This is a genomic window from Crossiella sp. SN42, from assembly GCF_023897065.1.
GTDB lineage: Bacteria > Actinomycetota > Actinomycetes > Mycobacteriales > Pseudonocardiaceae > Crossiella.
In genome coordinates this window covers 169,775-213,984 of sequence record NZ_JAMHIV010000017.1, presented here as the reverse complement: position 1 = coordinate 213,984, position 44,210 = coordinate 169,775, and the positions used below count along the sequence as shown (strand labels likewise).

At 70.6% G+C, this 44,210-nt stretch carries 48 protein-coding genes, 1 tRNA gene and 1 pseudogene (1 of these 50 cut by a window edge); 23 read left to right on the top strand and 27 right to left on the bottom strand.

The features are described 5' to 3' along the window. Window positions 1-261: 261 nt before the first annotated feature. Window positions 262-975 (top strand): leucine-rich repeat domain-containing protein, encoded by a 714-nt coding sequence (locus M8C13_RS21815; RefSeq protein WP_252482492.1) that lies wholly within the window; start codon window positions 262-264, stop codon window positions 973-975. Between the two features lie 236 nt (window positions 976-1,211). On the opposite strand, the gene M8C13_RS21810 is transcribed toward M8C13_RS21815, so the two are convergent. The 4 genes from M8C13_RS21810 to M8C13_RS21795 form a co-directional block, all read right to left on the bottom strand. After that, window positions 1,212-2,081: a hypothetical protein gene (locus M8C13_RS21810; protein WP_252482491.1), complete on the bottom strand. Its 870-nt coding sequence runs from the start codon at window positions 2,079-2,081 to the stop codon at window positions 1,212-1,214. Between the two features lie 84 nt (window positions 2,082-2,165). Then, the gene (locus M8C13_RS21805; RefSeq protein WP_252482490.1) at window positions 2,166-2,609 is read right to left on the bottom strand and encodes an AbfB domain-containing protein; all 444 of its coding nucleotides are present in this window, start codon (window positions 2,607-2,609) and stop codon (window positions 2,166-2,168) included. Next, on the bottom strand, window positions 2,606-3,142 hold the full coding sequence (locus tag M8C13_RS21800; protein ID WP_308202838.1) for a sugar-binding domain-containing protein: 537 nt from the start codon (window positions 3,140-3,142) through the stop codon (window positions 2,606-2,608). The genes M8C13_RS21805 and M8C13_RS21800 overlap by 4 nt, the downstream gene beginning before the upstream one ends. A gap of 188 nt (window positions 3,143-3,330) precedes the next feature. Next, on the bottom strand, window positions 3,331-3,828 hold the full coding sequence (locus M8C13_RS21795; RefSeq protein WP_252482489.1) for a M15 family metallopeptidase: 498 nt from the start codon (window positions 3,826-3,828) through the stop codon (window positions 3,331-3,333). 86 nt (window positions 3,829-3,914) lie between these two features. Here M8C13_RS21795 and M8C13_RS21790 point away from each other — a divergent pair, with 86 nt between their 5' ends. Beyond that, on the top strand, window positions 3,915-4,610 hold the full coding sequence (locus M8C13_RS21790; RefSeq protein ID WP_252482488.1) for a response regulator transcription factor: 696 nt from the start codon (window positions 3,915-3,917) through the stop codon (window positions 4,608-4,610). After that, window positions 4,603-5,718 carry a HAMP domain-containing sensor histidine kinase gene (locus M8C13_RS21785; RefSeq protein ID WP_252482487.1) on the top strand — a complete coding sequence of 372 codons (1,116 nt, stop codon included), beginning with the start codon at window positions 4,603-4,605 and terminating at the stop codon, window positions 5,716-5,718. The genes M8C13_RS21790 and M8C13_RS21785 overlap by 8 nt, the downstream gene beginning before the upstream one ends. A 126-nt stretch (window positions 5,719-5,844) precedes the next feature. Here M8C13_RS21785 and vanX read toward each other — a convergent pair whose 3' ends face one another. From vanX to M8C13_RS21745, 8 genes are all read right to left on the bottom strand, one after another. Continuing rightward, on the bottom strand, window positions 5,845-6,453 hold the full coding sequence (gene vanX, locus M8C13_RS21780; RefSeq protein WP_252482486.1) for a D-Ala-D-Ala dipeptidase VanX: 609 nt from the start codon (window positions 6,451-6,453) through the stop codon (window positions 5,845-5,847). Beyond that, window positions 6,450-7,481: a D-alanine--(R)-lactate ligase gene (vanA, locus tag M8C13_RS21775; protein ID WP_252482485.1), complete on the bottom strand. Its 1,032-nt coding sequence runs from the start codon at window positions 7,479-7,481 to the stop codon at window positions 6,450-6,452. The genes vanX and vanA overlap by 4 nt, the downstream gene beginning before the upstream one ends. After that, window positions 7,478-8,521 (bottom strand): D-isomer specific 2-hydroxyacid dehydrogenase family protein, encoded by a 1,044-nt coding sequence (locus M8C13_RS21770; protein ID WP_252482484.1) that lies wholly within the window; start codon window positions 8,519-8,521, stop codon window positions 7,478-7,480. Before M8C13_RS21770 ends, vanA begins: the two co-directional genes overlap by 4 nt. Window positions 8,522-8,977: 456 nt before the next feature. After that, window positions 8,978-9,050: transfer RNA gene (locus M8C13_RS21765), tRNA-Ala, on the bottom strand. A gap of 57 nt (window positions 9,051-9,107) precedes the next feature. Next, entirely contained in the window at window positions 9,108-9,866 is a 759-nt protein-coding gene (gene glpR, locus M8C13_RS21760; protein ID WP_252482483.1) for a gephyrin-like molybdotransferase receptor GlpR, read from the bottom strand. A gap of 128 nt (window positions 9,867-9,994) precedes the next feature. Beyond that, window positions 9,995-10,681 carry a GNAT family N-acetyltransferase gene (locus M8C13_RS21755; protein WP_252482482.1) on the bottom strand — a complete coding sequence of 229 codons (687 nt, stop codon included), beginning with the start codon at window positions 10,679-10,681 and terminating at the stop codon, window positions 9,995-9,997. Between the two features lie 6 nt (window positions 10,682-10,687). Then, the gene (gene glp / locus M8C13_RS21750) at window positions 10,688-11,911 is read right to left on the bottom strand and encodes a gephyrin-like molybdotransferase Glp (RefSeq protein WP_252482481.1); all 1,224 of its coding nucleotides are present in this window, start codon (window positions 11,909-11,911) and stop codon (window positions 10,688-10,690) included. Window positions 11,912-11,916: 5 nt separating this feature from the next. Further along, complete coding sequence (locus M8C13_RS21745) at window positions 11,917-12,807, bottom strand: UTP--glucose-1-phosphate uridylyltransferase (protein WP_252482480.1); 891 nt, start codon at window positions 12,805-12,807, stop codon at window positions 11,917-11,919. An 82-nt stretch (window positions 12,808-12,889) separates the two neighbouring features. Between M8C13_RS21745 and M8C13_RS21740 the strand changes: the two genes are divergently transcribed. The 4 genes from M8C13_RS21740 (at window position 12,890) to mscL (ending at window position 15,006) form a co-directional block, all read left to right on the top strand. Beyond that, a complete protein-coding gene (locus M8C13_RS21740; RefSeq protein ID WP_252482479.1) occupies window positions 12,890-13,477 on the top strand; it encodes a 5-formyltetrahydrofolate cyclo-ligase in 588 nt (195 codons plus the stop codon). A gap of 99 nt (window positions 13,478-13,576) precedes the next feature. Further along, entirely contained in the window at window positions 13,577-13,885 is a 309-nt protein-coding gene (locus M8C13_RS21735; protein ID WP_252482478.1) for an FmdB family zinc ribbon protein, read from the top strand. Between the two features lie 87 nt (window positions 13,886-13,972). Then, window positions 13,973-14,605: an SAF domain-containing protein gene (locus tag M8C13_RS21730; RefSeq protein ID WP_252482477.1), complete on the top strand. Its 633-nt coding sequence runs from the start codon at window positions 13,973-13,975 to the stop codon at window positions 14,603-14,605. Beyond that, window positions 14,605-15,006: a large-conductance mechanosensitive channel protein MscL gene (gene mscL / locus M8C13_RS21725; RefSeq protein ID WP_252482476.1), complete on the top strand. Its 402-nt coding sequence runs from the start codon at window positions 14,605-14,607 to the stop codon at window positions 15,004-15,006. The genes M8C13_RS21730 and mscL overlap by 1 nt, the downstream gene beginning before the upstream one ends. A gap of 861 nt (window positions 15,007-15,867) precedes the next feature. Here the strand turns inward: mscL and M8C13_RS21715 are convergent. The 5 genes and pseudogenes from M8C13_RS21715 to M8C13_RS21690 all read right to left on the bottom strand — a co-directional run. Continuing rightward, window positions 15,868-16,104, bottom strand: a pseudogene (locus M8C13_RS21715) (hypothetical protein); the annotation flags it as partial. 231 nt (window positions 16,105-16,335) lie between these two features. Further along, the gene (locus M8C13_RS21710; protein ID WP_247762970.1) at window positions 16,336-16,836 is read right to left on the bottom strand and encodes a molybdenum cofactor biosynthesis protein B; all 501 of its coding nucleotides are present in this window, start codon (window positions 16,834-16,836) and stop codon (window positions 16,336-16,338) included. Window positions 16,837-16,976: 140 nt separating this feature from the next. Further along, window positions 16,977-18,569: a S1C family serine protease gene (locus M8C13_RS45115; RefSeq protein WP_305883981.1), complete on the bottom strand. Its 1,593-nt coding sequence runs from the start codon at window positions 18,567-18,569 to the stop codon at window positions 16,977-16,979. A gap of 80 nt (window positions 18,570-18,649) precedes the next feature. After that, window positions 18,650-19,738, bottom strand: coding sequence for a galactose-1-phosphate uridylyltransferase (gene galT / locus M8C13_RS21695; RefSeq protein WP_252482475.1), 1,089 nt, complete (start codon window positions 19,736-19,738; stop codon window positions 18,650-18,652). Next, window positions 19,735-20,538 carry a DeoR/GlpR family DNA-binding transcription regulator gene (locus M8C13_RS21690; protein WP_252482474.1) on the bottom strand — a complete coding sequence of 268 codons (804 nt, stop codon included), beginning with the start codon at window positions 20,536-20,538 and terminating at the stop codon, window positions 19,735-19,737. The genes galT and M8C13_RS21690 overlap by 4 nt, the downstream gene beginning before the upstream one ends. A gap of 394 nt (window positions 20,539-20,932) precedes the next feature. On the opposite strand from M8C13_RS21690, the gene M8C13_RS21685 reads away from it, so the two are divergent. From M8C13_RS21685 to M8C13_RS21675, 3 genes are read left to right on the top strand one after another with little or no spacing between them, the layout of a single operon-like run. After that, the gene (locus tag M8C13_RS21685) at window positions 20,933-22,231 is read left to right on the top strand and encodes an ABC transporter substrate-binding protein (protein WP_252482473.1); all 1,299 of its coding nucleotides are present in this window, start codon (window positions 20,933-20,935) and stop codon (window positions 22,229-22,231) included. A 5-nt stretch (window positions 22,232-22,236) separates the two neighbouring features. Next, complete coding sequence (locus tag M8C13_RS21680) at window positions 22,237-23,190, top strand: carbohydrate ABC transporter permease (protein ID WP_252482472.1); 954 nt, start codon at window positions 22,237-22,239, stop codon at window positions 23,188-23,190. Beyond that, entirely contained in the window at window positions 23,187-24,065 is an 879-nt protein-coding gene (locus M8C13_RS21675; RefSeq protein WP_252482471.1) for a carbohydrate ABC transporter permease, read from the top strand. Before M8C13_RS21680 ends, M8C13_RS21675 begins: the two co-directional genes overlap by 4 nt. Here the strand turns inward: M8C13_RS21675 and M8C13_RS21670 are convergent. The 5 genes from M8C13_RS21670 to M8C13_RS21650 form a co-directional block, all read right to left on the bottom strand. Further along, the gene (locus M8C13_RS21670; protein ID WP_252482470.1) at window positions 24,062-25,537 is read right to left on the bottom strand and encodes a HAMP domain-containing sensor histidine kinase; all 1,476 of its coding nucleotides are present in this window, start codon (window positions 25,535-25,537) and stop codon (window positions 24,062-24,064) included. The two genes, M8C13_RS21675 and M8C13_RS21670, sit on opposite strands and share 4 nt — an antisense overlap. Continuing rightward, window positions 25,534-26,229 (bottom strand): response regulator transcription factor, encoded by a 696-nt coding sequence (locus M8C13_RS21665; RefSeq protein WP_252482469.1) that lies wholly within the window; start codon window positions 26,227-26,229, stop codon window positions 25,534-25,536. The genes M8C13_RS21670 and M8C13_RS21665 overlap by 4 nt, the downstream gene beginning before the upstream one ends. Window positions 26,230-26,294: 65 nt before the next feature. After that, a complete protein-coding gene (locus M8C13_RS21660) occupies window positions 26,295-26,900 on the bottom strand; it encodes a trimeric intracellular cation channel family protein (protein ID WP_252482507.1) in 606 nt (201 codons plus the stop codon). Window positions 26,901-26,925: 25 nt separating this feature from the next. Next, on the bottom strand, window positions 26,926-28,077 hold the full coding sequence (gene eis, locus M8C13_RS21655) for an enhanced intracellular survival protein Eis (RefSeq protein WP_252482468.1): 1,152 nt from the start codon (window positions 28,075-28,077) through the stop codon (window positions 26,926-26,928). A 10-nt stretch (window positions 28,078-28,087) separates the two neighbouring features. After that, on the bottom strand, window positions 28,088-28,951 hold the full coding sequence (locus M8C13_RS21650) for a 3-hydroxyacyl-CoA dehydrogenase family protein (protein ID WP_252482467.1): 864 nt from the start codon (window positions 28,949-28,951) through the stop codon (window positions 28,088-28,090). 145 nt (window positions 28,952-29,096) lie between these two features. Here M8C13_RS21650 and M8C13_RS21645 point away from each other — a divergent pair, with 145 nt between their 5' ends. Beyond that, on the top strand, window positions 29,097-29,777 hold the full coding sequence (locus tag M8C13_RS21645; RefSeq protein ID WP_252482466.1) for a phosphoglycerate mutase family protein: 681 nt from the start codon (window positions 29,097-29,099) through the stop codon (window positions 29,775-29,777). An 18-nt stretch (window positions 29,778-29,795) separates the two neighbouring features. Here M8C13_RS21645 and rpmF read toward each other — a convergent pair whose 3' ends face one another. From rpmF to mrf, 3 genes are read right to left on the bottom strand one after another with little or no spacing between them, the layout of a single operon-like run. Further along, the gene (rpmF, locus tag M8C13_RS21640; RefSeq protein ID WP_252482465.1) at window positions 29,796-29,954 is read right to left on the bottom strand and encodes a 50S ribosomal protein L32; all 159 of its coding nucleotides are present in this window, start codon (window positions 29,952-29,954) and stop codon (window positions 29,796-29,798) included. Then, a complete protein-coding gene (locus M8C13_RS21635; RefSeq protein WP_252482464.1) occupies window positions 29,954-30,220 on the bottom strand; it encodes a type B 50S ribosomal protein L31 in 267 nt (88 codons plus the stop codon). The genes rpmF and M8C13_RS21635 overlap by 1 nt, the downstream gene beginning before the upstream one ends. Continuing rightward, window positions 30,217-31,446, bottom strand: coding sequence for a ribosome hibernation factor-recruiting GTPase MRF (mrf, locus tag M8C13_RS21630; RefSeq protein ID WP_252482463.1), 1,230 nt, complete (start codon window positions 31,444-31,446; stop codon window positions 30,217-30,219). The genes M8C13_RS21635 and mrf overlap by 4 nt, the downstream gene beginning before the upstream one ends. A 122-nt stretch (window positions 31,447-31,568) precedes the next feature. Here mrf and rpmB point away from each other — a divergent pair, with 122 nt between their 5' ends. The 6 genes from rpmB (at window position 31,569) to M8C13_RS21600 (ending at window position 35,025) form a co-directional block, all read left to right on the top strand. Then, complete coding sequence (rpmB, locus tag M8C13_RS21625; RefSeq protein ID WP_252482462.1) at window positions 31,569-31,805, top strand: 50S ribosomal protein L28; 237 nt, start codon at window positions 31,569-31,571, stop codon at window positions 31,803-31,805. After that, complete coding sequence (gene rpmG, locus M8C13_RS21620) at window positions 31,805-31,969, top strand: 50S ribosomal protein L33 (protein WP_252482461.1); 165 nt, start codon at window positions 31,805-31,807, stop codon at window positions 31,967-31,969. The genes rpmB and rpmG overlap by 1 nt, the downstream gene beginning before the upstream one ends. Further along, window positions 31,969-32,274, top strand: coding sequence for a 30S ribosomal protein S14 (gene rpsN / locus M8C13_RS21615; protein WP_252482460.1), 306 nt, complete (start codon window positions 31,969-31,971; stop codon window positions 32,272-32,274). The genes rpmG and rpsN overlap by 1 nt, the downstream gene beginning before the upstream one ends. A 12-nt stretch (window positions 32,275-32,286) precedes the next feature. Beyond that, entirely contained in the window at window positions 32,287-32,535 is a 249-nt protein-coding gene (gene rpsR, locus M8C13_RS21610) for a 30S ribosomal protein S18 (protein WP_252482459.1), read from the top strand. Window positions 32,536-32,832: 297 nt separating this feature from the next. Continuing rightward, window positions 32,833-33,465 (top strand): 5,6-dimethylbenzimidazole synthase, encoded by a 633-nt coding sequence (gene bluB, locus M8C13_RS21605; protein ID WP_252482458.1) that lies wholly within the window; start codon window positions 32,833-32,835, stop codon window positions 33,463-33,465. Between the two features lie 66 nt (window positions 33,466-33,531). Next, complete coding sequence (locus tag M8C13_RS21600) at window positions 33,532-35,025, top strand: diguanylate cyclase (RefSeq protein ID WP_252482457.1); 1,494 nt, start codon at window positions 33,532-33,534, stop codon at window positions 35,023-35,025. 28 nt (window positions 35,026-35,053) lie between these two features. Here the strand turns inward: M8C13_RS21600 and M8C13_RS21595 are convergent, their stop codons facing one another. Beyond that, entirely contained in the window at window positions 35,054-35,701 is a 648-nt protein-coding gene (locus tag M8C13_RS21595) for a response regulator transcription factor (RefSeq protein WP_086780697.1), read from the bottom strand. Window positions 35,702-35,972: 271 nt separating this feature from the next. Between M8C13_RS21595 and M8C13_RS21590 the strand changes: the two genes are divergently transcribed. From M8C13_RS21590 to M8C13_RS21580, 3 genes are all read left to right on the top strand, one after another. After that, entirely contained in the window at window positions 35,973-39,101 is a 3,129-nt protein-coding gene (locus M8C13_RS21590; protein WP_252482456.1) for a penicillin acylase family protein, read from the top strand. A gap of 45 nt (window positions 39,102-39,146) precedes the next feature. Then, window positions 39,147-40,067: a hypothetical protein gene (locus M8C13_RS21585; protein WP_252482455.1), complete on the top strand. Its 921-nt coding sequence runs from the start codon at window positions 39,147-39,149 to the stop codon at window positions 40,065-40,067. 153 nt (window positions 40,068-40,220) lie between these two features. After that, window positions 40,221-41,138 carry a hypothetical protein gene (locus M8C13_RS21580; RefSeq protein ID WP_252482454.1) on the top strand — a complete coding sequence of 306 codons (918 nt, stop codon included), beginning with the start codon at window positions 40,221-40,223 and terminating at the stop codon, window positions 41,136-41,138. Here the strand turns inward: M8C13_RS21580 and M8C13_RS21575 are convergent. Further along, complete coding sequence (locus tag M8C13_RS21575; protein WP_252482453.1) at window positions 41,119-41,814, bottom strand: tRNA-dependent cyclodipeptide synthase; 696 nt, start codon at window positions 41,812-41,814, stop codon at window positions 41,119-41,121. The two genes, M8C13_RS21580 and M8C13_RS21575, sit on opposite strands and share 20 nt — an antisense overlap. A 170-nt stretch (window positions 41,815-41,984) precedes the next feature. Here M8C13_RS21575 and M8C13_RS21570 point away from each other — a divergent pair, with 170 nt between their 5' ends. The 3 genes in view from M8C13_RS21570 to M8C13_RS21560 are tightly spaced (each overlapping or abutting the next) and all read left to right on the top strand, a layout consistent with a single transcriptional unit that may run on beyond the window. After that, entirely contained in the window at window positions 41,985-43,355 is a 1,371-nt protein-coding gene (locus tag M8C13_RS21570) for a cytosine permease (RefSeq protein WP_252482452.1), read from the top strand. After that, window positions 43,330-43,683 carry a rhodanese-like domain-containing protein gene (locus M8C13_RS21565; RefSeq protein WP_252482451.1) on the top strand — a complete coding sequence of 118 codons (354 nt, stop codon included), beginning with the start codon at window positions 43,330-43,332 and terminating at the stop codon, window positions 43,681-43,683. The genes M8C13_RS21570 and M8C13_RS21565 overlap by 26 nt, the downstream gene beginning before the upstream one ends. Next, window positions 43,683-44,210: the start of a M1 family metallopeptidase gene (locus M8C13_RS21560; RefSeq protein WP_252482450.1), read on the top strand. Its footprint extends 855 nt past the window's final position; 528 of the gene's 1,383 nt are visible here — the first part of the coding sequence; the start codon lies at window positions 43,683-43,685; its stop codon lies off the right edge, out of view. Before M8C13_RS21565 ends, M8C13_RS21560 begins: the two co-directional genes overlap by 1 nt.

Sequence of the window (44,210 nt, the reverse complement as noted above, 5' to 3'; positions counted from 1 at the left end):
GGAGGCCAAGGGGCGTTTCGAGTGGCAACCGAGGGAGTCGAACCCTGTGCGGCTTATGAAGGCGGCACTCATGACCGGCCCTAACCCTTCGGCGGGCGACGGTTGCCTTGCTGTTCTGCTGTGTACAACGGTGTAGACGCACCAGGTATTCGCCGCTTACGCGGTTTTCGGTGGTGACCTCTGCCACTTCGCGCGGAGGAGCCTACCAACCAGTACTACCCGCGTTCCCACGGGGTCGAACTTTTCGATTATCAAGAACCTGTGATCCTCAACCTGGGCCACCGCGAGCTCACCGCGGTCCCTCCGCTGCCCCCGGCCCTCACCGAGCTCTACCTGCACGAGAACGCCCTGGAACACATCCCGGACACCCTGGGCGAGCAGTCCGCCCTGCGCATCCTGGACCTGGGTCACAACCGGCTCCGCGCCCTGCCGGCCACCCTCGGCAAGTTGTCGAACCTGGAGTTCCTCTACGCCAGCGACGGCCGGCTGACCGAGATCCCCGACTCCCTCGGCGACCTCACCAACCTCCGCTACCTGAACCTGACGCACCAACAGCTCACCCGGTTCCCGGACACCCTGGGCAACCTCGCCAACCTGGTCGAGCTCCGCCTGTACAACAACCGCGCCGCCACCCTGCCGCCGTCCTTCGCCAACCTCCACGCCCTGCGCGAGCTCCACCTCGACAACAACCGCCTCACCGAGCTCCCCGCACTGCCCGGCCTCACCGACCTGCACACCCTGGTGCTGCGCAACAACAACCTCGGCGCCTTCCCCGCCGACCTGCTGACCCTGCCCCGCCTCCGCCACCTCGACCTGCGCGCCAACGGCATCCGCACCCTCCCCGCGGAACTCCCACCGCCCCCGGCCCTGGAGAAACTCGACCTGCGCTGGAATCCGCTGGGCGCCGAGCCGTCGTGGATCGCGGAGTTGGAGGCGCGGGGCTGCCTGGTCTACCGGTCCGGCGCGGCCGACTGAGGTTCCCGCTGGTCAACCCACACGATTGGGTGTCGTTTCCCGGAAGAACCGGTCTACAGCACACTTCCTGCCCTCGACCACCGGCTAGAGTGCCGCTTTGGCCCGCGCACAGGAGCTGGCCCAGACGCAGGAGGCAACACCGTGGTTCTCCACACCGGTGGCGAGAACGGCGACGAGTAAGACGCCACCCCACGCCTTCGCCTAGCCCGCTCCCGGCCCAGCCGGAGCGGGCTTCGCTACTTCTTCAGCTCCAGCTGCACGCCGACCCTGCGGCTCACCGGCATCCGCTGCACGTCCACGGTGATCTGGGTGCGCTCGCCCTGCTCGTCCACGTCCACGGTGGCCACCCCGTCGCCGATGCGGAACCCGATCGGCTCCCAGTAGACCTTCGCGCCCAGCGGCAGGATCACCCGGTACACCGCCCGCTCGACCGGGTTGCCGAACCGGAAGGTGAAGTCGTCCGGGCTGCGCCGGATGGTCAGCGGAACGCTCTTGCCCGGCCAGAACCACTCCATCCGCAGCCGGACGTCGGTGCCCACCGCGGCCGGCGTGGTGAAGTGCGACATCACGCTGATCCGCCCGTCCGGCATCCAGTCCTTGGTCACCTTGAACCGGGTCCCCGGCCGCCCGTCCACCGCCACGCTGCGCACGTTGACCGAGACCTTGCGCTGGTAGCGCTTGGGCTGCGGCCATCCCGCCCCGAACCGCAGTCGGAGGAACCGCGCGTCCTGCCCCTCGATCACCGCGTGGATCACGATGAACTCGCGGGTGTCGCCGTTGCCCTCGATGTAGGCGGTCTGCTCCCAGCTGAGCACCCGGAAGTTGCGGGTGTGCTGCTCCCACAGCGCGTCGCCGTAGGCCCGGACCAGGTGTTTCTGCTCTTCCAGCTCGCCGGCCAGCCGCCGCCGGTCACTGGTCAGCGCCACCATCAGCGCCAGCACCACCAAGATCGTGGCGATCATGACCCCGGCGCGCACCGCGGTGTTGCCGAAGAGCACCCCGAGCACCGCGCCGAAGGACATCAGCCCCAGCGCGGCCCGCACGATGCCGCGCGCGCCTTCGTCGACGAGGAAGCCGTCCAGCCAGTCCATGAACTTCGGAAACACGACCGCCCTCTCCCCGACCCGGCATCGAGCCAGTGTGACGGAAGCGCACGGCGGAACCGGCGAAAAGCACCTGGTCGGCGCAGTTCACCCGGCCCAGGGCGAGGCCAGGCGCCAGGTGCTGTCCCGGTTGAACAGTCCGGGGTTGTTGCCGGGCACGGCGTCGCCGCTGTTGTCCGCCAACCAGATCAGCGCCCCGTAGCGCCGCAGGAACCGCCCCGGCCGGTCCCACGACTCGAACGACACCCCGCCCCCGGCCAGCCCCGGCCGCGCGCACCAGGTCACCGCACCCCGGAACCCCGCTGACCCGTCATCCCCTTCCCGGTGCACCCGATCCCCGCGGTGCCGCAGGAACTCGCCGGGGAAGTTCACCGACTCCAGCGACCGGCACGCCGGATCCGCCAGCCCCGGGGCCACCCGCCAGGTGGCGTCCGCCTTGAGACCCGGATCCCCTTCTCCGGTAATGACATCCGTCCGCGCCACACCTCCGGCGTGCCGCAGGTACCGGTCGCGCAACCCCTCCGTGGTCACCTGCAACTACACCGTTCCCACCGGCAGGTCCATCGCGCAGAACACCGGTTTTCGCTCAACAGAGCCAGATTCGCCGCTCGGACCCGCTCCCCTGGCCCCACGTAGATGTGGTCGTCCACAAGATTCCCGCCACAGCAAGGGGAGCCGGAGTTCCCGGTCACCCGCCAGCCTGGCCAGCCGCGCCGAGTCGTACCCCCCAGCTCTCGTTGAACACCACCCACTGCAGGATCGAGGTGCGTTATGTCCAATGTGGACACATGAGCCTCGGCCACCGGCTCCAGCCACACCGTCTGCCAGATCCCGGATGCCGCCGTGTAGTACACCCCGCCCGGGTTGCGACTCTGCTTCCCCACCGGAATCCCGGTCGCGTCTGAGGGATCGAACGCCCCCACCACCACCTCGTTGCCGCCCGCCCGCAACAACCCGTTGATGTCAAAGGAAAACCCGGTGTACCCGCCCGTGTGCGCACCGGCCCTGACCCCGCTGACCCACACCTCGGCCCGCCAGTCCACCGCGCCGAAGTGCAACTGCACCCGCCAGCGTTGTCAGGACCACACCCAACACCAACACCGCACGCCGCATCCGCGCCTCCAGCCCAGAGACCACAAGAGCGCTCTCACAAGCGAACAAACCCCCACAAGAACCACCAGACTGAACCGGCCCGAACCGGTGGCCGACCCCGGACACACCCGACCCGGCCGGGATCCGCCGCGCGGGCCGGTCACCGCCGCATCCTGGGATCGTGCGAAGGGTCGGCATACATGGGCGGGCAGCCGCCAGCGACGGCTTCCGGGCGCAGCTCGAAGTGCCAGGGTTCGTTGCGGTAGATCTGGCACAGCCCGTACCCGGCGCCGTGCTCGGACAGCCACGCCCTGGCCGCGGGCGGCCCGATGTCCACCGCGTCCCCCGACACGTGCGCGGACGTCTCGGGCGTGGCCACCCATCGAGCGGCCTCCTCCGCCGAGCCGTACTTCACCACCGCCTTGCGCAGCAGTTCCTCCTGGTACTCCGGGGAACGCCAGCCACCGTTGACGAAGATCGTGATCCCGTCGGCCGCGGCATCGGTCGCGGCCCGGCGCAGGGCGGCGAGCAGCTCGGGATCGAGGTTGGCCACGGCGGGCACCTCGTCGGCAAAAACCGGCACCGGGTCGGGGACAGCGCCGTGTGCCTTGCCGAGGACCCGCGGCAGGACTGTTCGTGCTGGTTCGCGGTAAGTCATGCCGCCAATCAACTTCGCGGCGCGTTGCCAGCGCGTACGCGGTTTTTGATATGCCGGCGATATGCGCGGGCTCGTAGCTTCGGAGCATGCGCGTGTTGATCGTCGAGGACGAGCCCTACATGGCAGAGGCCATCCGCGACGGACTGCGTCACGAGGCGATCGCGGGTGACATCGCCGGTGACGGCGACACCGCGCTGGAACTGTTGCGCCTCAACACTTATGACATCGCCGTCCTCGACCGCGACATTCCGGGGCCCTCCGGTGACGAGATCGCCGAACGCATCATCGCCTCCGGCAGCGGCATGCCGATCCTGATGCTCACCGCCGCCGACCGGATCGATGACAAGGCCTCCGGGTTCGAGCTCGGTGCCGACGACTACCTCACCAAGCCCTTCGAGCTGCGCGAGCTCGTGCTCCGCCTGCGCGCCCTCGACCGCAGGCGGGCGCGTTTCCGGCCGCCGGTGCGGGAGATCGCCGGTCTGCGGCTGGACCCGTTCCGCCGCGAGGTCTACCGGGACGGCCGGTACGTCGGGCTGACCAGGAAGCAGTTCGCCGTGCTCGAGGTCCTGGTCGCGGCCGAGGGCGGGGTGGTCAGCGCCGAGGAATTGCTGGAGCGGGCCTGGGACGAGAACGCCGACCCGTTCACCAACGCCGTGCGGATCACCGTCTCGGCCCTGCGCAAGCGGCTCGGCGAGCCCTGGATCATCGCCACCGTGCCCGGAGTCGGCTACCGCATCGACACTCACCCAGACACCGAACGCACGGGAGCAGACCGTGGATAGAACGCCGGGGTTGAGCGTCCGCCTCAAACTCACCCTCAGCTACGCCGGGTTCCTCATGTTCGCCGGCGCCCTGCTGCTCGCGGCCGTGTGGGTGTTCCTGCTGCGTTACGTGCCCGAGGTGATCCGGCTGCCGGAGATTCCCAGGGGGCCTGGCCCGGGGCCGGGGGGAATGGGGCCGCACATCCCCGACCGCGCCGCCCTCCAGCGCGCCTTCGCCCCGAAGGCGGAGGCGGCGATGGCGTTCCTGCTGGTGTTCGGCCTGCTCGGCGGCTGGTTCCTGGCCGGCCACATGCTCGCCCCGCTGACCCGGATCACCAATGCCACCCGCCTGGCCTCGACCGGATCACTGTCCCACCGGATTCAGCTGGAGGGCCGCAACGACGAGTTCCGCGAGCTCGCCGACGCCTTCGACACCATGCTGGCCCGGCTGGAAGCACAGGTCGCCGAACAGCAGCGGTTCGCCGCCAACGCCTCCCACGAGCTGCGCACCCCGCTGGCGATCACGCAGACCCTGCTCGACGTGGCCCGCAACGATCCGAGCCCGGACACCAGAGAGCTCATCGAGCGCCTGCACTTCGTCAACACCAGGGCGATCGACCTCACCGAAGCGCTGCTCATGCTCAGCCGCGCCGACCGGCGGTCCTTCACCAAGGAGGTCGTCGACCTGTCCCTGGTCGCGGAGGAAGCCACCGAAACGCTGCTCCCGCTCGCGGAGAAACGCGGCCTCACCATCGAGACCTCCGGCGACATCGCCCCCACCAGCGGCTCACTCGCGCTGCTGCTGCAGCTGACCACGAACCTGGTGCACAACGCGATCGTGCACAACCTGCCCGACCAGGGCACCGTGTGGGTCAGCACCAGCGCCGACCCCAAAACCGTGGCGCTCACCGTGGAGAACACCGGCCCGAAACTGGCCCCCCAACTGGTGTCCACGCTGGTCGAGCCGTTCCAGCGCGGCACCCAGCGCATCCGCGCCGACCACGCCGGAGTCGGCCTCGGCCTGGCGATCGTCAAGAGCATCACCCAGGCGCACGACGGAGCCCTGACCCTCACCCCCCGCCCCGAGGGTGGGCTCCGCGTCACGGTGCGGCTACCCGCCCAGGGCTGACGTCTTGGAGGTCGCGGGGCCCACGTAGGCCGCGCCCGCCGGGTCCGCGGCCCAGCTCGTTGACGGCCGCGGCGTCGGTGACGTGGGCCGGCCGTATCCGCATGCCGTCTCCTGTGCGCGACTCGGCTAGACGATGGGAAAGTCGAAATAGGTGTCCGGAAAAGGCTCGTCCTCCAGCGAGTAGTGCCACCACTCGCACTCGTACGAGCTGAACCCGCACGCCTCCATGATGGAACGAAGGCATTGCCGGTTCTTCGCTTCGGCCGGACTGACTCCCGGCGCGCCATGGTGCGAGATCGGATCCATCAGGTCATGCCCACCACCCATGGCGGCGAGTTCACCGGTGTCCAGGTGGTAGAGCGTCAGGTCGACCGTGCTTCCCCGGCTGTGCCCCGACTTCGCGGCCACGTATCCCTTTTTGAACATCTCGCCTCGCTCGATGTTCGGATAGTGCCGCAGCTTCGTCCGCCCGTCCTCCGGCTGCTGCGACCAGCGCAGAAAGCAGTCCACGGCCCGTTGCGGGCGGTAGCCGTCCCACAGGAGCAGGCCGAAGCCGTGGGAGGCGGCCTTCTCCTGCGCGCTCTCCAGGGCCGCGCACAGCGCCCTGGTGCCGACAATGCGATTGGCCGTGTAGCCGTCGACGGGTTTGCCGGTGAAGTTGTCCCAGGTGGCGTACTTGGCGTCCCAGCGAATTCCGGGCACCAACTCGTCCACGAACACGAAGCCGTCTTTCACTGCACCTTCCCGGTCAAGGTCACCGACACCATCCGGTCGATCATCTCGCCGAACGGCAGTCCGGCGGCCGCCATCATCCGCGGATAACGGCTGTAGGAGGTCAGTCCGGGGAAGGTGTTGACCTCGTTGAGGACCACCGTCCCGTCCGGCTTCAGGAACATGTCCACCCGCGACAGTCCCCGGCAGCCCAGGGCCCGGTAGATGTCCTTCGCCGTCTCCTGAACGAGCAACCGGGTCTCCGCCGGAAGGTCCGCGGGCACGGTGATCGTCGAGTTCTCGGACCCGCTTTCCGGATCCACCTCCTGATGGATCTTGAAAAAGCCATGGGTCAGCGAGATCTGGTCAACCTCGCCGACGATCAGGTCCAGCTCGTTGCCCAGGATGGCGCAGCCGACCTCACTGCCCACGACGGCCTCTTCGATCAGCACCTTCGAGTCGTACTTCCGCGCGGTCTCCACCGCACTCAGCATTTCTTCCTTGCTGGACACCTTGCTGACGCCAAAAGACGACCCCGAGCGCGCCGGCTTGACGAAGACGGGATAGCTGATCCGGTCCGGGTCAATGCTTTCGTCCGCCCCGAGAATCCGGAAGTACGGTGTCGGGATGCCCGCGTTCCTGGCCACGAGGTAGGCGAGGGACTTGTCCATGCACAGCGCGGAGGCTTGGATGTCGCAGCCGACGTAGGGGATGCCGGAGAGCTCCAGCAGACCCTGCATCGCACCGTCCTCGCCGAGCTTGCCGTGCAGCACCGGCAGCACGAGGTCCAGCCTGATCGAGTCGAACCGCCCCTCCTCCAGCACGACCAGGCCGTGGACGCTGCGGTCCGGCGACAGCATGACCGGACGGCTGTCGGCGCTGTCCCAGCCTTCGCCAGGCCCGTCGCAGAGCTGCCAGTCCCCGCTCTGCGTGATCCCGATCCAGAACGGTTCGTACTTGTCGGTGTCGAGGTGCTTGGCAACCTCTTGCGCAGACTTGACGGAAACGGGATGTTCTTCGGAACTTCCCCCGAAAATAATTCCGATCTTCATATCCAGTGCCGCTTTCTGCTCTCGAAGTTCACACAGTTGACAATTGAGTTCTCAACGGTGTCGCCCAGCGCGTGGTCCGTGTAGTAGGCGGTGTGCGGACTGATGATCACATTGGGCAGTTCCTGCAACCGCACCAACAGATCGCTTTCCACGGGCTTGTCCCGGTGATCCGCGTAGAAGATTCCGTCCTCCCCTTCGAGGACGTCCAGCGCCGCACCGCCCAACTGACCGCTTTCCAACGCGGCAAGGAGGGCCTCGGTGTCCAGCAGCGAGCCGCGCCCAGTGTTGACGACATAGGCGCCGCGCTTCATCGCCCCGATACGCCGGCGATTGAGGAGGTGGTGGGTCTCAGCGGTGAGTGGCGTGTGCAGCGTCACCAGGTCGCTCTGCCGCAACAGCTCGTCAAGAGGAACGTAATCGGCATCGGTATTGGGACGACTGTCGCAGGCCACCATGCGGCAGCCAAAGCCCCGCAGCCGGTCCATCACCGCCGCACCAATACGCCCGGTGCCGACAATCCCCACCGTCAGGTCGCGCAACTCTTTCCCGCGCACATCGTTCAGCCGGTAGTCATGGACATCGGCCCGCCTGATGATGGACTTGGCATGCCGGACCGCCATCAGCATCAACATCACCGTGTAGTCGGCCACGCTGTCCGGCGAGTAGGAGACGTTCTCCACGGAGATGCCAATGGTCTCCGCGTACTTCACGTTGATGTGGTTGTACCCGATGCTCCTGGTGGAGATGTACTCCACACCCGCCTGGCTGAGCGCGAGCAGGGTGTCATCGGTGATCTGAGTCTTATGACCCACGCTGATGCAGCGGTTCCCATAAGCCAGCGCGATGGTGGCTTCGGACACCGCGTCCTCGGTGATGGTCAGCCGCACCCCGAAGCGAGGCGCCAGCTCCCGGAACAGGGCGGCCTCATCCGGCCCGCACCCGTAGACCGTGATGCCCGCGCCAGGGACGGCGGAGAAGGACCCGGCCGCCAGCGATCGGGGGCGGCGGGCCGCTGTTCGCGCCGGTTCGCGGTAGGACATGCCCACAGTCAAGGCCGAGCGGTGTTGCCAGCCCGTATGCGGTTTTCGATACGCCAACGATATGTTACCGACCGGTAGCACATCGGTCGGCGTGCAAGCGAGCGCGATGCCCTAACCGACAAGGCACCATTCACCACAACAAACCCAGCAATCAGCGAAAGAGCAACCAGCCCTTTTTATTTTCGGCCATGCACAAAATCTAATCAACAGCCTCGGCGGCGGCACGGAGGAGAGCGACTCCGACTGAGGGCCAGCCGGCGGTCAACGCATGGGCGCGGCAGCCGAGCGCCCTAGCCCCTGGATATGCCGGCCGCTGCCCCGGCAGCGCTGGGCGGCGCGGACGTTGCTGATCCGCTGTGGTCCCGCGTCCACACGCTTCGCGGCTGCTGTGCTTCGCTGCCGTACAGACACAGAAGAGGCCGTCCACAATCTACTGTGGACGGCCTCTGTGCACTGTGGAGCTGAGGGGAATCGAACCCCTGACCTTCTCGATGCGAACGAGACGCGCTACCAACTGCGCTACAGCCCCTCATCCGTGCTCGCAGAGCATAGCAGTCGATCTGGAGGGGGCTGCGCAGCGGGGGGTCTACTCGCCCGCGGCGCGTCGGTAGGACACCGGTCCGGGCGGGTCGAGCTCGTCGAAGGAGGGGTCCTCGTCGTCGATCTCCACCATGACCGTGCCGGGCCGGGAGGTGCAGCTGGTCTTGGGCGTGGGCTTCACGCCGGCCGTGGGCTTGGGCGTGGCGTACTCGGACTCGGTCTCGGCGTCCTGGTCGTGGTCCTCGTCCTCGGCCACCGCGCGCCTGCCGCCGAGCCGGGCGAGGCGGCGTTCGCGCACCTCGGCCTCGATCCGGACCTGCCTGCGCAGGTACGTGAGATAGCCCACAAGGAACAGGTCGATGGCGCCGTGGCCCCACCACAGCATCGGCCAGACGAACCCGGCGGCGAGGCCGGTGCCCAGCGCGAGCACCAGCATGGCGAGCACCACGCGCTGCCGGAAGGCGTACTTGGCCTCGGCGACCAGGGCCGCCTGTTCCGGGTCGAAACCGCCTCTACCTGGGCGGTAGCGGCGCGGCGCGGCTTCTTCGCCGTCGAGTGGGGTGAACTTGGCCCGGCGTGGGCGTTCCGGCGCTGCCTCGACGGGATCGTCGTGGTGGCCGTCCTCGGGTTCTGGCATGGCGAGCACCTCTTCCACCGTGCCCGTCGAACCGCCGCGGCGCACGACCCTGGCGGCCAGCGCCGAGTCGGCGGTGCGGGCCACCGGGCCCCTGCGACGGGCGACCATGGGCACGAGGACGATCAGCCAAGCGGCTGCGAGCGCCGCGAAAATCAGTGAACTTGGCATCCCGCGCCACCTCCCCCGCGGTCCGAGCGGCCATTACCTCCTGCCACGCTAGTCACAGCAGTCACATCCGTGTCGGAGGCACGCCGACTTAGTGGCTTTAGTCAAGCTGTGTCTGTCCCCCGTTGGGGTTAACGACCGCCGCCGGACAGGCGTGCGCCGGGCGGCCAGGCCAGTCCTTCGTGCACAAGGTGGTTGACCAGCCCGCCGGGCGTGTCCTCGGTAGTCAGGGCCAGGCAGAGGTGGTCCCGCCAGGATCCGGCCACGTCCAGGTAGCGGCGGTACACGCCCTCCTGGCGGAAGCCGAGCTTGGCCAGCACCCGCAGGCTGGCGGTGTTCTCCGGCCGCACGGTGGCCTCGATCCGGTGCAGCCCGGCCGGGCCGAAGGCGTGATCCACGACCAGCGCGGCGGCCGCGGTGGCGATCCCGCCCCTGGTCAGCGAGCTGCTCACCCAGTAGCCGAGCCAGGCCGAGCGGAGCGCGCCGCGGACCACGTTGCCGATGGTGATCTGCCCGGCGAACTGGTCGTTCACCGTGATCACGAACGGCAGCGCCTGGCCCCGCCGCCCGAGCGCGCGCAGCGCGTACCACTGGGCGGGCCAGGCGAAGGCGGCGTTGCGGTCGGACCAGTCGCCGAAGGCGCTGGGTTCCCAGTCCTCCAGGTGCGGGCGGTCGCGCAGCCGGATCGAGCTCCACACTCCCGCGTCCCGCAGCCGGGGCGGGCGCAGCGCCACGTGCCCGGCCGGGGTCACGATCGGGCCCAGGCGCGCCGGCCAGCCGGGATGCCTGCCGTGCTCGGCCGGCTCTGGCCCGGTCATCGCCGGCTACCCGCGCTGCGCGAGGAAGCTCACCCGGACCGGCTCGCCGATCGGCACGTCCGCGGTGTCCTCGTCGATGACGATCAGGCAGTTCGCCTCGGCCAGGGAGGACAGCAGGTGCGCGCCCGCGGTGCCCAGCGGCTGCACCAGGTAGTCGTCGGTCTCGGTGTCCCGCAGCAGGGTGCCGCGCAGGTAGCCGCGGCGGCCCTTGGTGGAGCTGACCGGCGAGACCAGCCGGGCGGTGACGGTGCGCCGGTGCGGGTTGTTCTTGCCCAGCGAGGCCCTGATCAGCGGCCGGACCAGCACCTCGAAGACGACCAGCGCGCTGACCGGGTTGCCGGGCAGCAGGAAGGTGGGCACCGCGTCCGGGCCGAGCCGCCCGAAGCCCTGCACCGAGCCGGGGTGCATGGCGACCCTGGAGGTGTCCAGGTCGCCGAGGTCGGCCAGGGTCGCGCAGATCTCGGTGCCCGCCGAGCCGCCGACCGCGCCCGCGACCACCACGATCTCGGAGAGCAGCAGCCTGCCCTCGATCACCTCGCGCAGCCTGCGCAGGTCGCTGGAGACGATGCCGACCCTGCTGACCTCGGCGCCGGCGTCCCTGGCCGCCGCGGCCAGCGCGTAGGAGTTGACGTCGTAGACCTGGCCGGGGCCCGGCGAGCGGTCCACGTCGACGAGCTCGTCGCCGATGGACACGATGGACACCCTGGGCCGGGGGTGCACCAGCACTTTGTCCTTGCCGACCGCGGCCAGCAGCCCGACCTGGGCGGCGCCGATGGCCGCCCCGCGCCGGACCGCGACGTCGCCGGTCTGCACGTCCTCGCCGGTGCGCCGCACGTAGGCGGCCGAGGGCACCGGCTGCTGCACGGACACCCGCGCGAGGTGGCCGTCGGTGTAGCCCAGCGGCACCACCGCGTCGGCCAGGGTGGGCAGCGGGGCGCCGGTGGCCACCCGCACCGCCTGACCGGGCTGGAGCCTGCTGGGCTGCCGGGAGCCGGCCGCGATCTCGCCGACCACCGGCAGCACCACCGGTTCGGTGGCCGCGCCCTGGACGTCCACGCTGCGTACCGCGTAGCCGTCCACGGCGGCCTGGTCAAAGCCGGGCAGCGCCCGCTCGGCGACGACCTCCTCGGCGCAGAGCAAGCCCTGCGCCTCGGAGATGGCCACCCGCACCGGTGACGGTTGCACCGCGGCGGCGAGGACGCGGGCGAGCTGCTCGTCTACTGACCTCATGACATTTAGGATGCGGCAACCCGAGCCTGAAGCCACTGCAACAGGCCGGGGCCGTACTCCGGATCTTTGAGAGCGAAATCGACGGCAGCCCGCAGGAAGCCGCCGGGGTTGCCCAGGTCATGCCTGCCGCCGCGGTGCACCACCACGTGCACCGGGTGGCCCTCGGCGATGAGCAGCGCGATCGCGTCGGTGAGCTGCAGCTCGCCGCCGGCGCCGGGGGTGATCCGCTTCAGCGCGTCGAAGATCGCCCGATCGAGCAGGTAGCGACCGGCCGCGGCGAAGGTGGACGGGGCGTCCTCGGCCTTCGGCTTCTCGACCATGCCGCGGACCTGCTTGACGTCGTCCTCGTCGGTGTCGGCCACGTCGAAGACGCCGTAGGCGGAGATCTCCGCGCGCGGGATGTCGAAGGCGCACAGCACGCTGCCGCCGTGGCGGGCGCGCACCTCGGCCATGGTCTTCAGTACGCCGGTGGGCAGCACCAGGTCATCCGGCAGCAGCACGGCGACCGCGTCGTCGGAGCCGTCCAGGTTGCCCTCGGCGCAGCCGACCGCGTGCCCGAGGCCCTTGGCCTCCTCCTGGATCGCGGTCTCGACCTTGATCAGTTCGTGGGCCCTGCGGACCTTGGCGAGCAGGGCGTCCTTGCCCCTGGCGGCCAGGGTGGCCTCCAGCTCCGGCTGGGACTCGAAGTGCTTGACCACGGCGTCCTTGCCGGGCGAGGTGACGATCACCAGCCGGGTGGCGCCGGCCTCGGCGGCCTCGGCGGCCACCATTTCGATGCCGGGAGTGTCCACCACCGGCAGCAGTTCCTTGGGAACCGTCTTGGTGGTCGGCAGGAATCGGGTGCCCAGCCCCGCGGCAGGCACGATGGCGGTACGGAAGGCGCTCGACGAGCTCATGGGAAGCGAGCCTAACGGGGGCCGGAAATCACGTTTCGTGACGCCTCAAATACGGGGTGGCCCGCGGCTATTGTCAGCGGCTGTGAGCACGGTGACCTCGAAGAACGACTGGCGCGCCCGGCTGGCGGCGGCCCGGCGGGCGGTGCCCGCGCCGGTCAGGGCGGCCGAGGCAGCGGCGCTGACCACGGCCGCGCTGGCCTGGGCGGCGGCGCTGGACGGGCCGGTCGCCGCTTACGTTCCGGTCGGCGCGGAACCGGGTTCGCCCGCCATGGTCGACGCGCTGCGCGCGAGCGGGGTCCGGGTGCTGCTGCCGGTGGTCACCGGGGCCGCGCCGCTGGACTGGGCCGAGTACACCGGGCCGGACTCGCTGTCCCCCGCCCGCTTCGGACTGCTGGAACCGAACGGGCCCCGGCTGGGCGCGGCCGCGCTGGCCGGGGTGGCCGGGCTGCTGGTGCCCGCGCTCGCGGTGGACCGGGCCGGGACCAGGCTCGGGCGGGGGGCCGGACACTACGATCGGTCGTTGCCGCTGGTCAGGGCCGGGGTACCGGTGGTGGCGGTGGTGCGGGACGAGGAGCTGGTGGCCGCGCTGCCCGCCGAGCCGCACGACGTGCGGATGACCGGCGCGCTGACCCCGGGTGGCGGACTGGTGGTATTACCCGAACGGGTGTGAGCGACGCCTGTTTGCGCTCGCCCCCTCGGCTGGCGCATCATGTTTGTTGGCACTCTCACAAGCTGAGTGCTAGCCGGAGTTGTTCGCGGAGGGACTGTCGTGCCGACCTACCAGTACGCATGCACCGAGTGCGGGCACCGCTTCGAGGCGGTGCAGGCCTTCACCGACGCATCCCTCACCGAGTGCCCCAGCTGCACCGGCAAGCTGCGCAAGCTCTTCGGCGCGGTCGGCATCGTGTTCAAGGGCAGCGGTTTCTACCGCACCGACAGCCGCAGCGGCAGTGGCTCGTCCACGGTGGCCGCCACGCCGGCGAAGTCGGAGTCGAGCAGCTCCCCGGCCAAGACCGAGTCGAGCAGCGCGGCATCTTCCTCCACCAGCACCACCTCCACAAGCTCCGCCGCCAGCTGACCCCGGAGTTATCCACAGCAACCGGGTTGTCCACAGCTCCCCCGGCGGCCACCCCCACCCCGCTCCCAGGAGCCCTAACGTCGAGCCATGCCCCTCGACCGCACCCCCTGGGACCGACTCCGCGCCCTGCTGACCCGCCTGCCGTGGACCAGGCCACCGGCTCTGCGCAAGCTGGCCGCCGCCTGCCTCACCCTGCTGGCCCTGGCCCTGCTGCTGCGCCCAGGCAGTCCAGGCCCGCGCACCACATCGGTCCTGCTCGCCGCCAAGGACCTCTCCCCCGGCACCCAGCTGACCCCGGCTGACCTCCGCCAGTCCCAGCACCCGGCCGACGCGGTCCCCGACGGCGCCCTCACCGAGCCCGCCGCCGCCCAGGGCCGCCTGCTGGCCCGCGCCGCCCGCCGCGGCGAACCGCTCACCGACCTGAGCCTCACCGGCCCGCACCTGACCGCCGTGGCCGCGGGCAAGGACGCCACCGCGGTCCCGGTCCGCCTGTCCGACCCCGCCGTCACCGAGCTGCTCACCCCTGGCGCCAAGGTGGACGTCTTCTCCGCCGACCCACCCGAGTTACTCACCGAGGCCGCCACCGTCCTGACCGTGCTCAGCCCCAAGGCCGAGGGCGCCGACGGCCATCGGATGGCCCTGATCGCGGTACCCAGGCAGGACGCGGCCAAGGTGGCCACCTCGTCACTCACCCGATCGGTGGCGATTACGCTGCGCTAATGCTCAAGGGTTTCAAGGACTTCCTGATGCGCGGCAACGTGGTCGAGCTGGCCGTGGCCGTGGTCATCGGCACCGCCTTCACCGCCATCGTCACCGCCGTCACCAAGAGCCTCATCCTGCCCCTGGTGAACTCCATCGGCGGCTCGGACCCGGCCAAGGGCCTGGGCTTCCACATCCGCTCCGGCAAGGAGGCCACGTTCGTCGACCTCGGCTCGGTGATCAACGCCGCGATCAACTTCGTCATCGTGGCCGCCGTCGTCTACTTCCTCCTGGTCCTGCCCATGCAGAAGATCCAGGAACGCCGCAAGCGCGGCCAGGAGGCAGGCCCCGCCGAGCCCACCGACGTCGAACTGCTCACCGAGATCCGCGACCTGCTCCGCAACCAGAACAAGACTCCCTGACCACCTCCCCCTGCCCGGTCCTGGCCACCCCAGCCCCCGGCCAGGACCGGCACCCACCCCCACCATCCGGCCGCCAAGCCACCACCCGGCTATCGGCAGCCACCCCTTCGCCGACCAACTGCCCACCTACCACCCCGCCGCCGGGCCGACCACCAATCCCGCCGACCAGCTGCCCAGCCACCACCCGCCGCCCGGCCAGCCAGTCACGGCACTGCCCGCCACCGCGCCGAGCCCCAGACTGCAACCCCAGCCGCACCGCCCGGTCAACCCGGTGCGGTGATCGACCACCCGCGCCCCGAGCTCAACCGCCCGTCTCGCGGCCCACCACGATCGAGCACCGGCCAAGCCCAGTCCCAGCCGCCAAGCCCCCGCCAAGCCACCAGCCCCGCCCACCCACTCACCGCCGAGCCACCAGCTCCGCTTGACCACTCACCGCCGAGCCACCGGCTCCGCTTGACCACTCACCGCCGAGCCACCAGCCCCGCCCACCCACTCACCGCCGAGCCACCGGCTCCGCTTGACCACTCACCGCCGAGCCACCAGCCCCGCCCACCCACTCACCGCCGGGTCCCAGCCCCGCGTGTCCCATTCACCGCACCGCCCCGCCCTGAGCGGCTTGCCGGGGAAGTCGCCCTTCCAGAACGGCATCCGCGCGGGCTGGCCGGGCCTGGTCTTCTTCGCCTGGGGCCTGTGCGTGGCGGTGGCCGATGTGCTGCTCGCGCCGAGGCTGGCCGCCCGGCTCGGCGAGCGCCGGGCCACCGTGCTCGCGGTGCTGGCCTACGCGGCGCTGCTGGCGCTGATGCTGGTGCCGGACAAGCCGGTGCTGGTAGTCGCGGTGATCCTCAGCGGTGTCGTCTCCGGCGCCGGGGTGACGATCACCCGGTCGTGCGTGATGTCCTGGCCCCGCCAGGCGGAGGTGCCGAGCGGGAAGGTGTCGCCGACCCGCGATCCCGAGCCCTCGGCGCCGGCCGGGGTCATCGCGGTGAACAGGCCGCGGTCGGGGATGGTGCCGCCGGAGGTGACCGCGAGCCGCTGCGCGCCGGGGCGGGCGCGGAGCTCGCCGAAGTCCTCGCTGGGGTGGCGCCCGGCGAGCATGTCCCCGCACAACAGAACGGCCAGCCCAACAGCTGTGGGCTGGCCGAGCTCCCCCGCTTACCGGTGTCCCGGGTCAGCGGTCGTGGTGTGGTGGGCGGTTCTCCAGGAACCAGTCGTCGTCGCGGGGGTTGGGGCGGTGGTGGTCGCGTTCGTCGGCGGTGGTGTCCGGGAGGACCTCACCGAAGACTTCCGCGAGGTCGGGGCGGGGGCGTTCCGCCTCGGGCTCCGGGGTGGTCAGCTCTCCTCCAGGCCGCTGATCTGCTCGATCACGAACTGGACCAGCGGGGTGAGGGTGGCCATGCCGTCGCGGACGGCGGAGCGGGAGCCTGCCAGGTTGACCACCAGGGTGCTGCCGGAGACGCCGACCACGCCGCGGGAGATGCCCGCGTCGGTGGCGCCGGCGGCCAGGCCGGAGGCGCGGAGGGCCTCGGCGATGCCCGGGATCGGCCGGTCCAGCAGGCCGAGGGTGGCGTCCGGGGTGACGTCGCGGGGTGAGACGCCGGTGCCGCCGACGGTGACCACCAGGTCGACGCCGCCGATGACCGCGGTGTTGAGCGCGTTGCGGATGTCGGTGACCTCACCGGCCACCGCCACCGTGCCGTCGACGATGAAACCGGCCTCTTCGAGCAGTTCGCCCACCAGCGGACCGGTGGTGTCGTCGTGCTCCCCCTGTGCCACCCGGTCGTCCACAAGCACGACCAATGCCCGTCCCAGGCGCTGCGCGGTGCGTTCCATGCCGATCACGTTAGCTGGCTCTCCTCGCCGGGTGTTGATGGATGTGCGTGCGCGGCGCCGAAGTTCCGCGAGAGGGGCTTCGCGGGACTTCGGCGCCGCGGATCGGCCCGGTCGGGTGGCTGTGACCGGGGGTCTTGGGGTCAGCGACCGCCGTTGTCGAGGGTCTGGCTGCCCAGGGTCGCCTCGACCACGCGGTCACCGCCGCCGGTGTTGATGGTCAGCTTGACCTTGGTGCCGGGGGCGTAGGAGCGGACCGCGGCGATCAGCGAGTCGGCGTCGCTGATCCGGCGGTTGTCGATCTTGGTGATCACGTCGCCGACCTTGATCCCGGCCTGGTCGGCCGCGCCGCCGGGGGTGACCTGGGAGACCGTGGCGCCCGCGACCTGCTGCTGTTGCTGCTGCTGGCCACCGCCGGGCTGCTGCTGGCCGAGGCCGACGCCGAGCAGCGAGTGGGTGGCCTTGCCGTTCTTGATCAGCTCGTCCGCGATCCGGCGGGCCTGGTCCACCGGGATGGCGAAGCCGAGGCCGATCGAGCCGCCCTGCTGCTGCGAGCCGGTGGCGGTGCGGATGGCCGAGTTGATGCCGATGACCTTGCCCTGCATGTCCACCAGCGCGCCGCCGGAGTTGCCGGGGTTGATCGCGGCGTCGGTCTGCACCGCGTCCATCACGGTGCTCTGGTCCGGGGTGTCGCCGGTGCGCACCGGGCGCTGCAGCGCGCTGACGATGCCGCTGGTGACGGTGCTGGACAGGCCGAACGGCGCGCCGATGGCGACCACCTGCTGGCCGACCCGCAGGTCGTCGGAGCGGCCGAGCTCGGCGGCGGTCAGGCCGGAGACGCCGTCGGCCTTGAGCACGGCCAGGTCGGAGGTGGCGTCCCTGCCGACGATCTTGGCCGTCGCGGTCCGGCCGTCGTTGAACTGCACGGTGATCTGGCCGCCGTTGGCCGCGGCCTCGACCACGTGGTTGTTGGTCAGGATCATGCCGTCACTGCTGAGCACGACGCCCGAGCCGGAGCCCGCGCCGCCGGGCGCGATGACCTTGATCTGCACCACGCTCGGCAGCACCTTCTGCGCCACCTGCTCGATCGAGCCCTGCGGCGCCGGGCTGTTGATGTCCCTGGCCGGCGGACGGGGGTCGTTGAGCGAGTTGCTGGAGGACGGGGCCGAGGAACCCGCGAGGTTGTACGCGACCGCGCCGCCGATGCCGCCGCCGATCGCGCCGCCGAGCAGCACCAGCGCGAGCGCGCCGGCGACGAGCTTGCCGCGCCCGCCCGCCTTGCGCTGCGGCTGCACGGTCTGCACCGGGACGCCGAGGGGGTTGGTCAGGGGGGCGCCGTAGTCGGGGCCGCCGGGCGGCGGGTAGCCGCCGGGGGTGTGGCCGCCGAGGTTCGGCTGGGGGCCGGTGCCGGGCTGGCCGCCGAAGCCGGAGCCGGGCTGGTGACCGGGCGCGCCGCCGGAACCCGGCTGGGTGCCGAAACCGAGGTGGCCGCCCGAGCTGGGCTGGCTGCCGGAAGTGGGCTGCGCGCCGGAGCTGGGCTGGCCGCCCGGGGTCGGCTGCGCGTCGGAGTCGGACTGGGCTGCCGAGGGGGCCTCGCCGAAACCGGAGTCCAGGCCGCGCTGCTGCTGGGGGGCCCATGGCGAGTCCGGGGTGTGCTCCGCGGGGGTGGTGCCCTCGGCTGACTGCTGCGGGCGCTCTGGCTTGGGGCCCGGAGCGCCGGGGGTGTTCTCGGTCATGGCACTTACTGTGGGGCCCGGACCTGAGAACGTGCTGAGACCCAGCTTTGGCTCTCTTGTGTTTCCGCCCTGAGTTCCTCTCAGGTTCCGGCGGCGCGCAGGCGTTCGGCGATCTGTTCCGGGGTGGCGTCGTTGATCCACACCGCCATGCCGGACTCCGAACCCGCCAGGTACTTCAGCTTGTCCGCGGTCCGCAGCACCGAGAACACCTGCAGGTGCAGCCAGGACAGCTCCCTCGGCGCGTGCACCGGGGCCTGGTTCCAGGCCGCGATGTAGGGCAGGGGGCGGTCGTAGAGGCGGTCCAGGCGGCGCAGGACGTCCAGGTACAGGGTGGCGAAGTCGTCGCGTTCGGGCTCGGTCAGGTCCGGGATGTCGGCTGCCTGGCGGCGCGGGGCCAGGATGACCTCGACCGGCCAGCGGGCGGCAGGCGGGACCAGGGCGACCCAGTGTTCGCTGGTGGCCACCACGCGGGTCTGCTGGGCCAGTTCGGCCTCGATCAGGTCGCCGAGGACGTGGGTTCCGTGCTCTTCGCGGTAGGCCTTGGCGGTGGCCAGCATGCGCTCGGTGCGCGGGGTGACGAACGGGTAGGCGTAGATCTGCCCGTGCGGGTGGTGCAGGGTGACGCCGATCTCCTCGCCGCGGTTCTCGAAGCAGAACACCTGCTCGACCCCGGCCAGCGCGCCCAGCTCGGCGCTGCGGTCGGCCCAGGCGTCCACCACGGTGCGCACCCTGGCCGGGGTGAGCGCGGCGAAGGCCGAGTTGTGGTCGGAGGTGAAGCAGACCACCTCGCAGCGGCCGGTGCCCGGACGGCGCTCCGCCATCGGCACACCGTCCACAATGGACGGCACGTCCGGCACGTGCTGGGACAGCGACGGGAAGCGGTTCTCGAACACCGCGACGTCGTAACTGGACTCCGGGATCTCGGTCGGGCGGCCCGGCGTGGTCGGACACAGTGGACAGAGGTCGGCCGGTGGCTTGTAGGTGCGGGTCTGCCGGTGCGAGGCCATGGCCACCCACTCGCCGGTGAGCGGGTCCCGGCGGATCTCCGAGCTGGGCTTCTGCTCCGGCAGGTCCCTGGTGTCCACCGCGGTGCGCGCGGGGGCCTCCGGGGAGTCGTCGAAGTAGATGATCTCGCGGCCGTCGGCCAGCTTGGCCGTGGTGCGCCTCACGCCAGCTCCTCGTCCCCGGACCGGGCGGACACCGGCGCCAGCACCAGCTCGCCCACCTGCTCGGCCAGCACCTGCCGGGCCTCCGCGCCCAGTCCCTCGTCAGTGATCAGCACATCCGCCTCGTCAAGGCCGGCGATCGTGGAGATGCCCACCGTTCCCCATTTGGTGTTGTCCGCGAGCACGACCAGCCTGCTGGCCGCGTCGACCAGCGCTCGGTCGGTCTCGCTCTCGTTCAGGTTCGGCGTGGTGAACCCGGCCTGCGGGGCCATCCCGTGCACGCCCAGGTAGACCACGTCCAGGTGCAGCGCGCGCAGCGCCTGCACGGCCACCGGGCCGACCAGCGCGTCCGAGGGCGTGCGCACCCCGCCGGTGAGCACCACGGTCCGGTCGGTGCGCCCGCGCTGCTGCAGCACGTCGGCCACCCGGATCGAGTTGGTCACCACGGTCAGGTCCGGCACGTCGTCCAGGAACCGGGCCATGGTCCAGGTGGTGGTGCCCGCGGACAGGCCGATCGCGGTGCCCGGCCGGACCATGCCGGCGGCCAGCGCGGCGATCGACTCCTTCTCCGGCAGCTGGCGCACCGACTTGGCCTCGAACCCGGGCTCATCGGTACTGCGCCCGGCCACCGAGGTGGCGCCGCCGTAGACCTTCTCCACCAGACCCGTGCGGGCCAGCACGTCCAGGTCCCTGCGGACCGTCATGTCCGAGACCCCGAGCCGGGTGACCAGGTCGGAGACCCGGACCGCGCCGGTGCGGCGGATCTCCTCCAGGATCACCGCCTGCCGCTGCCGAGCGAGCACCTCTACCCCACTTCCCGCGCCGCGGCGACACCGCCCGCCGGGGCGTCGCGATGGTTGATCGCGACCAGTCACGATACGGGCTCGCCCGGTCGCGACCCGTGCCGACGCACCACCCCGAACCGGCTCGTGACCTGAGTGACGGGTGGGCGACTGGCGGCGTCCAGGGTGGCCTACGAGAACCGCACACGTCAAACACAGTCGAACATCGGAGGTTGTTGATACCTGTTTGAGTCGTTCACCTATCTGAACCCGCTAACGAACCGGCATCTTCTTGCTCCACTTGGCCTGATGCGGGGCTTCTCGGCCTTGACAGCGGCCTGTGGCGGCTACCACATTGTGCGCAACTTTGTTGGAAATAGTTCGATACATCTCGGTAGCCGCGACAGGAGTCACCATGGCCAACTCACCGTTACCGCCCAACCCGCTGCTCGGCCGTCGCACCGTGCTCAAGGGCCTGCTCGGCGCGTCCGCGCTGGCCGCCGTGCCCGGCCTGGCCGCCTGCGGTTCCGGGGGGTCCGCCGGTGACGGCAAGACCGTGTCCTTCGGCTCCAACTACTCCGACGCCGTGCCGCGCGAGGGCATCGCCGCGGTGATGGAGACCTTCAAGCAGCAGAACGGCCTCGAGGTCAAGATCAACACGAAGGACCACGAGACCTACCAGCAGCAGATCAACAACTACCTGCAGGGCAGGCCGGATGACGTCTGGTCCTGGTTCGCCGGCTACCGGATGCGCTTCTTCGCGAGCAAGAACCTGGCCGGGGACCTGTCCGACCTCTGGCAGACCATTGGCGACAACTTCACCCCGGCGCAGAAGGAAGCGGCCACCGGCAGTGACGGCAAGCAGTACTTCGTGCCGTTCTACTCCTACCCGTGGGCGGTGTTCTACCGGCCGAGCATTTGGCAGCAGCGCGGGTACCAGGTGCCCAAGACCTTCGACGAGCTGATCGCGCTCGGCGGCAAGATGAAGAGCGACGGCCTGGCGCCGATGGCGGTGGGGCAGAAGAACGGCTGGCCGCAGCTGGGCACCTTCGACCAGCTGAACCTGCGCACCAACGGCTACGAGTTCCACGTCAGCCTGATGGCCGGCAAGGAGGACTGGCAGGGCAAAAAGGTCCGCGACGTCTTCGACAACTGGAAGCGGATGTTGCCGCTGTACCAGGAGAACCCGCTGGGCCGGGAGTGGCAGGAGGCCGCGCAGACCATCCAGCAGGGCAAGGGCGGCATGATGATCGTCGGCGCCCAGCAGATCGGTCAGCAGATGAAGAACGAGCTGAACGACCTGGACTTCTTCGCCTTCCCGGAGATCAACCCGACCTTCGGCACGGACACCGTCGAGGCCCCGATCGACGGGTTCATGCTGGCCAAGAAGCCCGGCAACGAGGAAGGCGCGCGCAAGCTGCTGACCTACCTGGCCGGACCGGCCGCGCAGCTGGCCTACCTCAAGACCGACCCGGTGACCATCGCGGCCAGCGGCAAGGCCGACACCAGCGGCTACAACGAGCTGCAGAAGAAGTGCGTGAAGTTCGTCGCCGAGGCCAAGCACATCACCCAGTTCCTGGACCGCGACACCGACCCGCGCTTCGCCAACGACGCGGCCATCAACGGGATCAACGCCTTCCTCACCAACCCCAATGACGTGGACTCGGTGCTCAAGGGCATGGCCGACCAGGCCAAGAACATCTTCACGGGCTGAGGCCGATGACTGTCCTGGACACAGCGCCCGCCGCCACGAGCGCGCCATCGCCCAAACGCAGGCGGCGCAGGGCCAGCGCGTTCACCGCCACCGACAAGGTGGTGCTCGCGGTGATGCTCGGCATCCCCTCGCTGCTGCACCTGGGCCTGGTGTGGTTCCCCGCGCTGGGCTCGATCCTGTTGTCCTTCACCGAATGGGACGGCATCGGCGGGGTTGGGGACATCAAGTTCGTCGGCTTGCAGAACTACACCGACATCCTCACCACCTACCCCAGGTTCTGGCCCGCGCTGTGGAACAACCTGATCTGGCTGGCGTTCCTGCTGGTGCTGCCGACCCTGTTCGGCTTGTTCATGGCGGTGCTGCTGGACCGCAAGCTGCGGCTGGGCCGGATCTACCAGAGCGTGCTGTACCTGCCGATGATGTTGTCGCTGGCCCTGATCGGGTTCATCTGGCAGCTGATCTACCAGCCGGACCAGGGGCTGCTGAACAACCTGCTGGGCACCGCGAACGACCATCCGACCAACTGGCTGGGTGATCCGGACATCAACCTGTACGCGGTGCTGGTCGCGGCGGGCTGGCGGCACGCCGGGTACGTGATGCTGCTGTTCCTGGCCGGGCTCAAGGCGGTGGACCCCTCGCTGAAGGAGGCGGCCGCGCTGGACGGGGCGAGCGCCTGGCAGACCTTCTGGCAGGTCACCTTCCCCGCGCTCAAGCCGGTGAACATCGTGGTGCTGGTGATCACCGTGATCGAGGCGCTGCGGGCCTTCGACATCGTCTACATCATCAACAAGGGCCGTCAGGGGCTGGAGCTGCTGTCCATCCTGGTCACCGACAACATCATCGGCGAGGCCAGCCGGATCGGCTGGGGCTCGGCGCTGGCCGTGGTGCTGCTGCTGATCTCGATGGGCTTCATCATCACCTACCTGATGCAGACCTTCCGCAAGGAGGATCGGCCGTGACCGGCACGACGAGCACGGCCACCGGGCGCGCCGGGCGGATCGCGCTGCACACCTTCCTGATCGCGACCTGCCTGGTGTGGCTGGCGCCGGTGTTGTGGGCGGCCTTCGCCTCGCTGCGCACCATCGACGACACCAACAAGAACGGCTACTTCTCCTGGCCGACCGAGCTGACGCTGGACAACTTCGGCAAGGCCTGGGAGCAGGCCGAGCTGCCGCACTACTACCTGAACACGCTGATCATCACCATCCCGGCGCTGGTGATCACGCTGTTCTTCAGCTCGATGGTCGCCTTTGTGGTGTCCCGCTTCAGCTTCCGGTTCAACCTGGCGCTGCTGATGCTGTTCACCGCGGGCAACCTGTTCCCGCAGCAGGTGATCGTCACCCCGCTGTACCGGCTGTACCGGTTGATCGAGCTGCCGGAGTGGCTCAGCGAGTCCGGTTCGCTGCTGGACTCGCAGCTGGGCGTGATCCTGATCCACGTCGCGTTCCAGACCGGGTTCTGCGTCTTCGTGCTGAGCAACTACATGAAGACCATCCCGATGGAGCTGACCGAGGCGGCCAGGGTGGACGGCGCCGGGGTGTTCCGGCAGTACTGGCAGGTGATCCTGCCGCTGTGCCGTCCGGTGCTGGCCGCGCTGGCCACGCTGGAGTTCACCTGGATCTACAACGACTTCCTGTGGGCGCTGGTGCTGATCCAGACCGGGGACAAGATGCCGATCACCTCGGCGCTGAACAACCTCGGCGGCCAGTTCTTCAAGGACAACAACCTGATCGCGGCCGGCTCGCTGCTGGTCGCGGTGCCCACGCTGGTGGTCTTCTTCACCCTGCAACGCCACTTCGTCGCCGGGCTCCCCCTCGGCTCGACCAAGGGCTAGCTCTGGGTGGCTGCCGGGTACTCGTCGGTGTGGAAGGTCTCCGACGGGTTTCCCGGCAGCCACAACGACATCAGCGCGCCGCCCTCGGCCGCGCGGCCCGCGGTGACAGTGCCGCCGTGCCGCTCGGCCACCTGCTTCACGATGGCCAGCCCGAGCCCGGAGCCGGGCAGGGTGCGGGCCTCGGTGGAGCGGTAGAAGCGCTCGAACACGTGCGGCAGGTCGTCCTCGGCGATGCCCGGACCGCTGTCGGCCACCTCCAGCACCGCGGCCTGCGCCCCGGCCTGGCGCAGCTCCACGCGCACCCGGCCATCCGGCGGCGACCACTTGACCGCGTTGTCCAGCAGGTTCATCACCGCCCGCTCCAGCGCGTTGGCATCGCCGACCAGGGTCCACGGGCGCAGCCGGATGTCCAGGCTGACGCCGGGCGCGCGGCGCCGGGCCCGGTCCAGGGCGCGCTCCACCACGTCGACCAGCTCGACCGACTCGTGCACCACGAACGGCGCGTCGTCGCGGGCCAGCTCGACCAGGTCGCCGATCAGCGTGGTCAGCTCCTCGATCTGGGCCCGCACGTCGGCGTAGATCTCGGCCCGGTCCTCGTCGGAGAGCCGGTACTTGGCGCCGGCCTGCTGCGAGGCGACCAGCAGTTCCAGGTTGGTGCGCAAGGAGGTCAGCGGGGTGCGCAGCTCGTGCCCGGCGTCGGCGACCAGCCTGCGCTGGCGTTCCTGGGAGTCGGCCAGCGCGGCCAGCATCGCGTTGAAGCTGTTGGTCAGCCTGGCCAGCTCGTCGTCCTCGCTGGTGACCGGGATCGGTTGCAGGTCACCGGTCCTGGCCACGTGCTCGGCGGCCTTGGTCAGTCGCTCCACCGGCCGCAGCGCGGTGCGCGCCACGCCGAGGCCACCGGCGGCGGCCAGCACGATGCCCGCGCCGCCGACGGCGAAGAGCACCCAGGCCAGCCGGGCCAGGGTGTCCCTGGTCGGGTGCAGCGGCTGCGCGATCACCAGGGCGAACCCGGGGTCGATGGGTGCGGCGACCACCCGCTGGTCGGTGCGGTTGTCGGTGCGGATGTTGTCCCGCTTCAGCCCGGCCGCCACGTCGATCTCGTCCGGGCCGTAGGGCACCGCTGGCGCGTTCGGCGGGATGAACAGCTGGGTCCGGCCGTCGGAGAGCAGCTGGACCACGCCCAGCCGCAGGTCGATGGCCTCGAACACGGCCGGGGACTGTCGTTGCAGCTCGATCACCTGGGCCAGCGAGCTCTCCGCGGCCACCTTGGCCCGGTTGAGCAGCTGCTCGTCCAGCTCGTTGTACAGGCTGGTGCGCACGGTGAAGTAGGCGGCCAGGGAGACCAGCGCGACGGCGGTGCCCACGCCGACCGCGGCGAAGAGGGTGAGCCGGTTCCGCAGGGTGACCCGCTGCATGCGGGGGTGCTGCGGGCCGCGGTCCCGGCCGACCCGCACGGTGGGCACCTCGGTCACGGAGGGGTCTCCCTGAGCACGTAGCCCACGCCGCGGACCGTGTGCAGCAGGCGCGGTTCGCCGTTGGCCTCGGTCTTGCGGCGCAGGTAGCCGACGTAGACCTCGAGCGCGTTGCCCGAGGTGGGGAAGTCATAGCCCCACACCTCCTCGAGGATGCGGCCCCTGGTCAGGACCTGCCTCGGGTGGTGCAGGAGCAGCTCGAGCAGGGCGAACTCGGTGCGGGTCAGGCTGATCGGCCGCCCGCCCCTGGTCACGTCCCTGGTGCCGGGGTCGAGCTCGAGGTCGGCGAAGCGCAGCGCGGCCATCGCGGCCGGTCCGGTGTCCTGGTCGGGGCCGACCCTGCGCAGCAGCGCGCGCAGCCTGGCCAGCAGTTCCTCCAGCGCGAACGGCTTGGGCAGGTAGTCATCGGCGCCGGCGTCCAGCCCGGCCACCCGGTCGGAGACCGCGTCCCGCGCGGTGAGCACCAGGATCGGCAGGTCGTCGCCGGTGCCGCGCAGCCGCCTGCACACCTCGAGGCCGTCCACCCTGGGCATCATCACGTCCAGCACCATCGCGTCCGGCCGGTTATGCCCCAGCACCTCCAGCGCCTGCTGGCCGTCGTTGGCCAGCTCGACCTGGTAGCCGTTGAACTGCAGGGACCGCCGCAACGACTCCCGAACGGCTCGGTCGTCGTCCACAACGAGGATGCGCATATCGGTAGTGTGACCGGTTTCCCTAAGAGTCGCCTGAGAGCACGCTGAGCCGCGACCAGCAACAACTATCGTTCGCGTGGACGTGGGGCGTCCCAGCGGCGCCAGAGCGCGAGCACCCGGAGGCCGCAGATCATGGCCGCGGCGATGATCGCGGTCGGCCCGGTGGGCAGGTTCAGCCGGTAGCCGATGGCCACCACCACCGCGCCGGCCAGCGCGGCCACCGCGTAGATCTCCTGGCGCAGCACGGTGGGGATCTCGCGCAGCAGCAGGTCGCGCAGGGCGCCGCCGCCGATGCCGGTGGTCATGCCGATCAGGCAGGCGGTGTAGACCGGGGCGCCCAGGGCCAGCGCGGTGGTGGTGCCGCCGGTGGTGAACAGGCCGAGGCCGACCGCGTCGGCCAGCAGCACGGCCCGGCGCAGCTTGGCCACCTGCGGGTGGAAGAAGAACACCAGCAGGCCGGTGAGCGCGGAAACCAGCAGGTAGGGCCAGGTGCGCAGGGAGGTCGGCGGGTGCAGGCCGAGCAGCACGTCGCGGATGATGCCGCCGCCCAGCGCGGTGGTCATGCCGAGCACGACCACGCCGAAGACGTCCAGCCGGGCCCGCACCGCGGCCAGCGCGCCGGAGGCCGCGAACACCGCGATGCCGACGAGTTCCAGGACGGTCAGCATCAGCACCCGCGGATTTTAGGCAGGTCGGTCAGAAATAATCGGCCATCCGGACCGTGCCCGGTGCGCCTACCAGCAGGTCCAGCAGCCGGGTGTGTCCGGGATCGCCCGTCAGCAGCCCGGCCCTGCGCAGTCCGGCGGTGGTGTTCGAGCCGGAGTACCAGGCGCCGAGGCCGCGAGCGGTGATCCGGACCGCGCCGGTGCCGCCGGGTTCCAGCACGACCTCGCCGTCCTTGACCACCAAGCGGTGCCGACCGGCCTGCCAGGGCGCGTGCCGGTCCTCGATCTCCAGGTCGGCCACCGCGTCGGCGAGGTGGCTCGCGCCGGGCCAGCCGCGGGCGGCCACCGCGGCGGCCAGGTCGACGATCCGGAGCAGCCAGGGCTGGGTCCGCTTGCGACCGTCCAAACCGGACCACTCCAGGACGCCGAGCAGGGTCTCGTCCAGGATGTGCAGCTTCACCCGGTCCAGCAGGCCGGTCCAGGAGCCGATCGAGTCGAGCAGGCCGAGCGCCACCTCCGGGGTGTCCGCGAGAAGCTCGCGCACCTCCAGCACCCGGTTCTTGCGGTCCGGCTGGACCAGCAGGTAGCCGCCGTCGGTGACCAGCGAGGCGTCGCACTCCAGCAGCTCCGCGCTCCGGTAGGACTTGGTGCGCCGGTCCAGCATGCCGTCCACGGTCTGCGCCAGCCGGTGGTAGCAGTCCCGCATGGCCGGGATGTCCGCCTCGGTGGCCTCGCGCAGCTCGATCTTCGAGCGGCGGCCCTGGAAGGCGTGCACGGGCAGGTCGATGGACTCCAGCACACCGCCGCGTTCCCAGCCGCGGCCGCGGTAGAGCGCGGGCACGGTCGGGTAGAGCGCGCTGATCGGCTGCCCGTCGGCGCGCATCTCGGTCAGCATCCGCTCCAGCAGCGCGCGGCCCACGCCCCGGCCGCGGGCCTGCGGGGCCACCGCCACGCTGGCGATGCCGCCCATCGGCACCGCGCGCCCGCCGAAGAACTGCCGGTAGGGCCGGACCATGGCGAACCCGGTGCGCTCACCGCCGGTCTCGGCGATGAACCCGCGCCAGGTGGTCTCCCCGCGCCACAGCTCGGGTGTCTCCTTGGGCCCGCCGAAGGGCACCCCGCGCAGCCGCCAGGCCGCGTCCGCGTCGCTGGACCGGTAGTCCCGAACCGTCACATCTGCCACAGGGCAGAGCCTAGGCAGGCGGCCAAGTGAAAAAGCCCTGGCCGGTCTTGCGGCCCAGCTCGCCCCTGGCCACCTTGTCCCGCAGCAGCCGGGGCGGCTCGAACCGGGGGCCGAGCTCGGCAGCCAGGTGCTCGGCGATGGCCAGCCGGACGTCCAGGCCGACCAGGTCGGTGAGCTTGAGCGGGCCCATCGGCCAGCGGTAGCCCAGGGTCATGCCGGTGTCGATGTCCTCGGCGCCGGCCACGCCCTCCTCCAGCATCCGGATGGCCTCCAGGCCGACCGCGACGCCGAGCCGGGAGGTGGCGAAGCCGGGCGAGTCCCTGACCACGATCACCGTCTTGCCCAGCGCCTCGGCCCAGTCCTTGGCCTGCGTCAGGCAGGACTCGGCCAGCCCCTCGTGGGTGACCAGCTCGAGGAGCGGCTGGGCGGGCACCGGGTTGAAGAAGTGCATGCCCAGGGTGCGCTCGGCGGCCGGTCCGGCGGCGATCGCGGCGATGGACAGCGAGGAGGTGTTGGAGGCCAGCACGGCGCGCGGGCAGGCGGCCGCGGCGGCGGCGAAGACCTGGCGCTTGAGGTCCACCCGCTCGGGCACGGCCTCCACGATCAGCTCGGTCTCCGGGGAGAGCAGGCTGAGGTCGTCGACGCTGTCCATCAGCCGGGCGCAGGCCTCGGCGTCCACGCCGGCCGGCAGCTTGCCGCGTTCCTGGGCCTTGAGCAGCGAGGTGGTCACGGTGTTGCGGGCGGCGGCGCACCGGTCGGCGTCGGCCTCGACCACGGTGACCCTGGTGCCCGCGGCCAGCAGCACGTGCGCGATGCCCGCGCCCATGGTGCCGCCGCCGATCACCGCCGCGCGAGCGGGCGCACTGAAGCTCATGTGACACTCCCGTCCGAGATATCGATCGGACTGTAACAGCGCGCATCCGTTGGGGTGCGGGCCGATCGGGTGCTTAGCCGGATCAGCGGCCAGGATTCCTGATATTCGACCGGTTGGAGTAGTGCGGACCGGGCACGATGGTGTTGTGCGGATCATTCTGTTGCGGCACGGCGAGAGCCTCGGCAACGTCGACGAGATGGCGTACTGCCGGGTGCCCGACCATGCCCTCCCGCTGACCAAGCGCGGTCAGGAGCAGGCGCGGGCCGCGCGGGCCGCGGTGCGCGCCGCGCTGGGCCCCGGCCCGGTCGCGGTGTACGTCAGCCCGTACCTGCGCACCCAGCAGACGCTGCGGAACCTGGACCTGGACGAGCTGTTCGAGCGGGTGGTGCACGAGCCGCGGCTGCGCGAGCAGGACTGGGGCAACCTGCAGGACCCGATCGAGCAGGAGCGTCAGAAACAGGCGCGGCACGCCTTCGGGCACTTCTTCTTCCGGCTGGCGCACGGCGAGTCCGGCGCGGACGTGGACGACCGGGTGGCCGGGTTCATGTCCGACCTGGAACGCCGGATGGAGACCGAGCCCTCGCACCCGCGCACGGTGCTGATCGTCTCGCACGGCCTGACCCTGCGACTGCTGGTGCGGCGGCTGTGCATGTGGAGCATCGAGCTGTTCGAGTCGCTGTCCAACCCCCGGCACTGCGAGCACCGCACCATGCACAAGGGCCCGGACGGCCGGTGGACCCTGGACAAGCCGTTCGAGCAGTGGCGGGACTCCCCCGACGGCGCGGTCCAGGTGGACGGCAACGGCGAGGTCGCCCGCCCCGCGTGAGCGAGGCGGGCGGACCGCTCAGCCGTTCTGCTGGTGCGCCCAGCGGACCAGCCGCCGTGGCACCAGGATCTTCTTGCCCTTCACCACCACCGGCACCAGGTCCGGCGCCTCGGCCTTCCACTGCGCCCGGCGGCTGCGGGTGTTGCTGCGGGACATCCGCCGCTTCGGGACTGCCATCAGTTGCCCGCCTTCCGGTCCGCGCGGTCGCCGTAGCGACGGCGGAACTTCTCCACCCGGCCCTGGGTGTCCATCACCCGGCTGGCGCCGGTCCAGAACGGGTGCGAGTCGGAGGTGACGTCGACGAGCAGCAGCGGGTAGGTGTTGCCGTCGCTCCACTCGATGGTCTTGTTCGAGGTGGCCGTGGACCGGGTCAGGAAGGTCATCCCGGTCGAGGAGTCCTGGAAGACCACCGGGTGGTAGTCGGGGTGGATGCCCTTTTTCACGCTTCGTCCTTCTGGTTGCTGATGATCACATCGGTGGGCGCGCGGTCGTCGTCGCACGGGTCCTCGTGCCAGGAGCCGAACGGGTCCTCGTAGGCCAGCCAGGCCTCCTGGCCCTCGGCCAGCTCCTCGTCGGTGAGCAGCGCGGACTCCAGGGCCTCGACGATCTCGCCGGGGACCGCGGTGTGCGAGAGCACGAACAGGTCCTGGCTGCGGTCGCCGTAGTAGGGGTCCCAGCTCAGGTCGGCCATGGCGCGGCGGTCCGGGTCGATGCCGGACCAGTCCTCGATCGCGGCCAGCCACGGGCCGGCGTGGCCGATCCGCAGGCCGCCGCCCGCGGTCTCCAGCCACAGCGCGACATCGGGCTGGCTGGCCACCCAGACCCGGCCGCGGGCCCTGACCACGCCGTCGAGCAGGAAGTCCAGCGCCTCGTGCAGCCGCTCCGGGTGGAACGGCCTGCGCTGGCTGAACACGGTGACCTGCACACCCGACTCGGCCGACAGCGGCGGCTGGCCGCGCAGCAGCGGGGCGTGCGCGTCGTCGATCTCGCCGCGCCGGGCGTTGGCGGGCACCAGGTTCAGGCAGCGGACCGGGTCCAGGCCGCCCAGCAGGATCCGCGGCGCCAGCGGGGCCAGCCGGTCCAGCACCGCGTCGGTGCGGGCCGCGGTCCAGGCGTCCGGGGCGCTGCCCGCGAGCACCAGCAGGTCGGCGAACTCGACCTGGCTGACCGCGACCTGGGCGATGGTGCGCTCGTCGTCGGCGCTGGCGCCGAGGCCGCGCTCGCTCAGCTCCAGGTCGCCGGTGGCGTCGGCGAACCAGGTCTCGGCGTCCACCACGGTCAGCACGGCGTCGAGGTAGACCACCTCGTCCACGGTGCGGCCGTCGATGACCACGTGCTGGAGCGCCCAGCAGACCGCCTCCGGCTCCAGCGCGCGGTCGCAGTGCAGCACGATCCGGCGCACGTCCGGGGCCTGGGTCAGGCGGAGCACCAGCGGCAGCAGGTCCTCGCGCAGCGTGCAGGACACGCAGCCGTGGGCCAGCTCCAGGGTCTCGGTGGCGTCCAGGGCGCCGTGCCGCAGCCGCCGGACCACCACGCCGTGGCTCACCTCACGCAGGTCGTGGTGCAGCACCACGGTGCCCGGCTCGGCCGCGAATCGGTCGGCCACGGCCGTGGCGTGCTCCGCCGCCAGGCCCGCGACCAGCACCAACGAGGTGCGGGGTGGCGTCACAACAGCCTCCAGTTGGGAATGATTTCCATCGTCGTCCCCGTCAGGCTACTCTCGCATCCGGTTAAACGAAAATGGATGTCGTTAGCAACTGCGTCGTCCCCAGCATCGTGAAGGAGTCGCGCATGTCCGCCCGCTGCCAGGTGACCGGCCGAGAGCCGGGCTTCGGCAAACAGGTCTCGCACTCGCACGCGCGCAGCTCGCGCCGGTGGCTGCCCAACATCCAGCGCCGCCGCTACTGGCTGGCCAGCGAGGGCCGGTGGGTCAGCCTCCGGGTCTCCGCGAAGGGGATCAAGACGATCGACAAGCGCGGCATCGAGTCCGTGGTGGCCGAGATCCGCCGCCGAGGGGAGAAGGTCTGATGGCCCGCAACGAGCTCCGCCCGATCATCAAGCTCCGGTCCACCGCAGGCACCGGCTACACCTACGTGACCCGCAAGAACCGCCGCAACAACCCGGACCGCCTGGTGATCCGCAAGTTCGACCCGGTCATCCGCAGGCACGTCGAGTTCAAGGAAGAGCGCTGATGGCCAAGAAGTCCAAGATCGCCCGCGACCTGCAGCGGCGCGAGATCGTCGCCAGGTACGCCGAGCAGCGGGCCGAGCTCAAGGAGACCATCCGCTCGCCCAAGTCCACGCCCGAGCAGCAGGCCGCCGCGCTCTCAGCGTTGCAGCGGCTGCCGCGCAACGCCAGCCCGACCCGGCTGCGCAACCGGGACGTGGCCGACGGCCGCCCGCGCGGCTTCTTCCGCGCCTTCGGCATCTCCCGGCTGCGGCTGCGCGAGATGGCGCACCGCGGCGAACTGCCCGGCGTCCGCAAGTCCAGCTGGTGAGGAGCTAGAGCGATGGCCCGATTCGAGCGCCGCCCCGGCCTGAAGCGCAAGCCGAACCTGCTGCTGCGCGAGGGTGTGTTCCACGTGGACTGGAAGGACGTCGCGCTGCTGCGCAAGTTCCTCTCCGACCGCGGCAAGATCCGTTCCCGCCGGGTGACCGGCCTGACCCCGAGCCAGCAGCGCGAGGTGGCCACCGCGATCAAGAACGCGCGGGAGATGGCCCTGCTGCCCTACCCGGGACCGGCGAAGCCAGCGCGCTGAGGCCAGGGGCGGTGCGCGCCACCCGCAGCACCGCCCCCGCCGCGGCCGGCACCACGATCCCGGTGAGCACCACACCCGCGCCGAACCCCAGCCCCGAGCCCTGAGCACAGGCCAGCCGGGGCAGCCGCGCGGCGCGCGGAGAAGCCGGAACGAACAGCACGCCCCAGCTCACCGCGTCCCCGGCCCGGCCACGACCGCCGCCAACACGACCTTGACGCTGAGTAGCCGCTCATTGACGCACCATTAACACCGAGACCGCCCGGGTCCGCCCGGGGGCGGTCAGGCAGGATCGGCCGGATGGACGCCCCCTTTTACGAGGTCCTGCACCGGCGCCGCGATGTGCGCGCGGAGTTCACCGGCGAGCGGGTCGACGAACCGACCCTGCGCCGGATCCTCGCCGCCGCGCACGCCGCGCCCAGCGTCGGCCTGAGCCAGCCATGGGACTTCGTGGTGGTGCGCGATCGGGCGCTGCGCCGGTCCTTCCAGGAGCACGTGCAGGCCGAACGCCAGGTCTTCGCGGCCGACCTTTCGGGCGAGCGCGCGGAGACCTTCGCCCGGATCAAGGTGGAGGGCGTGCTGGAGTCCAGCCTCGGCGTGGTGGTCGCCTACGACCCCGACCGCGGCTCACCGGCGGTGCTCGGGCGGCACGCGATCGCCGACGCCGGCTTGTACTCGGTATGCCTGGCCATCCAGAACCTCTGGCTGGCGGCCACCGCCGAGGGCTGGGGCGTGGGCTGGGTCAGCTTCTACCGGGAGGACTTCCTGCGCAGGCTGCTCAGCATTCCCAGCCGGGTGCGGCCGGTGGCCTGGCTCTGCCTGGGGCCGGTGCAGGGACTCGCCGAGACGCCGGACCTGGAGCGGCACGGCTGGCGCAAGAGGCTTCCGCTTGATGACGTTGTGCACCATGAGCGGTACGGGCAGCGACGATGACGGTAGCCTGTCGAGAAGTCGGGCCAGCTGGTGGAGGCCGAGGGCACGGTGAGGCAGGACGATCCGGTGACGGGGGTCGATCTCCCGCGGCAGGAAAGCGACATCCCGCGGCAGGACCGCGAGGTGCGGATACTGCTGGACTCAGGCCGGGTCGTGGAAGCCAACACCCTCTTCGACGACGTGGTGGTGCGCACCCCGCCCGCTGAGGACGGCGACCGCTGGCGCCGGGCGACCGTGCTGGTCTACCGGGCCGTGGTGGCCTGGCGGCTGGGCCGGTTGCCGCTGGCGCTGGAGCTGGCCGCGGACGGCTGGACCGAGCTGGACGCCGAGACGCCCAAGGGCCCGGCCGCCGCGCAGACCATCGGCATGCTGGCCTACCTGCTGGAGGGCATCGGCCACCGCAGGGCCGGCCTGGACATGATGCGGCTGTCGGTCCAGGTGGCCAGGGAGGCCGACGAGCCGCACACCCTGGCGCACTGCCTGCAACGGCTGGGCGCGGCGCTGAACTTCCGCGCGGTGGACGCCCCGCCGGAGGCCTCCGGCCGGATCTTCGCCGAGGCCAGCGAGCTGCTCCGGGAGGGCTTGCAGCTGGTCGGCTCCGGGTACGTGCACCGGGCGCTGCTGAGCTCCTACGCCCGCGCGCTGGCCGGGATCAACGAGATCGCCGCCGCCGAGCGCACCGCCCGCGCGGCCGAGCGGCTGGCCACCGCGCACGAGGACCGCTGGGGCCTGGCCATGTGCAACTGGGTGCTGGCCACCGTGCGCCGAGCGCAGAACCGGCTCACCGACGCCCGCACCATGGCCAGCCGCGCGGTGGCCGAGGCGGAGAAGATCAACGACACCACGCTGCTGCTGCGGTTCTCCCTGGACCTGGCCAACATCTGCGCCGAGCTGGGCGACTACGTGGGCGAGTCCGAGGCGCTGCGCCGCAGCGTGGCCTCCGGCCGCAAGGCGGTGGAGACCCTGCAGGAGGGCCTCGGCCAGGCGTTGCAGCAGCGTCGGCTGGCGGTGGAGGCCCAGCGGCTGGCCATGGCCGCGCAGGAGGCCGCCGCCCGCGACCCGCTGACCGGCCTGTCCAACCGGCTCGGCCTGGAGCGGGCCGCGCCGCTGCTGCTGGAGAGCACCGCGGCCAAGGGCAGGGTGCCCTGGCTGGTGCTGGTGGACGTGGACTGGTTCAAGGGCCTCAACGACGACGCCGGGCACGCCGCGGGCGATGTCGCGCTGCGCGAGATCGCCCAGCTGCTGCGCGCGGAGTGCCGGGCCGACGACGTGGTCGCCCGCTGGGCGGGCGATGAGTTCGTGGTGCTGCTGGTGGACGCCACCGACGAGTGGCAGGACGCCGGTCCCGCGGTGGCCGAGCGGATCCGCTCCGCGGTGGACGGCCACGACTGGTCGATGGTGCTGGGCAGCACCAAGCGACCGACCGTGAGCATCGGCGTGGCGGCCGGACCGGCCAACCTGGACGAGTTGTTCGACGCCGCGGACGAGGCCCTGTACCGGGCCAAGCGGCATGGGCGGAACCGGGTGGAGGTCCACCCGCCGCTGCTGCCGTCGAAGTGAGGGTGGCGGGGCCCGCCACCCTGCCACCTCAGGCGATCAGGCCACCGCGGTAGGCGACCAGCGCCGCCTGCACCCGGTTCACCGCGCCGATCTTGCCGAGCACCGAGGACACGTAGCCCTTCACGGTGGCCTCGGACAGGTGCAGCGCGCTGCCGATCTCCGCGTTCGACATGCCCTGGCCGATCAGCGCGAGCACCTCGCGCTCGCGTTCGGACAGGTTGCCGAGCAGGCTGCGGGCCGGTTCGGCGGCCCGCTCGCCGTGCGCGACCGCGGCCAGCACCCTGGCGGCGACGCCCGGGTCCAGCACCGCGCCGCCACGGGCGACATCGCGCACCGCCTTGACCAGCTGGGTCGGCTCGGTGTCCTTGAGCAAGAACCCGCTGGCGCCCAGCCGGAGCGCCTCGCTGACGTACTCGTCCATGTCGAACGTGGTCAGCATGGCCACCTTGGGCGGCTCAGGCAGCGAACGTAACCTGCGCAGCGCGGACAGGCCGTCGGTCGTGCGCATGCGGATGTCGAGCAGCACGACGTGCGGCCGCAGTTGGCGAACCCGGTCGACGACGAGCGAGCCGTCGTCACATTCACCGACGACTTCAATGTCGCCGGCCCGGGACAGAATCATGCGAAGTCCGGAGCGCACCAGGTCTTCGTCATCGACCAGAAGCACCTTGATCACGGACGCCTCCCCGATTGGGCGTGACGTGGTCACGAGTAAGCGTGGGCGTGCAGTATTGCCTATCCATGTCACTTTGTGGTTATCCCATCACGTTCGGGACGTTTGCGCAGCATCCAGTTAGGGAACCGGCTGTCTACGCAGAGTCACCGAACCGGTGAGTAGAGCGCTCTCGCAGGCGGTTTCGGATCATCCGAACGCACGAACGTGAAACTCTTTCGCAAGAAGCTACTCGCCCGTAACGTGCATCACAACCCATTGAGGAGTGATGGCGATGCGACGACGGTTGGCCCTCTTGCTCACTTCCGCGACCACCATCGCGTTGCTGGGAACTCCTCCGGTAGCCGCCCGGCCTGCCGAAGCCCGGGCCGCGGCGCCAATTCCTGACTATTGCATCAGTCAGTGCGACGACATCCTGCCGCCCGGCCAGAACGGCAACGCCACCTTCGCCGAACTGATGCTGTTCAAGTCCCTCGGCATCCGGCCGCCGCATTCCAGCGACCAGAAAGCGCGCTACGAGAAGCTGGTCTGGGGCTACAGCGGGCTGACCGACGAACAGCTCAACACCTACTTCAACGACGCCTCCTTCGGCGTGCCCGCCGACCAGGTGGCCAGCACCAGCTCGCCGCGCCCGGACGTGACCATCGTGCGGGACAAGGCCACCGGCACCCCGCACATCACCGGCAGCACCCGGGCAGGCGCGATGTTCGGCTCCGGCTTCGCCTCCGCGCAGGACCGGCTGTTCCTGATGGACGTGCTCCGGCACGTCGGCCGCGGCGAGGTCTCCTCCTTCGCCGGTGGCGCGATCGGCAACCGCGAGTTCGAGCAGCAGCAGTGGTCCATCGCGCCCTACACCGAGGCCGACCTGCAGGCCCAGTTCGACCGGCTGGACCAGCTCGGGCCGCGCGGCAAGCAGATGAAGCAGGACGTGCTCGACTACGTGGCCGGGATCAACCTCTACATCTCGCAGAGCAAGGCGGGCCGGTACTTCCCCGGCGAGTACGTGGCCATCGGCAAGGCGGACGCGGTCACCAACGAGGGCGGCCCGGAACCCTGGAAGCCCACCGACATCGGCGCGATCGCCTCGCTGGTCGGCGGCATCTTCGGCGCGGGCGGCGGCCAGGAGGTCATCTCCGCGGTGGCCCTGGTGGAGGCGCGGGCCCGCTATGGCAAGGCGCAGGGCGACGCGGTGTGGGCGGCCTTCCGCGCGCAGAACGACCCGGAAGCCCCGGTGACCGTGCACAACGGCACCTCTTTCCCTTACGGCGCGGGCAATCCGGACGCGCCGGGGGTGGCGCTGCCGGACCGCGGCTCGGTGGTGCCGCAGCCGATCGTGCGCGACGCGGTCGGACCGGCCAGCAAGGACTCGCTCGCGCCGGTGCCACCGGCCCAGCGCGGGATGTCCAACGCGCTGCTGGTCTCCGGCGCGCACACCGAGAGCGGCCACCCGGTCGCCGTGTTCGGCCCGCAGACCGGCTACTTCGCCCCGCAGCTGCTGACCGTGCAGGAGATCCAGGCGCCGGGCATCAGCTCCAGGGGCGCCTCCTTCGCCGGGCTCGGCCTGTACGTGCTGCTCGGCCGCGGCCAGGACTACGCGTGGAGCGCGACCACCGCGGCCCAGGACATCACCGACTCCTACGCGGTGGAGCTGTGCGAGCCCGGCGGCGGCGCGCCCACGCTGAAGTCGGCGCACTACCGCTTCCGCGGCGAGTGCCTGCCGATCGAGGAGCTGACCAAGAAGAACGCCTGGAAGCCCAGCCTGGCCGACGCGACGCCGGCGGGCTCCTACACCCTGGTCGCCCAGCGCACCAAGCTCGGCCTGATCTCCCACCGCGGCACGGTGGCCGGCAAGCCGGTGGCCTTCACCAAGCTGCGCTCGACCTACCTGCGCGAGGTGGAGTCCACCCTGGGCTTCCAGCTGTTCAACGACCCGGAGGCGATCCGCTCGGCGGCGGACTTCCAGCGCGCGGCCAACCAGATCGGCTACGGCTTCAACTGGTTCTACGCCGACAGCAAGGACATCGCCTACTTCAACTCCGGCTTCAACCCGGTGCGCAAGCCCGGCCACGACCCGAACCTGCCGGTGCGCGGTGAGGCCGCCTACGAGTGGCAGGACTGGCGGCCCGGCGACAACCTGGCCCGCTACACCCCGTTCGAGCAGCACCCGCAGGTGGTCAACCAGGACTACCTGACCAGCTGGAACAACAAGCAGGCCCCCGGTTACTCGGCCGCGGACGGCAACTTCAGCTTCGGCCCGGTGCACCGCTCCCAGCCGCTGGACGACCGGATCAAGCCGCTGTTGCAGCGCGGCGAGAAGTTCACCAGGGCCAAGCTGACCAAGGCGATGGCCGATGCGTCCACAGTGGACCTGCGCGCGGACAAGGTGCTGCCGCTGCTGCTGCGGGTGCTGGACCGGGCCCCGGTCACCGAGCCCGCGCTGGCCACCGCGATCGAGCAGCTGCGCGCCTGGCAGCGCGCGGGCGGGCACCGCACCACCGACGGCGATCCGAACCCCAGCGGCAAGTTCGTCTACCTGCACAGCGAGGCGATCAGGGTGCTGGACGCCTGGTTCCCGCTGCTGGCCAAGGCCATGTTCGAGCCGGGGCTGGAACCCGCGCTGCACAAGGCATTCCTGGCCGCGCTGCGGGTGGACGAGCAGCCCGGCCACACCGGCTCGGCCTTCCAGTACGGCTGGTACGGCTACGTGCACAAGGACCTGCGCAAGGTGCTCGGCGACCCGGTGCAGGCCTGGGTGCCGACCGCCTTCTGCGGCAACGGCAACGCCGCGGCCTGCCGCACCGCGCTGCTGGACTCGCTGCGCGCCGCGGTGAACACCCCGGCCACCACCACCTATCCCGGTGACGCCGACTGCAAGCCGGGCGACCAGTTCTGCCGGGACCAGATCATCCACCGGCCCACCGGCGGCATCACCCAGGACAAGACGCAGTGGCAGAACCGGCCGACCTACCAGCAGGTGGTCGAGTTCCCGGCGCGCAGGGGCGAGAACGTGGCCAACCTGGCGCTGGCCAAGGCGGCCAGCGCGTCCAGCCACGAGACCGGCGCGTACCCCTCGCCGCCCGGCAAGGCGGTGGACGGCGACCGGAACACCCGCTGGGCCAGTGACTTCTCCGACCAGCAGTCGCTCACCGTGGACCTCGGCTCGGTGCGCCAGGTCGGCCGGACCGTGCTGCGCTGGGAGTCCGCCTACGGCAAGGCCTACCGGATCGAGGTCTCCGCCGACGGGCAGCGGTGGCGGCAGGCGGCGGCGGTGGCCGACGGGGACGGCGGCGAGGACAACATCCCGTTCGCCGCGACCCAGGCTCGTTTCGTCCGGCTCCCCGGGATCAGCCGGGCCACCCGCTACGGCTACTCTTTATTCGAAATTGAAGTTTACGCACACTGAAAACGGAAATGTTCGGGAAAGCCGGCGTCTGCCACTATCGGTGGCGTGCGGAAATCCGAGATGGTGGCCGGCGGTCTGCATGAGGCACTGCGCACCGGTCCGTTCGAGCACGCGCTGCGCCTGGCCATCCAGGCCAGCGGCCTGACCCTGGCCCGGGTCAGGGCCAGGATGGCCGAGCGCGGGGTGGCGGTGGGGCTGGCCACGCTGAGCTACTGGCAGCGTGGCCGCAGTCGTCCCAGGTCAGCCGAGCTGGTGCTGGCGCTGGAAGAGGTGCTGGAGCTGCCCCGCGGCGCGCTGCGCGACCTGCTCAGCCCGGCCCGGCGGGAACCGGCGCCGGAGCGGGCCTGGTACTCGGTGACGCCCCGGCAGGTCTGCGCGAACGCCGAGGCGGTGCAGAAGCTGCTGGTGGAGCTGAACAACCCGTTCGACGGCCAGCTGACCGCGCAGAGCGTGCACGAGCACCTGGTGCTGGCCCCGCGCCGGGGCATCGAGCGGCTGGACTTGCAGATCCTGCGGCAGGCGCGGATCGACGGGGTGGACCGGGACACCGTGATCGCGGCCTGCGAGCCGGGCGAGCTGCCGGTGCGCTGGCGCAGCGAGGGCACCAGGCTGGGCCGGGTGGCCACCGACCACGACTCCGGCGTGATGGCGGTGGAGGCGCGCTTCCCGCACCCGCTGCGGCGCGGGGAGAACCTGCTGGTGGACACGGTGTTCGAGTTCACCGGCAGCGGCCAGACCTGCCTGGCCTGGGGCGGCGGGTTCCGGGCAGGCTGCCAGACCTACTGCCTGACCGTGCGCTTCCCGGCAGGCGACCCGCCGGCCAGGGTGTGGCGGGTGTTCCGGCCGGACAACAGTTCGCCGACCATCGACGTCGGCGACATTCAGGTTGACGGCAACTTTGTTGCCCATTTCATCGACTTCGACCTGCCGCCCGGCTATTACGGCATGCGCTGGTGCTGGAAGTGACCGCCAGTGCGCGCACAAAAGCCCAACCGGACCAACTGAATAGAGACTGAAACTGAAAATATTGTGAAATCGACACACCCATGGTGGGGTGCTGGTCTCGACAGCAGTTTTCAACAATGGCCCACATCGTGCAGGCAGCGAACGGGGGTAGGCATGACAGCGGCGACAGTGCCCGACGAGCTGGGTGCGGCACTGCGCTCCGGCCCGTTCCACCACGCGCTGTACCTGGGCATCCAGGCCAGCGGCCTGACCCTGCAACGGATCCAGGTCCGGCTGGCCGACCGGGGACACCGGGTCAGCCTGGCCAGCCTGAGCTACTGGCAGCGCGGGCAGAGCCGCCCGCACCGGCACGCCTCGCTGCGCGTGGTGCGCGAGCTGGAGGAGGTGCTGGAGCTGCCACCGCGGTCGCTGCTGGCCCTGCTCGACCGCCCGGCGGAGGAACCGCAGGCGCCGGCGCACCCGCTGGTGCTGCGCGGCCGCCGCGGCGCGCCGATCGCACCGCGGCGGCTGCCGCACCCCGCCGACGCGATCGTGCCGCTGAGCGTGCACGAGCACTGGACCATCGGGCCGGACCGGGCGGTGCGCGCGATGCGGGTGCGCGCGGTGCTCCAGGCCATGGTGGACGGGGTGGACCGGCACCTGGTCCGGCTGGCCGCACCGGCGGGCGCGCTGCCCAATCGATGGCAGAGCGACTCCTGCCGGCTGGGCCGGATGCACACCGATCCGGACGGCGGCGGGGTGCTCGCCGAGCTGCGCTTCGACCGCCCGCTGCGGCAGACCGAGACCGTGCTGGCCGACTACGAGCTGGGCTACCGGCCGGAGGAGGCGCTGGTGACCAGCTGCGAGCGGCGGTTCCTGCTGGGCTGCCGGGAGTACCGGCTGACCGTGGCCTTCGACCCGCGCGCCACCCCGGCCAAGGTGTGGCGGGTGCACCGCGCCGCCGCGCACCCGGCCGGGCGGGACGGGCAGCGGGAGGCGACCGAGCTGCGCCTGAGCGCTCGCAACGAGGCGCAGCTGGTCGGCTTCGATCTCGGTCCCGGCGGTCACGGCATCAGCTGGATGTGGCGGTGACCAGCTCCTCGGCCGGGGTGACCACCAGGAACCCTTGTCCCGCAGCGGGTTTCCAGCTCAGCTCGCGCCGGTAGAAGCGTTCCAGGAAGGCCACCCGCTGGTGGTAGACGAACACCGAGCCGCGGCGGCCGACGATGCTGGTGGTCGAGGCGAACAGCGGCAGCTCGGCGAGGAAGTAGCGCACCGCCTTGGCCAGCTGCTCGGGGTTCGGCCGCACGCCGTCCGGCAACTTGCGGTCGAGCACCCAGTGGCTGGCCGAGAGGCAGTCCGCGCGGAAGCCCTCGTCGGTCCGGTAGAGCTGCTCGCCGTGGGCTAAGAGCTGCTGGTAGTCCGGGTTGTGGTCGAGGGCGGCGGAGTCCAGGATCAGCGCGCCGGGGTCCGGCACGCCGAGCTCGGCCAGCGCCCGGTGGATCTTGTTGTAGACGTAGCAGCCCTGCCGCCGCGCCTTGGAGCGCGCCTTGCTCGGGGAGTAGCCGAGGGCTTCCAGGGTGTACACCGATGGCCCGTCTGGCACGAAGAAGTGACAACTGGGGAAAGTGCGCACTGCCCACGCGGCAAGTTCGCTGATACGTTCCGGAGTGAAATATCCGTTAAACGGGCTGATACCGATACAGGCGTGCTCGGCCTCGATCACCGAAGCCGGACAGCTTTCCACCAGTGGACGCACAGCATACATCACAGACTCCGCTCGTTTGAGTTTCACCGACGTGCTCAACTTCTTCGTACGTCTAGGCAAACCCGCACGTCAACGCGTTGTGAACGGCTGAAATTCAGTTCAAGTCACCTCGAAAACCACCCCCCAGAAGAGGGGGTGCAATCGAATGGGCCAGTGCACAGACTTCGGTTATGAGCGGAACAGCGAACGCGGTGGGCCGCGATGACTTCTCCCTCTCCCGGGTCCCCGAGTCAGCCCGCCGCCCGTGGTTTTCCATCGCGGTGCAGCGATTTGGCCAGATTGCCTCTTTCCACCAGTTCCTACTGGGTGCCGTACTCGGTTTCGGCATGACGTTCTGGAACGCGGTGCTGGCGATCACCCTGGGTGCGGCGATCATGGAGGTGATCACCGTCCTGCTCGGCGTGGCCGGCATGCGGGAGGGCCTGTCCACCTCGGTGCTGACCCGCTGGTCCGGCTTCGGTCACCGCGGCTCGGCGCTGGTCGGGCTGCTGATGACGATCAGCCTGGCCGGCTGGTTCGGCGTGCAGAACGGCGCGTTCGCCCAGGGCCTGAGCAACCTGCTGGGTGGGCCGCCGCTGTGGGCCTGGTCGCTGATCGGCGGCATGCTGGTGACCGGGATCGTGGTCTTCGGCATCCACGGCATGGCCTGGACCGCCTACCTGACCGTGCCGGCGTTCCTGCTGCTCAGCGGCTACGCGATCTGGGACGGGCTGCGGATGCACTCGCTGAGCGAGCTGATGAGCTCGGCGCCGCCCGGACCGGCGCTGTCGCTGGCCGCGGGGACCACGCTGGTCTCCGGCGCGTTCATCATGGGCGCGATCATGACCCCGGACCTGACCAGGTTCAACCGCAGCACCGGCGACGTGGTCAAGCAGACCGTGCTCAGCGTGACCCTGGGCGAGTTCGTGATCGGGCTGATCGGGGTGCTGCTGGCGCACGCGGCCAAGACCTCGGACGTGGTCAACATCATCACCTCGTCCTCCGGCTTCCTCGGCACGCTGATCCTGGTCGCGGCCATCCTCAAGGTCAACGACTGGAACCTGTACTGCGCCTCGCTCGGCCTGGTCAACACCATCGACGTGCTGCTGGGCAAGCGCACCAACCGGATCGCGGCAACCCTCGGTCTCGGCCTGCTCGGCTCGGTGCTCTCCGCACTCGGGATTCTCGGGCAGTTCCAAGGGTTCCTGACCTGGATCGGGGTGATCAGCCCGCCGATCGCCGGGATCATCATCGCCGAGTACTTCCTGGTCCGCTCCTGGCGTCCGGTCCTGGAGGAGTCCCGCGCCAGGGGTGAACTGCCCGCCACCGCGCCCACCTGGGTGCCGGCCGCAGTGGCCTGCTGGGTGTTCGGCGCGGTGGCGGGCGCCTTCCTGCCCTTCGGCATTCCCACCCTGACCTCGGTGCTGGCGGCCTTCCTCGGCTACCTGCTGCTGGGCCGCTTCGGCCTCACCCGCGGGATCGGCAGCACGCCGACCGCCACACCCACCGCACCGTCCACAAAGGAGGAAGAGCACCGTGTTGCCTCTCATCACCCGCACTGAGCTGGAAGCGGAGTTGGCGCAGGGCAAGGTTGTCGTGGTCGACACCATGCCGGTGGCCTACTACGAGCGGGAGCACCTGCCCGGCGCGGTGAACATCCCCGGCTTCCCGTACGAGCAGGCCGCCGACTTCACCGACGAGTACGCGCCGAAGGTGTTGCCGGACAAGGACGTCGCCGTGGTCGTCTACTGCGCGAACGTGCCCTGCCGCAACAGCGAGTTCGTCGGCCAGCGCCTGCTCCAGCTCGGCTACACCAACGTGCGCAAGTACCGCGAGGGCATCGAGGACTGGGCCGGAGCCGGCCTGGCGACCGAGAAGGCGGTGGCCTGATGCGCAGGATCGGACTCGCGCTCGGCGCGGTGGCCACCACCCTGGCCCTGGGCGCCGGCACCGCGCTGGCCGCGCCGGAACCCGGCAAGGACGGCGTCGGCGACCCGTACTACCCCACCGACGGCAACGGCGGCTACGACGTCAGCAAGTACGACCTGAACCTGTCCTACAACCCGGGCAGCAAGCTGCTGGACGCCACCGCGAAGATCACCGCGAAGACCACCCAGGAGCTCAGCCAGTTCAACCTGGACCTGCGCGGCCTGACCGTGCGCTCGGTGAAGGTCAACGGCCAGGCGGCCAAGTTCACCCGCACCGGCGAGCACGAACTGGTGATCACCCCGGCCGCGCCGCTGGCCAAGGACGCCGAGATCACCGTCGAGGTCAGCTACTGCGGCCGGCCTGGGCCGGTCCGGCACCCGGTCACCGGCCTCGGCGGCTGGCGCGGCACCCCCTCCGGCGGCGTGATCGCCGCGGGCGCCCCGCACTCGGCGAGCACCTGGTTCCCGGTCAACGACACCCCGCTGGAC

Excerpts from the sequence above, each read along its gene's own strand:
- M8C13_RS21795 (WP_252482489.1), bottom strand. The coding sequence starts at position 3,828 with ATGACTTACCGCGAACCAGCACGAACAGTCCTGCCGCGGGTCCTCGGC.
- M8C13_RS21790 (WP_252482488.1), top strand. The coding sequence starts at position 3,915 with ATGCGCGTGTTGATCGTCGAGGACGAGCCCTACATGGCAGAGGCCATC.
- vanA (WP_252482485.1), bottom strand. The coding sequence starts at position 7,481 with ATGAAGATCGGAATTATTTTCGGGGGAAGTTCCGAAGAACATCCCGTT.
- M8C13_RS21770 (WP_252482484.1), bottom strand. The coding sequence starts at position 8,521 with ATGTCCTACCGCGAACCGGCGCGAACAGCGGCCCGCCGCCCCCGATCG.
- glpR (WP_252482483.1), bottom strand. The coding sequence starts at position 9,866 with ATGCCAAGTTCACTGATTTTCGCGGCGCTCGCAGCCGCTTGGCTGATC.
- M8C13_RS21755 (WP_252482482.1), bottom strand. The coding sequence starts at position 10,681 with ATGACCGGGCCAGAGCCGGCCGAGCACGGCAGGCATCCCGGCTGGCCG.
- glp (WP_252482481.1), bottom strand. The coding sequence starts at position 11,911 with ATGAGGTCAGTAGACGAGCAGCTCGCCCGCGTCCTCGCCGCCGCGGTG.
- M8C13_RS21745 (WP_252482480.1), bottom strand. The coding sequence starts at position 12,807 with ATGAGCTCGTCGAGCGCCTTCCGTACCGCCATCGTGCCTGCCGCGGGG.
- M8C13_RS21730 (WP_252482477.1), top strand. The coding sequence starts at position 13,973 with ATGCCCCTCGACCGCACCCCCTGGGACCGACTCCGCGCCCTGCTGACC.
- mscL (WP_252482476.1), top strand. The coding sequence starts at position 14,605 with ATGCTCAAGGGTTTCAAGGACTTCCTGATGCGCGGCAACGTGGTCGAG.
- M8C13_RS21710 (WP_247762970.1), bottom strand. The coding sequence starts at position 16,836 with ATGGAACGCACCGCGCAGCGCCTGGGACGGGCATTGGTCGTGCTTGTG.
- M8C13_RS45115 (WP_305883981.1), bottom strand. The coding sequence starts at position 18,569 with ATGACCGAGAACACCCCCGGCGCTCCGGGCCCCAAGCCAGAGCGCCCG.
- M8C13_RS21685 (WP_252482473.1), top strand. The coding sequence starts at position 20,933 with ATGGCCAACTCACCGTTACCGCCCAACCCGCTGCTCGGCCGTCGCACC.
- M8C13_RS21680 (WP_252482472.1), top strand. The coding sequence starts at position 22,237 with ATGACTGTCCTGGACACAGCGCCCGCCGCCACGAGCGCGCCATCGCCC.
- M8C13_RS21665 (WP_252482469.1), bottom strand. The coding sequence starts at position 26,229 with ATGCGCATCCTCGTTGTGGACGACGACCGAGCCGTTCGGGAGTCGTTG.
- M8C13_RS21650 (WP_252482467.1), bottom strand. The coding sequence starts at position 28,951 with ATGAGCTTCAGTGCGCCCGCTCGCGCGGCGGTGATCGGCGGCGGCACC.
- rpmF (WP_252482465.1), bottom strand. The coding sequence starts at position 29,954 with ATGGCAGTCCCGAAGCGGCGGATGTCCCGCAGCAACACCCGCAGCCGC.
- rpmB (WP_252482462.1), top strand. The coding sequence starts at position 31,569 with ATGTCCGCCCGCTGCCAGGTGACCGGCCGAGAGCCGGGCTTCGGCAAA.
- rpmG (WP_252482461.1), top strand. The coding sequence starts at position 31,805 with ATGGCCCGCAACGAGCTCCGCCCGATCATCAAGCTCCGGTCCACCGCA.
- rpsN (WP_252482460.1), top strand. The coding sequence starts at position 31,969 with ATGGCCAAGAAGTCCAAGATCGCCCGCGACCTGCAGCGGCGCGAGATC.
- rpsR (WP_252482459.1), top strand. The coding sequence starts at position 32,287 with ATGGCCCGATTCGAGCGCCGCCCCGGCCTGAAGCGCAAGCCGAACCTG.
- bluB (WP_252482458.1), top strand. The coding sequence starts at position 32,833 with ATGGACGCCCCCTTTTACGAGGTCCTGCACCGGCGCCGCGATGTGCGC.
- M8C13_RS21590 (WP_252482456.1), top strand. The coding sequence starts at position 35,973 with ATGCGACGACGGTTGGCCCTCTTGCTCACTTCCGCGACCACCATCGCG.
- M8C13_RS21580 (WP_252482454.1), top strand. The coding sequence starts at position 40,221 with ATGACAGCGGCGACAGTGCCCGACGAGCTGGGTGCGGCACTGCGCTCC.
- M8C13_RS21575 (WP_252482453.1), bottom strand. The coding sequence starts at position 41,814 with ATGTATGCTGTGCGTCCACTGGTGGAAAGCTGTCCGGCTTCGGTGATC.
- M8C13_RS21570 (WP_252482452.1), top strand. The coding sequence starts at position 41,985 with ATGAGCGGAACAGCGAACGCGGTGGGCCGCGATGACTTCTCCCTCTCC.